We start from the raw sequence: 55,048 nt of genomic DNA, 5'->3' as shown, positions 1-55,048 counted from the left end.
CTGCTTGACGGCGCGATGCACCCGCATGCCGACCGGGCCGATCTCCTCGGCCAGCCAGTCGCGTTTGAGCAGGCCGACCCCGTGCTCGCCGGTGCAGGTGCCGCCCAGCTCCAGCCCGAGTCGCATGATCGCGTCGAAGGCGGCCCGGCCGCGGGTCAGGCTGTCCGGGTCAGCCCGGTCGACCACGATGTTCGGGTGCAGGTTGCCGTCGCCGGCGTGCCCGACGACGCCGATCGGTACGGCGTGTTCGGCGGCGATCGCCTCGACACCGTCGAGCATCCGGGCCAGCGTCGAGCGGGGCACCGCCACGTCGTCGATGATCAGCCCGCCGTTGCCGGCGGGGAAGGTCTGCGCGGCGAGACGTTCCATCGCCGGGTGGGCCAGCCGGCGGGCCTGCAGCAGGGCGGCGGCCTCGACCGCGTCGCTGGCGGCGTACACCTCGGCGGCGCCGGCGGCGGTGCACACCTGCGCGATCCGGTCCAGGTCGGTGCCGGCGGCGGTGCCGGTGTCGACCGAGGCGAGCAGCAGCGCGGCGGCGTCGGTGCGTAACCCCATCGGCCGGTACGCCTCGATCGCCCGCAGGTGGGTGCGGTCCAGCAGCTCCAGCAGGCTGGGGCTGAGCCCGCCGGAGGCGATGCCGGCGACGGCGGTGCCGGCCGCGGCGGTGGAGTCGAAGACCGCGACCAGGGTGAGCGAGGCGTCGGCGGCCGGCCGCAACGCGACGGTCACCTCGGTGATCACCCCGAGGGTGCCTTCGGAGCCGACGAAGAGCCGGGTCAGGTCGTAGCCGGCGACCCCCTTGGCGGTGCGCCGGCCGGTGCGCAGCACCTCGCCGCTGGCCAGCACCACTTCGAGCCCGATGACGTACTCGCCGGTCACGCCGTACTTGACGCAGCACATGCCGCCGGCGTTGGTGGCCACGTTGCCGCCGATGGTGGACGACTCCCACGAGCCGGGGTCCGGCGGGTAGCGCAGCCCGTACCGGGCCACCTCGGCGGCCAGGGTGGCGTTGACCACGCCGGGCTGGACGACGGCGGTGCGGTTGACCGGGTCGACGTCGACGATCCGGTCCATCGCGGTGGTGGAGAGCACCACCGCGCCGTCGACCGCGTTCGCCGCGCCGGCCAGCCCGGTCCGGGCACCCTGCGGCACCACCGGTACGCCGTACCGGGCGGCAACCTTGACGGTGGCGACCACCTCGGCGGTTGTCCGGGGTCGGACCACGACGGCCGGGGTGCCGGCGGCGCACAGGTCGGCCTCGTCGCGCTGGTGGCCGCGCAGCAGGTCGGGGTCGGTGAGGACCGCGGTGTCGGGCAAGGCCGCGCGGAGTGCCTCGATGAGGTCGGACATCTTCGCAGGCTAGCCAGCGCGGCACCAGATCGGCCACCGCGGGCGTGACCGGATGGGCAATACCACCATAAGCCGCGAATTGCTCGGTACGCTGCCCGCATGGCCGACGCCGGGAAGCCACCACGTGCGGCGGCGGCACCCCGTCTCACCGGGCTGCTCACGCTGACCCGCAGCCGGGTCGGAACCGAGTTCCGGGAACGGTCGGACCGGGTCCGCGCCAACCTCGTACTCGCCCTGCAGGCTGGTCTGGCGGCGGCGCTGGCCTGGTTCATCGCCCGCCGGGTGATCGGCCACCCGGTGCCCTTCTTCGCCCCGATCGCGGCGGTGATCATTCTCAGCGCCTCGATCGGGCAACGACTCAAACGCGCCGCCGAACTGGTGGTCGGGGTCGCGGTCGGGATCGCCATCGGCGACCTGATCGTCATCACCATCGGCACCGGCACCTGGCAGCTGCTGCTGATCGTGCCGCTCGCGGTGGTGGCCGCTGTCTTTCTGGGCAGCGGCGCGGCCCTGGTCACCCAGGCCGCGTCGTCCGGAGTGCTGGTCGCCACCCTGACGTCGCAGTCGGAAAACCTCTACCCCGACCGGTTCATCGATGCCCTGGTCGGCGGGCTGGTCGGGCTGGTGGTGCTGATCCTGCTGCTGCCGCTCAACCCGCTGGTCATCGTGCGCCGCGCCGCCGACCCGGCGCTGGACGTACTGTCCGACATGCTGATCCTCAGCGGAAAGGCGTTGGCTGGGCGGGACCGCCGCCGGGCAGAGGCCGCATCGAAGCGGCTGCACGATGCGGAGAAGGAGTTGTCCGAGTTCCGGGAGGCGGTCGAGGCGGGACACGAGACGGCGGTCCTGGCGCCGGCGCGCTGGCGGGCCCGCGGCCCACTGGCCCAGTACGCCGAGAGCGCCGAGTACGTCACCCGAGGGCTGCGCAACTCGCGGGTGCTCACCCGGCGGGTGGTCTCCCTGCTGACCGAGGACGAGCCGGTGCCGTCTGCTCTGCCGGAGGCGGTCTGCCACCTCGGCGACGCGGTGCGCATCCTGCGCCACGAACTCGACACGGGTACCGACCCGGTGCGCACCCGACGTCGGGCATTGGACGCCGCCAGGTGCGCCGGTGCGGCGTACGGCGCCGGGGTGGGATTCAACGGCAGCGTGGTGGTCGCCCAGATCAGGGCTACCGCGAGCGACCTGGTCCGGGCCAGTGGCACCGAGGCCGGGGTGGTGGAAGAGATGATCAGCGAGGCGTTCGGGAACGAGGAATCGGACTAACCGGTCAGCATTCCTGGCGTACCCACCGGGTGACACGCTGCCCGCCGTTCGTCGACGCTGGCTACGCTAGCCCAATGTCCGACACTGTCCCCGGTGGTCCATCCGGCTCCCGCCCTGCGGCGGCTTCGACCGAGCCGGTACCTGCGGCGGACCCGCCAACCGCAGCTGAGCCAGCGGCTTCAACGGCTGAGCCAGCGGCCCCAGCGGCCGTTCCGGCGGAGCCGGCGGACGGGACCGTGCCGGCCGATCGGCTGCGGCGCAGCGTCTGGCTGCGCTGGCTGACCCTGGCCGGCATCGTGGTGCTGATCGCCGGCTGCGGCGTCGCCATTTTGGTCTACCTCGGCACCGCGCTCGGCCCGGTCGCGTTGACCGTCGGCGTCATCGCGGCAGTGCTGCCCGTACCGGTGCTGGTCGCCTGTTTCCTGTGGCTGGACCGGTACGAACCGGAGCCGGTGCGCTACCTCGCCTTCTGCTTCGCCTGGGGGGCGTTCGTCTCCACGTACGCCTCGCTGAACGTGAACACCTTCTCGGCGGATCTGCTCTACAATCTGGGCTACTCGGAAGCGCTGGTGGCGGTGCTGGTGGCGCCGTTCATCGAGGAGCTGACCAAGACCCTCGGCCCGATCCTGCTGCTGCTGACCCGCCGCCGCGAGTGGTCCGGCATCACCGACGGGATCGTCTACTGCGGCATGTCCGCGATCGGCTTCGCGATGGTGGAGAACATCCTCTACCTCGGCGGATACGGCTACGCCGCCGGAGCCGAGCAGTACGGCCCGGCGACCGGCGCGCAGAACGTCTTCGCCATCTTCATCGTCCGGATCCTTTTCACCGGCTTCGCCCACCCCCTGTTCACCTCGATGGCCGGTGTCGGTCTCGGGGTGGCCGCGCGCAGTGCCGACCGGCGGATCCGGGTGCTCGCGCCGACCGCTGGGCTGCTGCTGGCGATGATGCTGCACGGGGCCTGGAACCTGATCCCGACGCTGGTCGAGGCGACCGGCCAGACCCTGATCCTGCTGTACGGCTACATCGGCCTGATGGTGCCGATCTTCTTCGGCATGGTCGGCCTGGCGGTGTGGCTGCGCAGCTGGGAAGGGCGGCTGACCGAGCGGGTGCTGCCCGACTATGTCCGGGCCGGCTGGTTTACCCCGCCGGAGGTGGCGGCGCTGGGCAGCCTGGGCCGGCGGCACTCGGCGCGCCGCTGGGCCAGCCGGGTGGCCGGCGAGCCGGGCGTACGGGCGATGCGCGACTTCCAGGCCGCCGCCACCGAGCTGGCGCTGCTGCGCGACGGGCTGCTGCGCGGCCTGGAGAGCAAACCGGAGGAGCTGGCCCGCCATGCCAAGGAGGAGCAGCGGCTGCTGACCGCGCTGGCCGCCTACCGGCAGGCGTTCGTCGGCCGGGACCCGCAGGCGCCGCACGCGCTGTGGAACGGGGCGGACTACCAAATTACCTTCCCGGACGGCAGCCAGCGGCAGGTGCCCGCGCCGGATGAGCCGGTGGTGCCGATCCCGGTGGTGCTCACCGCGCCACCGCCCCCTCCGCCGCCGATGTTCGCCGGCTACCCAGGCTGGCCCGGTGCCGGTCCGGGCACCCCGCCCGGCTACGGCCCGCCCCCGTTCTCCGGCTACGGCGCTCCGCCACCTGGGTACGGCGCTCCGCCCCCGCCTGGGTACGGTCCGCCGTCCGGATATCAGGTCCGGCCCGGCTACTACAACCCACCGCCGCCCGGCTACGGCCCGCCCCCGGGCTAGCGGGAGATCAGCAGCGGGTCAACCCGAGCGCCGTCGCCAGCCGGGCGACGCCGGCGACCTGCGGTCCGTGGCGGGAAATCTCAGCCACGAGGGTACGGGCGGAAGGCCGGGAGCGGATTTCAGCCGGTGCGACGCGGTCCGCCTCGACTACCCACCGTCCTGCCGCAGTGAAGTCAGCGACGTCGAGGTACGCGCGTGCGGCGTCCACCAGGTACGCTGCCCGGTGCTCGGCCGGCAGCCCGGCCGAGCAGCCCACTGACACCGTGAGTGTCGCCGCAGCCGGCAGCGGCCAACCCGGCCTGCAGGGGTGATCTGAGGTGGGGTCGGCGTGTCGAGTTGATGGGGCGCACTGGATCAACGCAGAGCGGCGGTGTCAGGTCAGGCGGCCTGGCCGTCCATCAACGTGGCGAGCTTCGCCAGCTCCTGGCCCATCGCCCGACGTCGACTGGTGCTGATCATGCGTACGGTGTCGCGGGCTGGTCAGCGACGCGCGGGCAGAGAAGGCGGCGCCTGCGCTTACACCACCAGCAACGGAACGCGTAGACCGCTGTAGGTTCCCGGCGAGCTGTCGGATGCCACCGCAACGGGCCCCGCCGCTGGCGTGCAGAGACGGCGTGGGCCTTTGAACTACAGGTAGAGGCCGGTGGAGTCCTCTTCGACCCGTTGGGCGGCCACCGCGTGCACGTCGCGTTCGCGGAGCAGGATGTAACCCCGGCCGTGCAGCTCGACCTCGGAGCGGTCCTCCGGGTCGAACAGCACCCGGTCGCCGGTGACGATCGAGCGTACGTTCGGCCCGACCCCGACCGTGGTCGCCCAGGACAGTCGCCGGCCCACCGACGCGGTGGCCGGGATCACGATGCCGGCGGTGGAGCGGCGTTCGCCCTCGCCGCCTTCGAGTTTGACCAGCACTCGGTCGTGCAGCAGGCGGATCGGCAAACCGTTGTCGTGCGGTGGGTCGGCGGTCACGACCGAACCGTACCGCGTGGGGTGTGCCGGCCGGTCGCGGGTGGGTCGGCCGGATGGTTGCCCGATGCCCGTACGGGGCACTTCGGGGAGAGTTCAGGGAGGTAGCGGCAACAACGGTGGACATGTGCCCGTTACCGTGTACGGACCGATTACTTGACTCCGGGGGTTGGCTTGAGCCGGCTGCAACAAATGAGAGGGCGGCTACGCCAGGCGTACGAGGCTGGGCGGGAATCGGTGCGGGCCGCCCGGGAGCGGGAACGGTCCCGCCGGGCCGCCGCGGCCGGTGCCGCCGACGAGCTGGCCGGCGCGGGTGCCGAGCCGGGCGCGGAGACCCCGCCGCCGGGCGACGGGCACCTGTCGACCACGAGCCGCGACGACGCGGACGTGCCGCACGCGCTCCGGATCGCCGCCGCCTGGTCGTGGCGGCTGATCGTGATCGGCATCGTCGGCTGGGCGTTGCTGCGGGTCATCGGCAACGTCCGGATCGTCATCATTCCGGTGCTGGTGGCATTGCTGCTCGCCGCGTTGCTCGCCCCGGCGGTCGGCTGGCTGCTGCGGGCCCACGTGCCCCGCACCCTGGCCACGGCGGTGGTGCTGATCACCGGGCTGGCCGGGGTGGTCGGCACGCTGACCCTGGTGGTCAACGAGTTCATCACCGGACTGCCGGACCTGAGCGAGAAGGCGTCCAGCGGCATCGGGGAGATCCAGCAGTGGCTGCGCACCGGTCCGCTGAAGCTCGACGATGGACAGCTCGACCAGTACGTCGAGGCCGGACAGAACTGGATCAACGAGAACACCCAGACGTTGACCAGCGGCGCGGTCTCCACCGCCGGGACGGTCGTCGAACTGTTCACCGGTGCGCTGCTGGTGTTGTTCTCGACGTTCTTCTTCCTCCGGGACGGGCAGCGGATCTGGCGGTTCCTGGTGGGGCTGTTCCCGACCGGTGCCCGGTGGCGGGTCGACGACGCAGGTAGCGCGGCCTGGACGACCCTGGTCGCCTATGTCCGGGCGACCGTGCTGGTGGCGTTCATCGATGCCGTGGGCATCGGGATCTTCCTGGTGCTGTTCGACATCCCGTTCGCGTTCGCGTTGGCCGCGCTGGTGTTCCTGGGGGCGTTCATCCCGATCGTCGGCGCGACCCTGTCCGGCGCGGTGGCCATCCTGGTGGCCCTGGTGGACAGCGGCTGGGTCACCGCGTTGATCATCCTGGGTGCGGTGATCGCGGTGCAGCAGCTGGAGGGCAACGTCCTGCAGCCGTTGATCATGGGGCGGGCGGTGGCGATCCACCCGCTGGCCGTGGTGCTGGCAGTGACCTCCGGTGTGGTGCTGGCCGGCATCGTCGGCGCGCTGGTCGCCGTACCGCTGATCGCGGTGCTGAACACGGCGGTACGCCGGCTGGCCCGCCGCCGGCACGTCCCGCCGCCGCCGCCACCGCCGGAGTCCGTGGTGACCGGCACCAGCCCACCGTGATCTGAACGCCGCCGGCCGGCGGCCGACCCGCCTGACTCGCGGCGTTCGCGGCGGTCAGCTGGCGGCGAGTCGGCGCAGCGCGCCCTGCACCACCTCGGGCCGGGTGGTGTACCAGAACGGCGGCAGCGACCGGCGCAGGAACGCGCCGTAGCCACGGGCGGTCTCCAGCCGGGAGTCCAGCACCGCCACGACGCCCCGGTCACCGGTCGACCTGATCAGCCGCCCGGCTCCCTGCGCCAGGCGTACCGCCGCGATCGGCACGCTGACCGCCGCGAACCCGGAGCCGCCGGCGGCGTCCACGGCGGCGGCGCGGGCGGCGGCCAGCGGCTCGTCCGGCCGGGGGAACGGCAGCCGGTCGATCACCACCAGCTGGCAGGCGTCGCCGGGCACGTCCACCCCCTGCCACAGCGACATCACGCCGAACAGGCAGCTCGCCCGGTCCTCCCGGAACCGGCGGACCAGCAGCGGCAACGCCTGCTCGCCCTGCACGTGCACGGTCAGCCCGGTCCGCGCCCGGACCAGCTCCGCGGCCTGCTGCGCGGCCCGCCGGGACGAGAACAATCCGAGGGTACGGCCACCGAGTGTGCCGATCAGCGACAGCAGCTCCTCGCCGGCCTGGGCGGGCAGCCCGGAGACAGTCGGCCGGGGCAAGTGCGCGGCGACGTACAGGATGCCCTGCTTGGGGTAGTCGAACGGGGAACCGACGTCGAGTGACCGCCAGCTGAGATCGTCGGCCGTGACCGCCTCGGTCTGTTCGGTGGCCGGGGCGGCGGTCTCCAGACCCAGCGACCGGGCCACCGTGTCGAACCGCCCGCCCAGGGTCAGGGTGGCGGAGGTGGCCACCACGGTCCGCTCCTCGTAGAGGTGGCTGGACAGGGTGCCGGCCACCGACAGCGGTGCCACCACCAGCGCCCGGCGGTTGGCGGCCGGACCGTCCGGCTTCTCCACCCAGGCGACGTCGTGTTCGGCCTCGTCGAGCAGCCGTTGGGCGGTTGTCGAGAGCTCGTCCAGCACCGACTTGGCCTGCTGTTTGCGCACCGGGTCCGGGTCGTCGGCCTTGATGTCGCCGATCTTGTCCAGCGCGGCCCGGGTCGCCGACTCCAGCAGGGTGCACGCCTCGCGCAGCGCCGGCGGCAGACCGCTGGTCAGCCGCCCGGCCGGCGACTCGCCCAGCCCGACGGCGAGGGCGTCACCGGCCTCGGTGAGCTGCTCGGCGGTCTCCGGCGGCAGCAGCGGCCGGGCCCGCCGGGCGGCCCGGTCGATCACGTCCGGGGTGAGCTCGGCCTGGGCGGCCGAGGAGACCCGGTCGGCCAGCTCGTGGGCCTCGTCGACGATCAGCAGTTTGTGTGGCGGCACGATGTGCCGGTCGGCGAGCATGTCGACGGCGAGCAGGCTGTGGTTGGTGACCACCACGTCGGCTTCGCGGGCCCGGAACCGGGACGCCTCGGCGAAGCATTCCTCGCCGTACGGGCAGCGGGCCGCCCCGACGCACTCCCGGGCCGGCATCGACACCTGCCGCCACACCTGGTCGTCGACGCCGGGGTCCAGCTCGTCGCGGTCGCCGGTGTCGGTCTCCATCGCCCAGTCACGTAACCGTTGCACCTGCTTGCCGAGCCGGTCGGCAGCGCCCAGCCAGCGGGTGCCGCCGCCACCGTTGCTACCGCCGCTGTCGCCGTTGTCGCCGGCGGCGTCGAACAGGTCCGTCGGCTCCTCCTCGGCCGAGTCCTCCAGCCGGGCCAGGCACAGGTAGTGGTGCCGGCCCTTGAGGACGGCGAAGGTGGGCCGGCGGCGCAGGATCGGCTCGACCGCGTCGGCGAGTCGGGGCAGGTCGTGCTCGACCAGCTGCGACTGCAGCGCCAGGGTGGCGGTGGAGACCACCACCGGGCCGTCGACGGTCAGCGCGGGTGCCAGGTAGGCCAGCGATTTGCCGGTGCCGGTGCCGGCCTGCACGAGCAGGTGGTGCCGGGTACGGATGGCGTCGGCAATAGCCGACGCCATCTCCTGCTGGCCGGGCCGGGCCGCGCCGCCGGGGACCGCGCCGACCGCGGCGGCGAGCAACTGGGCGGCGCTCGGCCGACCGGTGCCGGAGCGGCCGGCCGGGCGCGGCGGGGCCGCCGGAGCGGACGCGGTGCTGGTGGTCGTCGCAGGGGTCACCCGGTGACAGTACCGATCACCACCGTCGTCCTCGGCGGTCATCCACAGCGTGCCGGCCGGTGTCGCCCGGTGACGCCCGGGTGCTGGCGCCGGCACTGGGGCGTCACCTGCACGTTGCCTTCCGGTGAGCGGCCATCGGTTAAGGTGCGACACATGTCGAGCGGTGTCGTACGGGTGGTCTATCGCAAGTACGACGGTTCGGCCCACCGGGACTATCCGGCCCGCCGGTTGACTGAGGACGAGGTCGGCGTGTGGCTCGGCGTGCCCCGGGGCACCGAGTCGATCTACCACGGTCGCCCGTCGGTGGAGCAGATCCCGTTCGTCCTGCTGGTGCCGCGTGAGCAGTGGTGGACCTGCATGTTCAACCCGCCGCCGCGCACCAGCGAGGTCTACTGCGACATCGCCAGCCCGGCCCGCTGGGAGGACGATTCCACCGTACACCTCATTGATCTTGATCTTGATGTGGTACGGCGCCGGGCAACCGGCCTCGTGGAACTGCGCGACGAGGACGAGTTCGCCGAGCACCGGGTGCGGTACGGCTACCCGGAGGACGTGGTGGAGTCGGCCTGGGCCGCCGCCCGCTGGTTGCAGGACGCGCTCGGCGACGGCACCGAGCCGTTCGCCTCGGCCTACCGGAAGTGGCTGGCGCTGGTCTGCTGATCCGGCTGGCTCGCCGGTCGGCCGGCCGGCCGGTCGGGTAGCGGTCGGCTGGTCGGGTAGCGGTCGGCTGGTCGGCCGGGGGCCGGCTGGGTGATGATCGTCGGATGACTGCTGACCTGTACGAGCCACCTGTCCGGGAACTGCTACGGGTCGGCGCCGGCCGGCCGGTCGACCTCTCCGCGATCGACCCGAGGTCGACGCCGGGGCTGCCGGCGCTGTCGGTGACCGGGCCGGACCGCAAGTCGTGGGCCCGCGCCGAGGTCCGCCGCATCGGCGACGAACTGGCCGAGCAGCAGGAGATGCTGCACGCCCAGGCTGTCGCCGGCAGCGCGGCCGGTCGGCGGGTGCTGCTGGTGCTGCAGGCCATGGACTGCGGCGGCAAGGGCGGCGCGGTGAAGCGGGTCGCCGGCGCGATGAACCCGCTCGGCCTGCGGATCCGAGCGTTCGGGCCGCCTACCGAGGAGGAGTTGGCGCACCATTTCCTGTGGCGGATCCGCCGGGCGTTGCCGGACGCTGGCCAGGTCGGGGTGTTCGATCGGTCACACTACGAGGACGTGCTGGTGGTACGGGTCGAGTCGCTGGTGCCGGAGGAGACCTGGCGGGCCCGCTACGACGAGATCAACGAATTCGAGGCCGGGCTGGTCGACGAGGGGTTCGTGCTGATCAAGGTGTTCCTGCACATCTCGTACGCGGAGCAGCGGGAGCGGCTGTTGTCCCGGTTGACCGATCCGACCAAGCACTGGAAGTACCACCCGGGGGACGTGGACGCCCGCACCAAGTGGCCGGACTACCAGGCCGCGTACACGGAGGCGTTGAGCCGCTGCGCCACGGACGCCGCGCCCTGGTTCGTGGTGCCGGCCGACCGCAAGTGGTACCGGGACTGGGCGTTGGCGCACCTGCTCCGGGAACATTTCGCGGATCTGGACCTGAGCTACCCGCCAGCTCGTTTCGACCTGCGCAAGGAGCATGCTCGGCTGCTCGCCGGGGATGGACCGAAAGTAAACGGCGGATGAACAGAGACTGACTCGTAGGTGTACAGGGGTGGGCCGCGAGCAGGCGTGATTCGCTGTTACCTAGCATTCCCTGCAGAGCGCGCGGGCGTTACCCGTGGCCAGCCCCTGTTCCCCACCGTCTCCGACGAGGTCTGCGCTGTGAAGTTCTCCTTCCGCCCGGTCGAGGGCGCCTTCTATGAACTGTTCACCAAGGCCGCGCGGAACCTCGTGCGGGGCACCGAGCTGCTCAACGAACTCGCCCTGCCCGGAGTCGACGTCCAGTCGGTCAGCGAGCGGCTCACCGAGGTCGAGCACGACAGCGACCAGATCACCCACGACCTCTACAAGAAGATCAACTCGGCGTTCATCACCCCGTTCGACCGGGAGGACATCTACCGGCTGGGCAGTCAGCTCGACGACGTGATGGACCACCTGGAGGCGGTCGGCAACCTGCTCTACCTCTACGGGCTGACCCAGCTGCCGTCGCTGCCCCGGGAGATGCACGAGCTGATCGCGGTGCTCGATCAGCAGGCCCGGGTGACCGCCGAGGCGATGCCCCGGCTACGGGCGATGAAGGACCTGGAGGACTACTGGATCGAGTGCAACCGGCTGGAGAACGAGGGTGACCGGGCGTACCGGATGCTGCTGGTCCGGCTCTTCTCCGGCGAGTACGACGCGCTCACCGTGCTGAAGATGAAGGAGGTCGCCGACGAGCTGGAGGCTGCCTGCGACGCCTTCGAGCACGTGGCCAACACCGTCGAGACCATCGCGGTCAAGGAGTCCTGAGCCGGGTGAGCGCCGAACTCATCGCCGTCCTCGCGGTGATCACCGTTGCCATGGTCTTCGACTACACCAACGGGTTCCACGACGCGGCAAACGCCATCGCCACCAGCATCTCCACCCGGGCGCTCACCCCACGGGTCGCCCTGATCATGGCCGCGGTCGGCAACTTCATCGGCGCCCACTTCGGTGCGGAGGTGGCCAAGACCGTCGGCAGCGGCCTGGTCGAGCTGCCGGCCGGCGTCTCCAGCCTCGGCATCGTCTTCGCCGGTGTGGTGGGCGCGATCACCTGGAACCTGATCACCTGGTACTTCGGGCTGCCGTCGTCGTCGTCCCACGCGCTGATCGGCGGCCTGGTCGGCGCCACCATCGCCGCCTCCGGCACGGTGCTGTGGGGCGGCATCGCCGGCGACGTGGTGGTGCCGATGGTGCTCTCCCCACTGGTCGGCTTCGCGCTCGGCTTCCTGGTCATGCTCGCCGTGCAGTGGATCTTCCGTAACGGACAGCCCGGTAAGCTCAACCGGGGCTTCCGGATCGCCCAGTCGGTCTCGGCGGCGGCGATGTCGGTCGGGCACGGCATGCAGGACGCCGCGAAGACCATCGGCATCGTGGTGCTGGCCCTGTTCGTCGGCGGGTTCCAGTCCGACGCCGAGACCATCCCGGAATGGGTCTTCTGGACCTCGGCGACCGTGTTGGCGCTGGGCACCTACGCCGGCGGTTGGCGGATCATCCGTACCCTCGGTCGCAAGATCATCGACCTGCGGCCGCCCGAGGGGTTCGCCGCCGAGACCGTCGCCAGCTCGGTGCTCTACTTCAACGCCCTGGTGCTCGGCGCGCCGATCTCCACCACGCACACCATCACCTCGGCGATCATGGGCGTCGGGGTGACCAAGCGGCTGTCGGCCGTACGGTGGAACGTCGCCGGCAACATCGTCGGCGCCTGGATTCTGACCTTCCCGGCGGCCGGCAGCATCGGCGCGGTGATGTACTTCGTCGTCCGCCCGCTGTTCAGCTGACCCGGGTCGCCGACACCAGGTCGGCGAGCAGCGCCTCGACCCGGCGGCGGATCTCGTCGCGGATCGGCCGGACCGCCTCGACACCCTTGCCGGCCGGGTCGGTCAACTGCCAGTCCTCGTACTGCTTGCCGGGGAAGACCGGGCAGGCGTCGCCGCAGCCCATAGTGACTATCACGTCCGAGGACTCGGCGGTGGACCACTCCAGCCGCTTCGGGGTCTGGTCGGTGATGTCGATGCCGACCTCGCGCATCGCCTCGACCGCCGCCGGGTTGACCGACTCGGCCGGCGCCGAGCCGGCCGAGCGGACCTCGACCGCGTCGCCGCCGAGGTGACGCAGCCAGCCGGCGGCCATCTGGGACCGGCCCGCGTTGTGTACGCAGACGAACAGCACACTGGGCTTGCTCACGGTATCTCCTTCGAGGGGTGGGGCGGTCGGTCAGCGTCGGGCGGTCGCCAGGGTGTCGGCCTCGTCGGTCGCCAATCCGCCCGGATCTGCCGGCTGGGCGGGATCTGCCGGCTGGGCGGGAACGGTCGGCTGGGCGGGCTCGGCCGGCACCACGACCTGGTCGGCGGCGCGTCCCACCCCCGGGTAGAGCGACAGCAGCAGGGCGACTCCGACGGCGAGCCCGACGACCTGGGCGACCAGGAACGCCGGGATCGAGGCGGGCTGGATGCCGGCGAAGGTGTCGGTGAAGCCCCGGCCGATCGTCACCGCCGGGTTGGCGAACGACGTCGACGAGGTGAACCAGTAGGCGGCACCGATGTAGGCACCGACCGCAGCCGGTGCCGCGCCGGCCCGGCCCGACCTGGCCAGCGCGAAGACCAGCAGGACCAGGCCGGCGGTGGCGACCACCTCGCCGAGCCACAGGTTGCCCGCCGACCGCTCCTTGGCCGACCAGGTCACCGCCGGCAGGGCGAACATCAGGTTGGCCAGGATCGCCCCGGCGATGCCGCCGGTCACCTGCGCGGCGACGTAGCCGGTCAGATCCGGCAGGGTCAGACCGGTGCGGCTGCGTCGTCCGAGGAACCAGTCGGCGGTCGAGACGACCGGGTTGAAGTGCCCGCCGGAGACCGGGCCGAAGATCAGGATCAGCGCGCCGAGCGCGAAGGCGGTGGCGATCGAGTTCTGCAGCAGCTGCAGCCCGATGTCGTCCGGCGACAACGTCTGGGCCATCACCCCGGAACCGACCACCGAGGTGACCAGCAGGGCGGTGCCGGCGAACTCGGCCAGCAGCCGTCGCCAGAGTGCGATCGGGTTCACGCGTTCTCCAGTTTCTGTAGGTCGTCCAGTTTCTGTAGGTCGTCCAGCAGCCGGCGGACCCGGCGCTCGATCTCGTCGCGAATCGGCCGTACGCCGTCGACGTCCTGCCCGGCCGGGTCGTCCAGCTCCCAGTTCTCGTACCGGGTGCCGGGGAAGACCGGGCAGGCGTCACCGCAGCCCATGATGACCACCACGTCGGCGGCGCGGACCACCTCGTCGGTCCACGGCTTCGGGTACTCGCCGGAGATGTCGATGCCGCGTTCGGCCATCGCCGTGATCGCTGCCCGGTTGACGTCGTGGCCCGGCTTGCTGCCGCCGGACCAGGCGACCACCGTGTCGCCGGCCAGGTGGGTGAGGAATCCGAGCGCCATCTGGCTGCGGCCGGCGTTGTGGGTGCAGAGGAAGAGCACCACCGGGCGGCCGTCGGAGTGCAGGCCCTCGACCCGGGCCAGGGCCTGCAGCCGCTGCCGGGCGAACCGCTCGGCGAGCAGCGGCAGATAGTTGGGGATGGTGCTGCCGGTGGCGAACTGGTCGTAGCTGGATGCCAGGAACCGTTCGATCGTCTCGGTGTTGTAGGTGCCGTCGAACTCCCGGGCCAGCCGGGTGGCTGCGGTACGCAGCGCCATCTGCTGGTCGATGGACAGGTCGGGGCGGACGGCGTCGGTGACGTCAGACATGGTGGGCTCCGGTGGACGTGGGGGCGGCGGCCCGGTTGGTGATGGCGGGGGCCAGCCGGTGGACCCGGCCGGCGAGGTCGGCGTACGCGGCTTCGAAGGCGGCGTCGGTGTCCATCCGGACCGGGTCCGGCACCGACCAGTGCAGGTCGGGCGCGCCGGCCCCGGTGAGCTCCTCGTGGGCGTTGTCGCAGACCGCGACGACCAGGTCGCCGTCGCCGACGACGGCCGACACGTGTGCGGTGCGGGCCGGGTCGAGGTCGAGGCCGAGCCGGCGGGCCAGCGCCACCGCCCGGGGGTGCACCTGGGTCGCCGGTCGGGTGCCGGCTGAGGCGGCCGGGGTCGGGCCGGTGCGCTGCCAGAGCGCGGCGGCGAGCTGGGAACGGGCCGAGTTGTGGGTGCAGACGAAGACCACCCGCTCGACGTCGGCCAGCGGCGGTGGTGCCAGCCCAGCGAGGACGTCCGGCACCAGTTGCAGGTAGCTGCGGCGGCGGTCACCCTCGGACCGGGCACGGCGCAGCAGGCCTGCTTCCTGCAGGACCTTGACGTGGTGGGCGACCAGGTTGCTCGGCAGCCCGAGCCGTCGGCCCAACTCGCCGGGCGCGGCGTCGCCGAGGTGCAGCAGGTCGACCATGGCCAGCCGGGCCGGGTCGCCGAGCGCGGCGTGCACCCGGGCGCGCCGCTCCAGCGGGCGGGCAGGTGGCGGCCGGTCGTCGGCACGGTGACTTGCCTCAGTGCTCATTGACTCAATGATTGCTGAGATATTTGGCGGAGTCAAGCCGACCGAGCGTCCGGACCCGGCCGGTAGACCGGGTCAGACGAATTCCCGACCGGGATCAGTCGTAGCTGACGCCGATCTGACCGCGGATCGTGTCGAGCAGCTCCATGACCTCGAGAGTCACCGCGTGTGGCACCAGCGGACTCTCCCGCAGACCGGCAGCCAGGCAGCGGTGCACCTCGGCCGCCTCGTACTGGTAGCCGTTGCCGGCCGGCTCGACCACGCGCACCACCTCGGGCGCACCGGTGCCCCGGCGGAGAGTGAACTCGCTCGGGCAGATGAACGGGTCCGGCAACGCGATCCGGCCGGTGCTGCCGGTGATCGTCGCCACCACCGGAGTGGCCCCGACGATGCCGCAGGTCAACGCGGCCACCGCGCCCGACTCGTAGCCCAGCAGCACGCCGGTGTTCTGGTCCACGCCCTCGGGGGTGAGTTTCGCCCAGGAGCGCACCGAGTCCGGCCGGCCGAGCACCAGATGCGCCAGGCTTACCGGGTAGATGCCCAGGTCGAGCAGGGCGCCGCCGCCGAGTGCGCGGTCGCGCATCCGGCTCTGCGGCCCGAACGGTCCGGCCAGGCCGAAGTCGGCGTGCACCGAGACGACCTCACCGATCGCGCCGTCGTCGACCAGCTCGCACACCCGGCGTACGGTCGGATTGCACCGCATCCACATGGCCTCCATCAGGAACACGTCCCGGGCCCGGGCGGTCTCCACCAGTTCGGTGCTGCTGGCCAGGTCAAGGGTGAACGGCTTCTCGCACAGCACCGCCCGGTCGGCGGCCAGGCAGGTCATGGTCGCGGCGTGGTGCGCCGAGTGCGGCGTCGCCACGTAGACGACGTCGACGTCACCGTCCGCAGCGAGCTCATCCCAGGATCCGTACGCCCGGGGAATGCCGTAGCGGTCGGCGAACGCCTCCGCGCTGGCCACCGAGCGGGAGCCGACCGCAAGCACCTCGGCGTCGGGCAACAACTGCAGGTCTTCGACGAAGCGGGCGGCGATGCCGCCGGTGGCGAGGATTCCCCAACGAGTCATGCGAGGCACGCTAGCCAGCGAGTCCGTGCGCGGCGACGGCGGGGCGTGCTGGCCGGTCCGCCGGGCGACGACCTACGCTCGGCGGGTGCCCACCGACGACGACGTCACGGCTTTCGCCGCGCCACCCGACCCGATGCTGTTCGCCGTGCCCGAGGCAATGGTCGAGCAGGCCAGCCGGTTCTACGCGGCCGGCCGGGAACCGGTGCGACCACGGGTCGCCGCGACCGTGCTGCTGCTGCGCCCGACGACGGATCCGGGGCCGAGGGGGGAGCCCGGCGGCACCGGGTTCGAGGTCTACCTGATCCGGCGGGTGGCGGCCGTCGCCTTCGGCGGGGTGTACGCGTTCCCCGGCGGCGGGGTGGACCCGTCCGACGCCGCCGGCGAGCTGGACTGGGCTGGGCCGGATCCAGAGCACTGGGCGGCCCGGCTGGGGTGTCCGCCGGACCAGGCTCGGGCAGTGGTCTGTGCCGCTGCCCGGGAGGTGTTCGAAGAGTCCGGGGTGCTGCTGGCCGGTCCGGACGAGGCCACTGTGGTCGACGCGGTGGACGGTCCGGAGTGGGAGGTCGACCGGCAGGCGTTGCTCGCCCGGACGCTGAGCTTCGCGGAGCTGCTGCGCCGTCGGCGGCTGACCCTACGGTCGGATCTGCTCGCCGCATGGAGCCGGTGGATCACCCCGGACTTCGAGCCGCGCCGGTTCGACGCCTACTTCTTCGTGGCCCGGCTGCCGATCGGGCAGGCGACCCGGGACGTGTCCGGTGAGGCGGACCAGACGGTGTGGGCCCGGCCGGGACGGGCCCTGGACCGGGCGGCGGCCGGTGAGTGGCAGCTGCTGCCACCCACCCGGGTGACGCTCGACGAGGTCGCCGGCTGCGCCGACCCGGACGCCGTCTTCGCCGCCGCCGCTGGCCGGGATCCGGCCGTACCGGTGACCCCTCAGTTGCAGGTGGATCCGGACGGGACGGTCAGCTTCGCGGTTGTCAAGCCCTGATCCGGATAGATGATCTTGCGTTACCAAGCGGTGATACTTTGGCGCGCACAAACGCGACAGGGTGCCGGGCGGTCCTCGCCCGCGACCGCTACCGGACGGGACAGATGGCTCCACGACCAGGGACCTCAGCCGCGCGAGGTGCGCCGACGGACGCCGACGACCTCGTGCATCTTGCCGTGCCCGCCGAGTACGTCTCGCACATCGCCCGGCTGATCGAGGAGCTCGACCAACGGCCCAGGCCGATCCCGAAGCCAGCCCGCCGGGCCCGGTCCACCACCCGCGCCGCCAAGGAGTGGCCGGTCGAGGAGCTGCGCCGGTTCGCCCAGGGTCGGTCCCGGACACACCAGACCGTGTTCGCGATCCTCGACCTGCTCGCCGAGCACCCCGGCGAGACCATGTCGGTCGGCGACCTCGCGGCGCGGCTCGGCAGCCCGGTCGACAAGGTCATCGGCGCGCTCGGTGGGCTGACCCGGATCGTCAAGACGTACCATGACTATCCGAAGTGGGGGCTGCCGTTGCAGCGGATGGCCCGGACCGGTTCCGGCCGCTCCGGTGCGGTCAGCTACCAGCTTCCGGTCGAGCAGGCCCGCCGCTGGCGGCTGGTGCGGCGCGGTCGGCCCGAAAGCTGATCACCGACGTAGGCGGCAAGATGCGTCGGCCGAGGTGCGACGCCGGTCACAGTCGAGCGTGGGCTCAGCTCGGACGGCGACCATACAACCGCCGTTCACCTTCTGTTCACCATGCCCCGGTCGGCAGTTTAGCCACGGCTCGTACCGTCCTCGGCGTTCGAGACGGTGAACTCGCCCCCGCGACCCCTGGGCGGCGACTCGCCACCCGACCTCAGAGAGGCAACGCACCGTGAATCGTAAGTCCCTCCGGCTGGCCGCCCTGCCGGTCGCCGTCATGCTTACCCTCGGCGTGGCCGCGTGCGGCGACGACGGTGAAACCGGCACGGATCCCAACGGCGGTTCCGAGAACCCGGTCAGCGGCGACCTCGCTGGCGCCGGCGCCTCTTCGCAGGGTGCCGCGATGGAGGCATGGATCGCCGGATTCACCTACGTCGCCCCGGACGCGACCGTCACCTACGACCCGATCGGCTCCGGCGGTGGCCGCGAGCAGTTCACCAGCGGCGGTTCCGACTTCGCCGGCTCTGACGCGTACCTCGACGAGGAAGAGGTCGCGGCGGCCCTGGAGACCTGCGGCGAGCAGGGCTTCATCGAGTTCCCCGGCTACATCAGCCCGATCGCCGTGGCGTACAACCTGCCGGGCGTCGAGACGCTGAACCTGTCGCCGTCGGCGATCGCCCAGATCTTCGACAACAAGATCACCAACTGGAACGACCCGGCGCTCGCCGAGCTCAACCCGGACGCCGCGCTGCCCGACCTGGCGATCACCGCCGTGCACCGCTCGGACGAGTCCGGCACCACCGAGAACTTTGTCGACTACCTGGCCAAGGCCGCGCCGGCCGACTGGCCGTACGAGGTCTCCGGCGACTGGCCGACCACCGGTGGCGAGGCCGCCGCGCAGACCCAGGGCGTCGCCGCCGCGCTGCGCGGCGGCGAGGGCACCATCGGCTACATCGACGCCTCCCAGGCCACTGACCTCGGCGTCGCCGCGGTCCAGGTGGGCGAGGAGTTCGTGGAGTACTCGGCCGAGGCCGCCGCCGCCGTCGTCGACGCCGCTGAGACCGTCGCCGGTCGCCCCGAGTTCAGCTTCGCCATCGACCTGCCCCGGGACACCGCCGAGGCCGGCGTCTACCCGATCGTGCTGGTCTCCTACCAGCTGGCCTGCGTCAACTACGACAGCCAGGAGAAGGTCGACCTGGTCAAGGCGTTCTTCAACCACGTGATCAGCGAGGAGGGCCAGCAGGCCGCCGCCGAGAACGCCGGCTCCGCGCCGATCTCCGCGACGCTGCGCAGCCAGGCGCAGCAGGCCATCGACGCGATCACCGTCGCCGGCTGAGTCCAGCACCACGTCCAGCCCCTGCGATCCAGGTCCGGACGGTCACCCGGTGGCCGTCCGGACCTGCGGCGTATCCCCGTACCGACCGTCACGACACGGCCTGAGGAGGCGTAATCCGTGACAAAGCCCGCCACCGCGCATAGCGGTACCCCATCGAGTGATCCGCCGCCCGGCGGCGACTCGCCGCGCGGCACGTCGACGGGCGAGCCGCCGAACGCCGAGACCCGTCGGCGGGGCCGGTCCGGTGAACGGATCGGTGACCAGATTTTCTCCGGCACCGCCGTCGGTGCCGGCGTGCTCATCCTGGTCACCCTCGCCGCGGTCGCGGCCTTCCTGCTCTACGAGGGCATCCCCGCCCTGGTCGCCGACCCCGAGGAACTGCCCGGCGGCGAAGGCTTCATCGCATACGTCACCCCGCTGCTGTTCGGCACGGTCCTCGCTGCGGTGATCGCACTGGTGTTCGCCACCCCGCTTGCGATCGGCATCGCGCTGTTCATCTCGCACTACGCCCCGCGCCGGGTCGCCGCCGGTCTGGGCTACCTGGTCGACCTGCTGGCCGCTGTACCCAGCGTCGTGTACGGACTGTGGGGCATCTTCTTCCTCGCCCCGAACATCGTCCCGGTCTACCAGTGGCTGGAGGAGTACCTGGGCTTCATCCCGTTCTTCGCCGGCCCCGCGTCGGCCACCGGCCGGACCATGCTGACCGCCGGTCTGGTGCTGGCGGTGATGATCCTGCCGATCATGACCGCGGTCAACCGGGAGGTCTTCCTGCAGACACCCCGGCTGCAGGAGGAAGCCTCCCTGGCGCTCGGTGCCACCCGCTGGGAGATGATCCGGATGACCGTGCTGCCGTTCGGCCGCTCCGGGATCATCAGCGGCAGCATGCTCGGGCTGGGCCGGGCGCTCGGCGAGACCCTCGCGGTCGCGATGGTGCTCTCCGCCTCCGACGTGATCACCATCAACCTGATCGACTCGGTCAACAGCAGCACCATCGCCGCCAACATCGCGTTGGACTTCCCCGAGTCCAGCGGGCTGGCGGTGAACGCGCTGATCGCCACCGGCCTGGTGCTGTTCGCACTGACCTTCGTCGTCAACTTCGCCGCCCGGGCCGTCGTCGCCCGTCGGCGCGACTTCTCGGGAGCGAACGCATGACCACCATCACCCCGCCCCGGGCACCCGTCACGAGCCCGCTGAACAGCGGCGTACTGCCGAAGTGGGCACCATGGGTGGTGGTCAGCGGCAGCCTGTCGGTCGGCCTAGTCGGCGGCCTCAGCCTCGGGCTTGCCGTCCCGCTCTCGCTGGCCATCGGCGTACTGCTCGTCATGGTGGCCCTGCCGGCTGTCTCCTGGCAGGTCGAAGGCGGTCGCCGGGCCAAGGACCGGTTCGTGACGGTGCTGGTCAGCCTCGCCTTCACCCTCGCGATGCTGCCGCTGCTGTCGTTGATGATCACCGTCACGCAGAACGGCATCCACCGGTTCGACGGGACCTTCCTCAGCAGCGACATGCGGGGCGTGCTGGGTGGGGGCGGCGGGGCGCTGCACGCCATCGTCGGCACCCTGATGATCACCGGCGCGGCCACCCTCATCTCGGTGCCGGTCGGCGTGATGTGCGCCGTCTACCTGGTCGAGTACGGCAAAGGCCGGCTGGCCCGGTGGGTCACCCTGCTGGTCGACGTGATGACCGGTATCCCGTCCATCGTGGCAGGTCTGTTCGCGTTCGCCTTCTTCGCGATCTTCTTCGGCCCGAGCATCCGGTTCGGTCTCGGCGGTGCCGTCGCCCTGTCGGTGCTGATGGTGCCGGTGGTGGTCCGTTCAGTCGAGGAGATGCTCAAGCTGGTGCCGAACGAGCTGCGCGAAGCGTCCTACGCGCTCGGCGTGCCAAAGTGGCGCACCGTGCTGCGGGTGGTGCTGCGGACCGCCGCTCCGGGCATCGCCACCGGCGTGACCATCGCCATCGCCCGGGTGATCGGCGAGACCGCCCCGTTGCTGATCATCACCGGCAGCACCACGGCAACCAACTGGAACCTGTTCGACGGCCGGATGTCCTCGCTGCCGATCTTCACCTACTACTCGTACAGCATCCCCGGTGCCCGGCCGGAGTTCGGTGTGGAACGTGCGTGGGCAGCGGCGCTCACCCTGTTCGTCATCGTCATGGGCCTCAACCTGGTGGCCCGGCTGATCTCCCGCTTCTTCTCCCTGCCGACCAGCCGCTGACCGCGGAAAGGACCCCTCAAGTGGCCAAGCGCATCGAAGTCTCCGACCTCGACATCTTCTACGGCAATTTCAAGGCCGTGGAGCAGGTCGACATGACCATCGAGCCGCGTTCCGTGACGGCGCTGATCGGCCCGTCCGGCTGCGGTAAGTCGACCTTCCTCCGCTCCTTGAACCGGATGCACGAGGTGGTGCCCGGCGGCCGGGTGACCGGCAAGGTCGTGATGGACGGCGACGACCTGTACGGCGTCGGCGTCGATCCGGTCGCGGTACGGCGGCAGGTCGGCATGGTGTTCCAGCGACCCAACCCGTTTCCGACGATGTCGATCTACGACAACGTGGCGGCCGGGGTGAAGCTCAACGGCGGTCGGATGCGCAAGGCCGACCTCGACGAACTGGTCGAGCAGACGCTACGCGGCGCCAACCTGTGGGAGGAGGTCAAGGATCGGCTGGGCCGGCCCGGTTCCAGCCTCTCCGGCGGGCAGCAGCAGCGGCTGTGCATCGCCCGGGCGATCGCCGTCAAGCCGGCGGTACTCCTGATGGACGAGCCGTGCTCCGCGCTGGACCCGATCTCCACTCTCGCCATCGAGGACCTGATGCACCAGCTGAAGGCCGAGTTCACTATCGTCATCGTCACGCACAACATGCAGCAGGCGGCCCGGGTCAGCGACCGTACCGGCTTTTTCAACATCGCCGGCACCGGCCACCCCGGCAAGCTGATCGAGATGGACGACACGCAGCGGATCTTCAGCAACCCGAAAGTCAAGGCGACCGAGGACTACATCACCGGCCGGTTCGGCTGACCCGCGCGGGCATCAGCCGGTCGGCCGAGGCCGGCGGTCAGCGCCGGCGGTAGGTCACGTCGGCCGACCAGCGCAAAAAGCCGAGCCGGGTGTAGAGCCGTACCGCGGCGGTGTTCGACTCGTCGACGTAGAGCATCGCCCGGTGCAGCCCGGCGGTGGCCAGGTGCCGCAGCCCGGCCAGGGTCAACGCGCGGCCGAGACCGCCGCCGTGCGCGTCCGGGTCGACTCCGAGTACGTAGACCTCGCCGACCGCCGGCCCGGTGTGCACCTTGGTCCAGTGGAAGCCGAGCAGCCGGCCGGCCGGATCCTCGGCGAGCAGGAAACCGGCCGGGTCGAACCACGGCTGCGCGATCCGGGCATGCAGCTGCGGCAACCCCCAGCGGCCCTGCTCGGGGTGGTCGGCGAACGCCTTCGCGTTGAGCGCCACCCAGGCCGCGTCGTCCTGACCTGGCACGAAGGACCGGATCCGTACCCCGGCCGGCAGGTCCGGCTCGGGCAGCGGGTCGGCAAGCTTTCGGCGCAGCTGTAACAGCACCCGGTCGCGGACCAGGTCGTGGTCGAGGGCGAGGGCGGCGGCCGACGGGTGGTCGCCGTGCGCCCAGACGCGCAGCGGGACGGCGGGCTCGACGGCGTCGAGCAGCCCGGTGAGCAGTAGACGACCGTACCCGCGTCGCCGGTGCGTCGGGTGGACCACCAGCTCGGCGACCGAGCCGGCCGGGTCGGTCGGGTCGAGGTTCGCGTACCCGATCATCTCGCCGGTCGGGGCGGTCAGCGTGAGGTGCCGGGCGGAGGCCGCGTCCCGCAGTCCGATGACGACCTGCTCCGGCAGCGGGTCGGCGCCGTCGGTGTCGGCGGCGGCCGCAGCCAGCTTCAGCACCTGGTCGACCTGGGTAGGGTCGAGCCGGTCGGACCGCTCGACGGTCGTGGTCGTCTGGGTCACCCGCTCAGCCACGTGCCCCACCGTATCTCCCGCCGGGTCCGCCCGTCGCGGCGCGGCGGATCAGCGGGCCGGCGGATCAGCGGGCCGGTGGGTTCGCCGGCGCGGCTGGTTCGCGGGTCAGAGCTGGCCGGTGCGCAGGTGCAGCCGGCGGCTGCGCTGGTCGGCGGGTTCGGCCATCGGCGGCAACGCGTCAACCAGGAGACGCTGCCGCAGGTTCGGCAGGATCGAGCGCAGCGCCAGCACCGTACCGGTCCGGTTGCCACCGGCGTCGTGCAGCAGCACGATCGACCCGGGTACGGCCTGCGCGGTCACCGTCGCGGTGATGCTGCCCGCACCGGGCTGGATGTAGTCGGCCGGGTCGATGGTCCAGTGGATCGAGGTCATGCCTAGTTCCCGCGCGACCTCGACCACGGCGGGAGTCCAGAAGCCACCGGGTTGGCGATAGTAGGAGACGGGGTGGCCGGGGGCGGCGGCCCGGATCGCCTCGGAGGTGCGGATCAGATCGGTGCGGATCGCGGCGGTCGGGTAGCTGCCGAGGTCGAAGTCGTGGCTCCACGAGTGGTTGCACAGGGTGTGCCCGTCGGTTGCGATGGCTCGGACCAGCTCCGGATGGGCGACCACGTTCCGGCCGACCAGGCAGAAGGTCGCCTTCACCCCGAACTGGCGGAGCACGTCGAGGGTCTGCCGGGTGTGCACCGGGTGCGGGCCGTCGTCAAAGGTGAGGGCGACCGCGGCGCTGCCGCTGGTCCGTCGGGTGCCGTGCGGTCCGCTGCGGTCGGGGGCCATCGGGGCGTACGCCGGTAGCCGGGCTGCCGGCTGTTCGGGGTCCGGAGGTTCGGGGTCCGGCCTAACGCCGTCCAGCTTGTCGGGGTCCGGTACTCCGGCGGGTGACGACGGCACCGCCGTGGGCCGGGCCGGTGGTGACATCAGGTCGGGGTCGGGTCCGCTGCGGGCCGGTGCCGGTGCCGGTGCCGGTGCCGGTGCGGGTGTGGGCACCGGGTCGGCCCGTTCAGCCGGCGCACTGCTGGAACCGAGAAGGTACGCGCTGGTAAGGACGGCCGTCACAGCCGCACTGGCGTAGGTCAGGCCGCGTAGACCCGCCAGCACCGTCACTGCAGCCTCCCGCCGTCGGTCGGTTGTCGACCCGAGGCTATGGAGACAGCAGTTGCTGCTAAGGCGAAACAGGAGAGAGCTAACTTAAACGATCTATTCGGACGAAAAACTGAAGCGCCATCCGGACAGTTTCGGATGGCGCCTCAGTTGACGTTTCAGGGTTGTGCCACGGTAGGTGGCGGAACCCGCTAGACCGACAGCCGGTCCGGCTGGAACTGGACCTGCTCGCTAGACCGGCAGCGGCGCGGGCTCAGCATCCGGCAGCGACGAGCGGCTCGGCGGCACCACGAACTTGTAGCCGACCTGGCGCACCGTGCCAATCATCGACTCGTACTCCGAGCCGAGCTTGGCCCGCAGGCGACGCACGTGCACGTCGACCGTCCGCGTACCGCCGAAGTAGTCGTAGCCCCAAACCTCGCGCAGCAGCTGGTCGCGGGTGAAGACCCGCCCCGGGTGCTGGGCGAGGAACTTGAGCAGCTCGAACTCCTTGTAGGTCAGGTCGAGCGGGCGGCCCTTGAGCTTGGCGGCGTAGGTGTCCGGGTCGATGGTCAGCTCGCCGGCCCGGATCAGCCCGCCCGCGCCTGATGTGGCGTTGGTCAGCCGACCTACCGCCAACCGCAGCCGCGCCTCCACCTCGGCCGGGCCGGCGCTGGCCAGGATGACGTCGTCGACGCCCCAGTCGGCGTTCAGCGCGATCAAACCGGCCTCGGTGACCACCGCGACCAGCGGGACGCCCAGTCCAGTGGCGTGCAGCATCCGGCAGGTCGCACGGGCCTCGGACAGCTCCGACCGGGCGTCGACCAGGACCGCGTCCGGGCTCGGCCCGGAAACCAGGGTGCGGACGTCGCGGGGCGCGGTCCGCACCGAGTGGGGGAGCAGGTCGAGTGCGGGCAGTACGACCGACGGCTCGCCCGCACGGGCCGTTACCAGTAGCAGGATCTCCACACATCACCTCCGTCCTCGCGGCCTGTCCCGGCCGCGCGTGGTGACCGCGGACGCCGGCCACGTGGCCGTCACCGCAGACAGTGGCGTCGAACCCCGGCTTCGCTGACGGGTGGTCAAGCAATGAGCTTAACCGATTAGGTGCCGGAAACAGCGCGGCGATGAGCTGTTCATCTGTGCAGTCGGCCATAGCGGCGCCGCGCCGTCGCCAGCGGGCCACCCGTCGCGTCTGGCACCATCAGGGCGTGCATCCCTCCACGCCATCCGAGGCCGGTCGCGGACAGTGGCCTGACGGTAGCCGGGAGTCGCCGGCCGGGCCGCCGCCCGGCAGGCGGCCCGGCGGCATGCGGGGCGGCCCCGGTCGCGCCGTCGTCCCAGGGCCGCCGGACTCCGGCCCACCGGTGCCGGGCCGGGCACCGGCCCCAGGTCGGGCACCCGGTCCCGCTCCCGGTCGGGCACCCGGTCCCGCTCCCGGTCGGGCACCCGGTCCCGGTCGGGCGGCCGCGCCGGTGCCGGGCCGGGCACCTGCTCCCGGCCCGGCCCCTGGTCGGGCTCCGGCACCTGCCCCGGGCCACGCGCCCGCTCCCGGCGGTGCGGCCGCTGCGGCCGGGGAGGCCGCCGGTCCGTCGGGCGCGGCGGACCGGCCGGACCGCACCGGGGAGCAGGAAACCGTCAGCAGCCGGTCCATGTCGGCGCCGGTGCCGGTCAGCCGGACCATCTCGCTCACCGTGGCCGGGTTCTCCGTGCTGCTGGCCCTGGGGCTGATCTTCGGTGGGCAGACCGCCGGGCCAGGGCTGGCCCGCACCCCGTTCACCATCGTCGTCTTCGGCGTACAACTGCTCTTCGTGATTTCCTGGACGTTGGCGATCCGGCCGCCGGCGATGCCGGTCATCGGCGGGGTGAGCCTGTTGGCCGCGGCCGCCGCCGACATCGGAGCGTTGCTGCCGACCGTCGCGTCGCTGGCCCCGGTCGGGTACGCCGCGGCAGGCGGCTTCGTCGTCGCGGTGCTCGCCCAGCTGATCCGGCCGGCAGACCGCACGAGGGTCACCGAGTCGCTCGGTGCCACGTTGCAGATCGTCGTCGGAGTGGTCGCCTTCGCCACCCTGATCGTGCTCAGCCGGCTGCAGCTCGGTGGTACCCAGACCATCGTGGTGGCGCTGGCGGGCACCGGCATCGCCCTGATGACCGCCCGGCTCACCGACGCGGTGGTGGCCCGGCCGCGGCTTGCCCCGCAGGTGCCCCGGGGCGCCACCGGCGTGGTGCTCGGTGCCATGGTCGGCACGCTGGCCAGCGCGGTGCTCGGCATCTACGTGGTCGGCTTCACCCCGGTCACCGCAGCCCTGGTCGGCCTGGTCGCGGCCAGCGCGGCGGTCCTGGTCGATCTGGCCACCGGCTACGCCGAGGCCAGCCGGCAGATGGCCGGGGAACCGCCGACCATGTGGGTGGCCCGGCACATGCAGGGACCGCTCGGCGGGTTCGCCCTCGCCGCGCCGCTGTCCTACGCCCTCGGTGTACTGATCTTCAACTGAGGCGCCGGGTCGGTCAGGGTGAGGCAGCTGACCGTTCGGGCCGGTGCCGGGTGAGCCGTATTCAGGTCGGGTAGATACGGTACGGCGCATTCGTCCGCAGCCGAGGAGGCACAGTGTCGACCTATCCGGCGTACCAGGAGGAACCGGTCCGCCGGTCGCGTCCTCGGCGGCAACCGGGCCGACGAACGCGCCGGCTGCTGGCCGTCGTCGCGGTGCTGCTGCTCGTTCTGGCGCTGGTACTGGTCGTCGCCGACCGGGTCGCCGTCGCCTACGCCGAGCGGGCGGTCGCTGACCAGGTTCGCCAGCAGGTGGCCGGGCAGGACATCGAATCCTCCGAGCCGGAGGTCTCGATCGGCGGGTTCCCGTTCCTCAGCCAGGTCGCCACCGGCCGCTACCAGTCGGTCTCGATCGTGTTGCGCGACGTGTCGGCGGCGGTCAACGGCAACAGCGTGCGGCTGCCCACCCTCGACGTCGACGCGCGGGGCGTACAGGCGCCGTTGGAGACGCTGCGCACCGGGCAGGGTGAGGTCACCGCAGAGACCGTGCAGGGCACCGCCACGGTCTCCTACGACAGTATCGTCCAGTTGATCGAGCAGCCCGGCGTGGAGTTGTCCGAACAGGACGGACGGCTCGGCGTTACCGCCCCGGTAGACATCCTCGGTCAGCAGGTCACCCTGACCGGTACCGCGGACCTGGAGGTCGCCCAGGGCGAGGTGCTGCTGCGCTTCGACGAACTCGTCGCCGAAGGGCTGCCCGGCGACGAGGCGGCCCGCGGGTTCGTCGAGGCCTACGCCCAGCAGTTGTCCATCGCGGTGCCGCTGCCCGCCCTGCCGTTCCAGCTCGACCTGCAGGAGGTGGCGGTGACGCCGGCCGGCCTCGCCGTCACCGTCACCGCCACCGATGTGCCGCTGAGCGCATTCGGCTGACCAACCTGCTCGGCTGACCGTCTCCGGCGGGGGTGGCGTAGGTCTCAACCCGCGGATGTCCCATTGCGTGGTCGGATCGGTGACCGTCCGGAAACAGGCTGGTAAGCTTCGGCCCCATGGGGAAGTTCCTCACCAAGCGGCGCGCGGTCGACCTGTGCCGTGTGGCCACCTGCCTGTGTCGCCCGGTCCTCTGACGGCGGGCTGACCCGGCGGACTGTCGTCGACCCCTTCTGTGGTCGGTGACCAGCGCCGAAGAATTCTCACCATCGCCCGGCAGCGGCGCCGTCGCACGTCCGTGATCCGTCCTCCAGGGTCCCGCACAGGTGCGACAACCTGCGGCGTGGACTCGCCACCGATCCGCATCCTCCGCACCGGCGGCCCGCCGGGCAAGGGGGAGACCAACCAGGGAGTGATCTGATGAGTCGCGACACCGCACTCGTTTCGGCCGACTGGGCCGAGAAGAACCTCGACGCCCCGGGCGTCGTCTTCGTCGAGGTCGACGAGGACACCTCCGCGTACGACGGTGGGCACATCGCCGGCGCGGTCAAGATCGACTGGAAGACCGACCTGCAGGACCCGGTACGCCGCGACTTCATCAACAAGTCGCAGTTCGAGGCGCTGCTGTCCGAGCGGGGCATCGGCAACGACGACGTCGTGGTGCTCTATGGCGGCAACAACAACTGGTTCGCCGCGTACGCGTACTGGTACTTCAAGCTGTACGGCCACCGCGACGTCAAGCTGCTCGACGGCGGCCGCAAGAAGTGGGAGCTCGATGCCCGCCCGCTGACCACCGAGGTGGTCGCCCGCCCGGCCACCCAGTACGTCGCCCAGGAGCCGGACAGCTCCATCCGGGCGTTCCGCGACGAAGTGGTGGCCGCGATCGGCACCCAGAACCTGGTCGACGTCCGCTCGCCCGACGAGTTCGCCGGCCGGTTGCTCGCCCCCGCCCACCTGCCGCAGGAGCAGGCGCAGCGGGCCGGGCACATCCCGACCGCGGTCAACGTGCCGTGGTCCAAGGCCGCCAACGAGGACGGCACCTTCAAGTCCGACGACGAGCTGCGCGCCCTGTACGCCGAGGCCGGCCTCGAAGACGGCAAGGACACCATCGCGTACTGCCGGATCGGCGAGCGTTCCTCGCATACCTGGTTCGTGCTCAAGGAACTGCTCGGGCACTCCAACGTGAAGAACTACGACGGGTCCTGGACCGAGTACGGCTCGCTGATCGGCGTGCCGGTGGTGCTCGGCGACGAGCCCGGGAAGGCGTGACGATGACCGCTGCGACCACACCGAACGCCGCGACCGCGGCGGGCTGCGCCGCCCCGGACCAGGCGGCACCGCTGCCGGCCAGCGTCGACCTGGCCAAGGAGACCGTGATCACCGGCACCGTGCGGTCCGCCGACGGCGAGGCCGTGGCCGGCGCGTACGTCCGGCTGCTGGACGCCACCGGCGAGTTCACCGCCGAGGTGGTGACCTCGCCGGCCGGCCAGTTCCGGTTCTTCGCCGCACCGGGTAGCTGGACCCTGCGGGCACTGTCCCGGCACGGCAACGGCGACACCTCGGTGACCGCCACCCAGGGAGTCAACGAGGTGTCGGTGACCGTCGGCAGCTGACACCCGGCCCGACCCGACGACAGGCCGCCGCCCCGGAACTCGTTCCGGGGCGGCGGCCTGTCGGCTTTATGACCGACATTGGCGGCACATTTCCCGCCGTCGGTACTTCCTGTCGCCTCGTGGACAGCGGAAACGGCCGACCGACGGCGTCACCCTGATCACTCCGGCGGGTGGCCACGCCGACAAGTCAACAGCGCCCGACATGACGGTGCGGCAGAACGAACTGACTTGATGACGTCACTCTCTGGTGAATGGGTGGCCCGTCGCCCACAATTTTCCCTGGCGGTTGCGGGCGTACGGCGAATCGGATTTTGGTTCTTCCGATGCCTGCGAGAATTGCTCATCCCATGGGGGAATCATGCGAAAGACTGTCGGTGTCCTGACTGCGGCGATGCTGGGGCTGGTCACCTCGATGACCATCGCCGCACCTGCTAGCGCTGCAACCAGCCTGCGGGTGCACAGCGTCCAATACCACCCGAACGGCGTCAACGACGGCAGCGGGACGTTCGCGAACCGGGAATGGCTGCAACTGGTGAACCGGGGTAAGGAAGCGATCAACCTGCGGGGCTACACGGTGCACAACAGGAACGGCCGGACTTACCGATTCGGCGACGTCGTCATTCCTGGGAAAGGTGGCCGGGTGTGGCTGCGTTCTGGTGCCGGTGACGACACCGCACGGACCGTCTACTGGAACACGGCTGGTTTCGTGTGGGATGTCGACGGTGACAAGGCATCCCTGCGGAACCGTAAAGGCCACTCCGTACACACCTGCTCCTGGTCGTATGTGAAGGGCCGGGACTGGGTGCGATGCCCGGTCAACCCGTAATGATTCCGGGTTGACCGCCGGCGGGTGCCGGGCCAGAGCTGGGCTGGCCCGGCACCCGTTCTCACCATCGGTCAGACACGCCGTCGACCGGTCCGGTCACCCGGTCAGATTCCACCGAGGCGGGCCGGGCAGGGATCGACCAGTTCGAGCACGCTGTCGACCGTGGTGACGATCCCGGCCGGCAGCCGTTCCTGTCGGGCCTGCGGCACCCAGCCGTCCTTCGCGGTGATGATCTCGTACTGTCCGCGTGGCAGCCAGTACGCGTACCCGCCATCGGCGCCGGTGCGCAGCGTGTAGCCGGTGCCCGGATCGGTCAGCGAGTTCAGCCGGATCGTCGCCCCGGCCACCCCGACCTCGACCCCGGCGCAGCTGATCCCGGTGACCGTGCCCTGCACCTTCGCCCAGGACGCCGGCGGCGAGACGTTCATCTGCACGTCCACCTGACCCACCGGGTACGGGGCGTCGGACCGCAGCCCGAGGGTCGCGGCGTACCGGCCGGGCTGGTCCACGCCGGCCTCGGCGGTCGCCGCCAGCGTGACGGTGACCGTCCGGGAGGCGCCGGGGGCCAGGGTGAAACTGCCTGGATCGGTGACCAGCCATGGCAGATCGGCCGCGGCGCCGCACAGTTCCAGCCCGGCGAGCACCTCCACCTGTGCCGAACCGACGAACGAGCTCGGTGATCCACCGACCTTGTACGCTCCACAGGCACCGGCACCCCGGTACCGGGCGAACTCGGTGTTCGGCAGGTCCCGCCACTCACCGGCGGCCGGGTCGAAGCCGACCGTACGGTTCGTCACCGTGGTCGACGCCCCGGTGACGCCGCCGGCGATCACCAGCAGGCCACCGGCCGCTGCGTACTGCCCGCCCCACAGATCGAGCGGCAGGTCCGGCAACGGGCTCCAGGCGTCAGCGGCCGGATCATAGGCGTACGTCGACCGGTACTCGACGGTGCCGGCACCACCGGCGCAGTAGGCCTGCTCACCGATCCCGCCGCAGGCCAGCCAGGACGCGGCGACCGGATAATCGGCCCGGGACCGGAACGTGCCGGTGCCGGTGTCGAACGCCAGCACCGTACGCGAGTCGGTGCAGGTGCTGTCGATGCAGCCGCCGATCAGATAGATCGTGCCGCCGATGACGGCGGACCCGGCCGCGGCCCGTGGCGCGGGGCTGGTCACCCCGGACAGCGTGGCCCACGTCCCGGCAGCCGGGTCGAACACGTCGACGCTCGCCACCGGAGTCCCACCGGCACCCCATCCGCCAAACAGGTACAGCTTGCCGCCGCCCGCGGCGAGCACCGGCTTGCTGCGGGCCGTCGGCAGGTCGGGCAGGGCGCTCCAGGCGTCGGTGACCGGATCGTAGACCCAGGCGTCCTGCTCGGTGCCGGTGGTGCTGCCACCGCCGACCGAGTAGACCTTGCCGTCGAGCGTGGCGGCCGCGTTGTCGAAGATCGCGGTCGGGTGGTCCGGGGCCCGCGTCCAGGCATCGGCGGCCGTCGCGGCCCCGGCAGCAGCCGACGCGGCGGTGATCCGGGTCGGCGCGGCGCCGGCCGGGGCACCGTACGCCGGACCCCGCCAGGCCTTGCTGACCCCCTTCACCTTGTGCTCGGTCAGGGGGGCGCCGTCGCCGGCCAGCAGACTGAACCCACCGTCGCCGGCCAGCATCTCGACCTCGGCCGGCGCGCTGCCGGTGTTGGTCACCGTCACCTTGGCCTTGCGGGTGCTGCCGTAGGGCTGGTGGGACACCACCGGGCTGGTCGGGCTGATCGTCAGCCGGCCGGCCTTGACCGAGAAGTCGGCCCGGCGGGCCCGGTCGGCGACCACCGTCACCGTCCGGCTCCGCACCTGGTAGGGCGCCCGCGTCGCGGTGAACTCCTGCTCGCCGACCAGCGGCGAGAAGAGCTGGTAGAAGCCGTCGGGCAGGGCCGGGTCGTCCGGCGTGGCGGCGGAGACCGCCCGTACCGTCGGGTCGGTGGCGCTGGCCACCGTGACCCCGTTCAGCGCGGCCCCGGTGTTGTGGTCGGTGGTGTTGCCGACCAGCAGGCCACCGGGCAGCGGGGTGCAGCTCCGGTCGACCACCTCGACGTCGTCGACCTGCCACCACCAGGCGTAGCTGCCCTGGAAGCGGAACCGGATCAGCACCTCGTCGGCACCGGCCACCGAGGTCAGCGGGATCTCCTCGGTGCGCGGCCCGCGCCGGCTGGTGGTGTACTGCCACACGGTGGTCCAGCTGGCGCCGCCGTCGACCGAGACACCGATCTCGGCGCTGTCGCTGAGTCCCACCGCCCGCCAGTCGCTGGCGAACCGCAGGTACGGCGCGTCCGCTCCGGACAGGTCCAGCGTCGGGGTGACCAGGTCGGTGTCCTGGACCGCACCGGCGCCGAGCGCGTCACTGTCGATGTTGGCGAAGCCGCCGTCACCACCGGTCAGGTTGCCCCGCGAACCGATGTCGGTGAACTCCCAACCGCCGCCGTCGGTTCGGTTCACCACCGACCAGCCGTCCGGGGTGTCGGCGGTCGGGAAGCTCTCGGCGAGCACCGGGTCGCCGAAGCTGGCCCCGTACCCGGGGGTGACACACTCGGCGGTGACCGGCACCGCCAGGTGCACGGTGCGGTCGGTCTCCCCGGCCGGCACCTCCACCCGGGCCGGCTGGTATCCGGCGAGCGTCGCCGTGGCGACCAGCGTCACGGCGGTGCCGCCGGGCACGGTCAGCGTGTAGCGGCCGGATGCCGGATCGGTGTAGGTGGCCGTCTCGGATCGCCCGTCGACCTCGACCCGGGCGTAGAGCGGCCAGCCGTGGCCGGCCGCGTCGGTGACCCGGCCGCTGAGCGTGACCAGGGTGGTGGCGGCCAGGTCGAAGTCCTGCTCGACGGTGCCGTCCTCGGCGACCGTGACCGTAGTGCTCGTCGACTGGTAACCGAACGCGCTGGCGGTGATGGTGTGCTCGCCGGTCGGCAGGGTCAGCCAGTAGCCGCCGTCGGCGCCGGTGGTGACGCTGCGGTCGCCGGTGGAGACGGTGGCGCCGGGCAGCGGGTCGCCGTCGCCGGTGACCACGCCGGTCACCCGGCCGGCGGGTCCGCGCGGGGCGGCCTCGACGGCGGCGTACGCGTCGAGTCGTCCCTCTCCGAAGTTGTTGTTGTTGGCGGCGGTGCCGCCGCAACTGGTGTCGTTGGTGTCGATCGCGGTGCCGTCCAGCAGTGCCCGGGTGGCGGCGATGTCGCCGTGCAGGGTCGGCGCCGCCGACCAGGCCAGCGCGACGGTGGCGGCGACGTGCGGGGAGGCCATCGAGGTGCCGCTGTACGCCGCGTACCCGCCACCGGGGACGCTGGAGCGGACCGCGGTGCCGGGCGCGGCGATGTTCGGCTTGACCGATCCGTCGACCAGCGAGGCGCCCCGGCTGGACCGGGCGGCGATCCGGTGGTCGACGTCGTAGTTGCCGGCCGCGTACGCCTGCGGGTAGTCGCCGGGGGAGCTGGCGGTGCCGCAGCCCGGTCCCTCATTGCCGATGGCGAAGGCCGGGAAGATGCCGGCGGCGATCCAGGCGTCGACGGTCTGCCGGTACCACGGGTCGGCCTGTCCGCCGCCCCACGAGTTGTTGACCACGTCGGGGCGAAGCTCCGGCCGGGGATTCGCGCCCGAGGTGTCGGTCGGGGCGAGCACCCACTGGCCGGCGGCCAGCAGCGACGCGTCGGAGCAGTTGGTGACCTCGCAGCCCTTGGCAGCGATCCAGCGGGCACCGGGTGCCACCCCGGTCTGGTTGTCGCCGCCGTCGTCGCCGGTCATGGTGCCGGTGACGTGGGTGCCGTGACCGTTGTTGTCACAGGGGGTCCCGGCCGGGCAGATGCCGGTCGGGTCGAACCAGTTGTAGTCGTGGTCGTAGCCGCCGGTGCCGGCTCCCCGGTAACTGGCGGCCAGTGCCGGGTGGTCGAACTCGACGCCGCTGTCGATGGTGGCCACGACGATCCCGTCGCCGCTGGTGCCGAATTCGGACCAGACCTGCGGCGCTCGGACGTCGTCGATGTTCCACTCGACGGCGGTGGTGCCGGCGTCGTCGCCGACCGGCGGCACCGGTTCGGCTGGTTCCGGGGTGAGCAGCGGGTAGCTGCGAGCTGGTTCGAGCTGCTGCACCTGGGGCAGGGCGGCGATCCGGTCGGCCAGGTCCCGGTCGCCGGTGACCCGGACCGCGTTGGCGATCCAGTACGCGGTGTAGCCGGCCTTCCGCCCGTCGAGCAGTTTGCGCAGGCTCTGCTGGCTGCGCTGGGCCGTGGTGGTCAACTCGTGGTACACAGCCTCGGCCCGGGCGTCGGCGCGACGGTCACCGGCCGGTATTCCGGCGCTGGCGGCGTCGGCCGCGCCGGACAGGTCGGCGCGGTCGCGTAGGTAGACCATGAACTCGACGGTGCCGTCCCGGTCCAGTTCGGCGGCGAGTTCGGCGCTGATCGGCGCGGTGGCCGACCCGTCGACCGGGCCGGTACCGGGTGCGGCGGTCGCGGCGGCGGGTTGGGCGGTCACCGCGAGCAGGGTGATCAGCCCGGCGGTGAACATCCGGTGCACTAGCCGGCCCGGGCCGCCGTGGACCCGGCGGCGGGCGGTGCTGCGGTCACTATCGTGTCGTCCGGTTCGGCGGCGGGGCAGGTCGACCACGCGGTCCCCCCATGCTCGTAGGCGGTCCGTACTCGCCGGACCTCGGGATCAGCGGACCGGAAAGCCCGAAATCCGCCCAAGTCGCGTGCGGGCAGTGCTCTACGGATAGTTTTCGCACGGCGGCTACGAGTCATGTTTTAGTGGGCGGCGTTAGTGATCAATGGGGTCTGTTGGGCAGTTTTCAGGCAGTACCCGGGCAACACACGGTCGAGCGTCGGGCTGCAGTGGTATCGGTGACTGGCGCTGTTGACTCCGGCGACTAAACGGCGTTGTCTGATGACACGCAGCAACCTGGGGAGGAGTGCGGTGGTCAACGGTGAGGTGCCACTGGTCGTGTGTGTCACCGCTGACGTAGCCGTCCGTGAGCGCGTCGTGAGACGCCTTGACGACTGCGGCACGGTAGTCATCTGTACTGATCTGGCCGAGTTACGGGCGATGCTGTTCCCGCCCGTGCCGGCGGAGGACCCGGAGCCGGCGGCGCCGGTCGTGCTCGGCGACCTCGTCGTCGACGTGCCCGGCCATCTCGTCACCTGGCGGGGTGAGCTGTTAACGCTGACCCGGCTGGAACGGGAGTTGCTGGCCCGGCTGGCCACCCCACCGGTGGTGGTCTGGACCTACGAACGGCTCTTCGGCTCGGTCTGGGGCGGGGCCTATCTCGGCGACACGGCCATCCTGCATTCGGCCGTGAAACGGTTGCGCCGCAAGTTGCGCGGCGCCGGCGGCGGCCTGGAGATCCAGACCGTACGGGGCGTCGGCTACCGGCTCGCGTCGAGCGCACCGGACAACTTCGGCGCATCGGCGGCGGGACCGGACCCGGCCGGTCACCGGCGGGACGACCTGGCCGGCGACGGCGCGGTCCGTGACGATGCAGCCGCTCGCGACGAGCCGGTCCACCAGGATGTGCCGGACGAGCCCGGCTGGGACGGGTCGGATCGGGAGCTGCCGGAGCAGCGGATCGGCTGGCCGGTCGAGGTCGGCTGCTGACCGCTACCGGGGCGGCCGGCGTTAGGGCGGCGGCCGGGTGTGCCGGCTGCCCTGGCCGGTGCCTGGCACGATGGCCGGGTGACTGACGACCCGCCCGCGACCCCGGCCGCCCCGCCGGCACACCCGGCCGCGCGGGTCCCGCCGCCGTCGGGACCGCCGGTTGTCGCCGTACCGTCAGCCGTCGCCGTGCCGGCCAGCGCCGCTGGTCAGAGCCCGGTGCGTCGGTGGTGGCGGTGGTGGCTGGCGGCCGCCGCGGTCGCCTGGAGCGTGCTGCTGTTCGGCCTGGCCGTGCAGTCCCAGCGGGACGACAGCCCGACCGTCCGCGAGCAGCGCGACATCGGGCAGGCCCGGCCGGTCGCCGACCGGGCGGCGATCGACCTGACCGCTGCGGTCGGCGACGCCGGCGTGGTGGTGCTGGCCGAGGAGCAGATCACCGAGGGCTGCCGGATCACCCTGATGCGACCCGGCGCCGAACTGACCCGGGTACTCACCGCCTACACGGCGCCCGACGCCGGCCCGGCGTTGCTCGACCGGATCGCCCGCCGGCTCCCGGCCAGCTACGCCGCGATAGCCCGGCACGACGCCACCACCGGTCGGTCGCGGCTAGGCGCCGACGCCGGTGATTTCGTCGCGGTCCGCGGCGAACTGATCCGCGACGGCGTGGTGCAGCTGCGGATCAGCACCGGCTGCCGACCGGCATCCGACGGGTCCCGGCCCGCGCCCGCTGACCCCCGGCCGGGCGCCACCGTCGGCCCGACCCCGCGCAGCCACGCCGAAGTGCTGACGGGCGCCTTCGGGGTGGCCGACGTACGGGCCGCGTCGTCGGTGGAACTGCCCTGTCCCGACGGCGACGGACAGCTCAGCAGCTACGCGCTGACTGCGGCCAGCACCGCGGAGTCCGACGAGTGGGCGTCGCTCGGCTTCACCATGTCGCGCGCCACCGTCGTCTCCGATCAGGCACCGCTGTTCGTCCACCGATACGGCACCAAGGGCACCGTGGTGCGGCTCGACGGCGACGACGTCTGGATCGCCGTCACCGACTTCACCTGCTGATCCCGTCGGCCAGCCGCTGATCCGTCGTCGGCTGCCGACCCGATCAGTAGAAGCCCGGTCAGTAGACGAGCGCCTGGACGCCGTCGGCCATGATCTCTTCGACGAAGACCGCCGCCCCGGCGATCCGTACCCCCGGCAGCACATCGTCCGGGCCGAACCTGCGGCGGGCCGCGCACTGCGTACAGACCGTCACCCGACCGCCGCTGGCCAGCACCACGTCCAGCAGGTCGGGCAGCGGCGCCGAATGCGGCAGGTCGAACTCGGCGGCTCGGCCGGGCAGCCCGAACCACGCCGACTCACCGGTCAGCCAGAGGGAGACCTCGACGCCGGCCGCGGCGGCGGTGCCCGCTACGGTGAACGCCTGGGCGCACCGCTCCGGCTCGTCCGAGCCGGCGGTCGCCTTTACGACGAGAATGCGAGCCATGCGGCCAGCATAGGATGGCCTTGTCATGGTTACCGAGATCGGGTTCGTCAGCCTGCTGGTGGCAGGCTTCGGCGCGCTCGCCGGTGGCCTGGTCTACCTCGCGGTCCGCATCTGCCGTGGACGCTGGTGAGAAAGCGGAGGACCGATGAGCGCGAGTAGCGCGTCCGGAGCGGGACAGCCGAGCACCGAGGAGAACTCGGTCCGGCCGCCGTGGCTGGACGCCCCGCCGGTCGACCCGTACCCGTTCGAGGAGAGCCACGACCTGCGGGTCGGCCCGAAGCTGCATCCGGCGTTGAACGCGCTGCTGCCGTACATCGGGGTGTGGCGTGGGCGGGGACGCGGCGGCTACCCGACGATCGAGGACTTCGACTACGCGCAGGAAATCCGGATCAGCCACGACGGCCGGCCGTTCCTGCAGTACGAGTCGCGGGCCTGGCTGCTCGACGAGCAGTCCCGCCCGGTGCGCCCGGTCGGTCGCGAACTCGGCTGGTGGCGGGTGGTCACCGACGCCGACGGCCGGGCCACCGGTGAGCTGGAGGCGACGATGATGACCCCGACCGGGGTGATGGAGCTCTACCTGGGTCGGGTCACCGGGGTGCAGGTCGAGTTGGCCACCGACGCCGTGGTGCGTACCGGTACCGCCAAGGAGGTCACCGGCGGCCACCGGCTGTTCGGCATTGTCGAGGGGGCGCTGCTGTACGCCCAGGAAATGGCCGCCGTCGGTCAGCCGCTGTCCCCGCACCTGTCCGCCCGGCTGATCCGGGTCGGCGGCTGATCCGGGCCGGCCACGGAGTCGGGCCGGCCACGGAGACGGCGGCGATAGGATGGCGACGGTGGCTGAATCTTCCCTGGCAGAGATGCTGCGCTCGCGTGGGCTACGGCTGACCGCGCAGCGTCAGCTGATTCTGGAAGCGGTGCACGAGTTGGGACACGCCACCCCGGAGCAGGTGCTCAACGCGGTGCGCGAGGTCGCCGCCGGGGTCAACATCACCACCATCTACCGCACTTTGGAGCTGTTCGAAGAGCTGGGCCTGGTCACTCACACCCACCTGTCGCACGGTTCGCCGACGTTCCACTCGGTCGGCGAGGACCAGCACGTCCACCTGGTCTGCCGATCCTGTAAGTCGGTCTCGGAGATGGACCCGGCGCTGGCCGAGCCGCTGATCACCGCGCTCGCCGAACAGCGCGGCTTCCAAGTCGACATCGGCCACATGGCGTTGTTCGGCACCTGTGAGCGGTGCGGAGGAAAACAGTGATCGACATACCCGGCGCGGTGGACATCGCCGACGTGGCCACCGGATCCCCCGACGCCGGGGTCGCCGCCCACTACGGCGACCCGATGCGTGAGCAGCGTCGGCTCGCCACCGAGGTCGGCCTGGTCGACCGGAGCAACCGGGGCGTGCTGGCGGTGCCCGGTGCCGAACGGATCGGCTGGCTGCATACCCTGACCACCCAGCACCTGGCGACGCTGCGCGCCGGTCAGGGCACCGAGCTGCTGGTGCTCTCCCCGCACGGCCACGTGGAGCAGCACGCGGTGGTCGCCGAGGACGGCACCACCACCTGGCTGGACACCGAGCCGCAGATGGCCGGCGAGCTGCTGGCGTACCTGTTGAAGATGCGGTTCTTCACCCAGGTCGACCCGGCGGAGGTGACCGCCGACTGGGCGGTGCTGTCGCTGGTCGGCCCGGCTGCGGTCGACGCGGCGGCGGCGCTGGGCGTGACCGGGCTGGCCGACCCGGACCTGTTGCCGGTGCCCGCGTCGAAGTTCGCCGCCGGGTCGATCCCCGACCGGCCCACCGTGCTCTACCCGGTGGCCGCGCTGCCGACGGACGGGCCGTACCGGGGCGGCTGGGCCCGCCGGGTACCACTCGGCGTCGACCTGCTGGTACCCCGGGCCGCGACGGCACAGCTGGTGGCCGAGGCGGGTGCGGCCGGTGCCGCGCCGGCCGGGCTCTGGGCGTACGAGGCGATGCGGGTCGCCTCGCGTACCCCCCGGGTCGGTCTGGAGACCGACCACCGGGCGATTCCCGCGGAGGTCAATCTGCTCGGACCGGCGGTCCACCTCGACAAGGGCTGCTACCGGGGGCAGGAGACGGTGGCCCGGGTGCACAACCTGGGCCGGCCACCGCGCCGGCTGGTGCTGCTGCACCTCGATGGGGTGGCCAGTGACACCCCGCCGGACGCCGGCACCCCGCTGACCCTGGAGGGCCGGACGGTCGGCTTCGTCGGCACCGCGCTGCGCCACCACGAGCTCGGCATGGTCGCTCTGGCGGTGGTGAAACGCAACGTGCCGGACGACGCCGATCTGCGTGCCGGTGAGTTCACCGCCGCGATCGAGCCCTGAGCCGGGATGTCGCAGAGTTGACCAGGTACGCCGGCGGGGTGCCGCTGGTCGAGATGGCCCGCTCCGGTTTCGTGGAGAGCCGGCATCACGGCTCACTGGTGGTGCTGGCCGCCGACGGCGGCCTGCGAGAGCGGTTCGGCGACGTGGAGTCGCCGGTGTTTCCCCGGTCGGCGAACAAGCCGTTGCAGGCGATCGGCATGCTGCGGGCCGGGCTGCGGCTGGCCGATCCAGCCGATCTGGCGGTGGTCTGTGCCAGCCACAGCGGCGAGGACTTTCACCTGGCCCGGGTGGCCGCGCTGCTGCGTACCGCCGGGCTCACCGAGGCGGCGCTGCGCTGCCCGCCGGAGCTGCCGGTCGGCGCGGCCGCCGCAGCCGACGTGCTGCGCGCCGGTGGCGGGCCGAGCCGGCTGCAGATGAACTGCTCCGGCAAGCATGCCGGGATGCTGCTGACCTGCCGGGCTGCCGGCTGGCCGGTGGAGGAGTACTGGCATCCGGAGCATCCGTTGCAGGAGCGGATCCGGGCCGCCGTCGAGGAGTACGCCGGTGAGCCGGCCGCCGCCGTCGGGGTGGACGGCTGCGGCGCGCCGGTGCTGGCGCTGTCGCTGACCGCGGTCGCACGGGCGTTCCTGCGGCTGGTGCACGGCCTTGCCGGGTCGGTGGAGCGGACCGTGGCGGACGCGATGCGGGCGTACCCGGAGCTGGTGGCCGGCACTGGGCGGGCCGACACCCGGCTGATGCGGGCGGTGCCCGGGCTGCTGGCCAAGGTCGGCGCGGAGGGTGTGCTGGCGGTGGCGGTGCCCGGCGTCGGGGCGATCGCGGTGAAGATTGACGACGGTGCGCAGCGGGCGACGGTGCCGCCGGTGGTTGCCGCGCTGCGCCGGCTCGGCGTCGGCACTGGCACCGACGCCGAAGGCCTGGATCCGATGGCTCTGGCCGAACTCGGTGAGCCGCCGGTGCTCGGTGGCGGCCAGCCGGTCGGCACGCTGCGCGCCCTGTGCTGGCCGTCCTGACGAGACTGGCCGGCGGACGGGCTGGCTATCGCACGGTAATCGTCTATCGCACGGTAATCGTCTATCGCATGGTGTGATCGTCTATCGCACGGTGTCGGCGAGGAACTCGCGCAGCGCGGCGTCGACCGGCCCGGGGCACTCCAACGGCAGCAGGTGGGCTGCGCCGGGCACGTCCGGCAGCCGCCGGGCGGTCGGGATGCCGGTGCTGATCAGATCGGCCAGGGCGAGGATGTCCGGCACGTCGAGCGCCCCGGCGCCGACCAGCACCGGCACGCCGATCTCACCGAGCCGGCGGGCTGCCGGTGGGTCGAGTTCGCGGTGGGTGACGTCGCCGAGCGCGGCTTCGGCGGCGAGTGCCCGGCGGTCCATCTCGCGGGCGAAGGCGATCAGCTCCGGGTCGACGTCGGCGGGCTGCCGGCGCGGGCCGACGACCCAGAACCGCACCTCGGCGTCGGCCGTCGCGTCCAGGTCCTCCGGGTCCACCGCGCCGACCAGGTCGTCCCAGAGCTGTTCGGCGGCGTCGGACCAGTCGTGGCCGCCCAGCGCCGACCCGAACAGGGCGAGGGCGGTGACCCGGTCGGGGTGGGCGAGAGTGGCGTCGATGGCGACCGCACCGCCGAACGAACAGCCGACCAGTGCGGCGCGGGCGACGCCGAGCGCGTCCAGTAGACCGATCACGTCGTCGTGGTGGGCGAACCCGGTGGCCGGCAGGTCGGACTCGCCGTAGCCGCGCAGGTCCATGGCGATCACCCGATGCCGGTCGCGCAGCGCGGCGACCTGCGCCCGCCACATCCTGCGGTCGGCGATGCCGGCGTGGATCAGCAGTACGGGCGGCCCGGTGCCGACGTCGTCGTAGCTGATCGTCGCATCGCCAACCCGGATCGTCGCCATCGGCGGGGAGCCTAGCGTCACGGGGCGGCTGGCCGCCAACGACTTTCTCGGCGGCTCCTGCGACGGTTCATCCGGATGACTCCGCTAACTTTCGTTAGCGTTTCGCTAGCAGTTGCAAGCAGATCGGGCTACCGTCGAGCTATGGCCACACCGAAGGACCTGCCTCGCGACATCGGGGGCTTCATCCGTGACCTGCGGCACAACGCCCGCATCTCGCTGCGGCAGCTCGCCGAGCAGGCCGGCGTCAGCAATCCCTACCTCAGCCAGGTGGAGCGCGGCCTGCGCAAGCCGAGCGCGGAGGTGCTCCAGCAGTTGGCCAGCGCACTGCGGGTCTCCACGCCGGTGATGTACCTGAGGGCCGGGCTGCTCGACGACAAGGACGGCCAGGGCGTGCTCGCCGCGATCGCTTCGGACCCCGACCTCACCATGGCGCAGAAGCAGTCGCTGAGCCAAATCTACGAGACGTTCCGCCGGGAGAACGCCCGGCACGCCGGACCGGACACCGACGCGGACGCAGCTACCGCCGCCGAAGCCGCCGAAAAAGTTGAGGAGCAGACCCTGCAGTCGGTCGCCGTCACCGAGGCCGGGGCCGCACCTGGCCCGGCGACCGATGACCCGCCGCCCACCGTGCCGACCAGGACCACTTCCCGGCAGAAGACCACCCCCCGGCGTCGTACGCCCCGGGCCGGGGAAACCGAGCAGGCCGCCGGCGCGGCCGAGGAGGAGCAACGATGAGCCAGCCGAAGACCAAGCGGATCCCAGCACCCCTGTACGCCGTCGCCGGCGCCGGCGACCTGGCCTACCAGCAACTGCGCAAGCTGCCCGTGGCCGTCACCCAGCTGACCGGCAAGGCCAGCCTCGGCACTGTCGGCCTGCGGGAGAAGGCCGCACAGAGCACCGCCGAGCTGCGTGAGCGGGCCAACACCGGTGCCGACCTGGAGCGCCTGCGGACGATCGCGCTGCGCAACCGCGACGCGGTGCTCGCCGGTGCCCAGTCGGCCGGGCAGCGGGCCGTGGCGATCTACGGCACGCTGGTGGCGCACGGTGAGCGGGTCGTCGGCACCGGGGTGGTCCGGGCCGCTGACACCGTCAACGCCGACATGGAGACCACCGAGGCTCCGGCCCAGGTCACCGCAGCACCGGAAGCCGACTCGACCGAGTCGGTCAAGCCCGCCCAGGCCAAGGCCGAGTAGTTCCGGCGGGGTCCGGGTGACCCGCGGGCCCCGGATGCAGGTGGCACGCATCCGGGGCCCGCGGCATAAGCTTTGGGCATGGACTCTGCCGCGCCGCTGTTCTATGCCGACGTCCGGTACATCCTCGACCTGGCGCTGTTCGTGTTCGCCCTCGTCGTGCAGGCTGTCGCGCTGGTGCACTGCGTCACCCAGAAAGGCGAGGCGTTCCCGGCGATCGGCACCCTGCCGAAAGGCGCGTGGCTGGCCATCCTCGGCGTCTGCCTGCTGCTCACCCTGCTGTTCCAGGTCAGCCTGTTCGGCCTGATCGGGATCGCCGCCGGGCTGATCTACCTGCTCGACGTGCGGGTCGGGCTGCGGGACATCGCCGACGGCCGAGGCTCCTGGTGAGAGATTTCCGTTGGCCACCGCCGCCGGACGGCGGGCCGCGGACCTACGGGCCCGGCCCGTCCGGTCCCCGTACCGGCCGGCCCGCGCTGCCCGAGCCGGAGACCGAGGTGATCACCACGCCGCACGGTGTGGAGCTGGAACGGCTGGTCACCGGGTCCGGTGAGCCGACCACCGTCTTCGCGCACGGCATAGCACACGGCATCGCCACCACCCGGCCGCTGGGCAGCGGAGTCGCCGGGCGCAAGGTGTTCTTCCAGTTCCGGGGGCATGGCCGCTCCGCCGCGCCGGCCGGCCCGTGGGGCTACCCCGACCTGGCCCGGGACCTGCGGGCCGTGGCCGACCTGGCCGGTGCCGGCCGGGCGGTCGGGATGAGCCTCGGTGCCGGGGCGTTGGCCCGGTTGCTGACCGACAGCCCGCGGCGGTTCGACCGGGCGGTGTTCCTCCTACCGTCGGCCTTCGACGCGGCTCGGCCGGCCTCGGCCCGCCAGCGGATCGCCGAGCTGGTCACCGCGGTCAACGACAGCGACGTCTCCGGGGTGGCCGAGCTGATCGCGGCGGAGACCCCGGTGCCGGTACGCAACACCCCGGCCGCGTGGGCGTACCTGCGTACCAGGATCGACCAGCTGCTGCGCGACGGACTCGCCGCCGAACTGGTCGACCTGGCCGACACGGTGCCGGTGCCCGACCCGGCCGCGCTCGCTGCGGTCACCGCCCGGGTCCTGGTGATCGGCTGCGTCGGCGACGACCTGCACCCGGCCGAGACCGCCGAGCGGCTGGCCGCCGCCATCCCGGGCGCCGCCCTGCACGTCTACGACCGCCCCGGCGTGCTCTGGAACCAGCGCACCGATTTACGGCAGCGGGTTTCCGGCTTCCTCAACGAGCCGATCTGATCAGCGGCACGTGCCGTGGCTCCGGTCGTTTCCGGACACGTCGACGACGGTCAACCGCAGCAGCCGCCGGAGGCGGCGGACGGCGTGGTGGACTGGTCGCCGGGTGCCACCGAGCAGACGCCGGTCTCCGGCAGATCCAGCTGTACGTCCCGGGCTGCGGTCCAGTCACCGGCCAGCGCCGCCGTGACCGAGCGGACCTGCTCGTAGCCGGTGGCCAGCAGGAACGTCGGCGCCCGGCCGTAACTCTTCATGCCGACCACGTAATACCCCGGCTCTGGCTGGGTGAGCTCCTCCACCCCATGCGGCGGGACGGTGCCGCAGGAATGCTCGTTCGGGTCGATCAGTGGGGCCAGCCTCCGGGTGCAGCCCAGCGCCGGGTCCAGGTCCAGCCGTAGCTCGTCGGCGATCCGGTGGTCGGGGCGGAAACCGGTGGCCGAGACGATTCGGTCGGCGGCCAGCGTCCGGCCGTCGGTCGCGACCAGCTCGGCCTGGCCGCTGGCGGTGACCCGTACGGTGTGGACGCCGAATCCGCTGACCAGCTCGACTCGGCCGGAGTCGACCAGCAACCGCAGTCCGGTGCCCAACTTGCCGCGGCCAGGCAGGGCGTCGGCGTCGCCGCCGCCGAGCGCCCGGTCGATGGTCGCACCACGGGTGACCCAGCTGACCCGGGTGTCCGGCTCCTGAGCGGCCAGCTCGGCGAGGGCCAGCAGGGTGTTGGCGGCGGAGTGGCCGGCACCTACGACGATGGTGTGCCGGCCGGTGTGGTCGGTTCGGTGGGCACCGAGCACGTCCGGCAGAGCGGTGCTGATCAGGTGGGCTGCCTGCGGTTCGCCGCGGGCGGGCAGCCCGTTGACGCCCAGTACGTTCGGCGTACCCCAGGTGCCGGAGGCGTCGATGACGGCACCGGCGCTGATCTCCGTACCGTCGGCGAGCCGGACCACGAACGGCGCCTGCTCCCGGCCGTCGGTGCGGACCCGGTCGATTCCGGCGCGGCCCAGCGCGACGACCCGCGCGCGGTACCGGATCCGACCGGCCAGGTCGGGCAGCTTGGCCAGTGGTTCGAGGTAGTCGCCGACCAGCTCGGCGCCGGTCGGTAGGTGACCGGGATCGGGGGCGGCCCAGCCGGCGGCGTCGAGTAGCCGGCGGGCGGCTGCGTCGATGTTGTAACGCCAGGGGGAGAAGAGCTGGACGTGCCCCCACTTGCTGACCGCCGCGCCGGCGCTGCCGCCGGCCTCCAGCAGGACCCAGGGCAGACCGCGCTCGTGCAGGTGGGCGGCGGCGGCCAGGCCGACCGGGCCGGCCCCGATGACGACGGCCGGTAGCTCCTTGTTGATCATGAATCCCTCCGTGCTGACAAGCGTTCGTAGTCTCGATGATCGTCGAATCAACAATACGATGCCCGCTGTTTCGACGATGGTCAAGTTTGACACTCATCAAATCAGCCAACTGGGTGACTCCACCTGATCGGCGGTAACCTGCCACCCGTGGGTGTCACCAGTAACGGCCGTACCGACCGACTCGACCTGCGCGACCCGACTCCGCGTGAGTGGCAGAGCAAAGGTCGGGCCAACCGTCGGGTACGGCTGCGCCTGGCCGGCTGAGATGATCCGCGCCTTCCTCGACGGTGTCCGGCTGTTCCTGCGCGGCTTCGGCACCTACGCCCGCAACCCGAAGATGGTGCTGCTCGGGCTGATCCCGGCGGTGATCGCCGGGGTGCTGTTCGTGGCCGCGTTCGTCGGCTGGACAGCCGTCGTGGTCGACGTCGCCGGCTGGCTCACCCCGTTCGCCGACGACTGGTCGGCGGGCACTCGGGATGCGGCACGCGGTGCGGTCGCCGTCGCGTTGCTGGCCCTCGGCGGGCTGATCGGCGTGCTCACCTTCACCGCCGTGACCCTGTTCATTGGGGATCCGTTCTACGAGAAGATCTCCGAATGGGTGGAGGGGCAGCACGGCGGGGTGCCGAACGGGGTCGACGTGCCGTGGTGGCGGTCGCTGTGGCACAGCCTGCTCGACTCGGCCCGGCTGATCGCGTTCGGCATCGTCATCGGGATTCCGCTGTTCCTCTGCGGGTTCATCCCGATCGTCGGGCAGACCGTGGTGCCGGTGGTCGCTGCCCTGTTCGGCGGCTGGCGGCTCGCCCTTGAGCTCGTTGGGTCCGCGTTCTACCGCCGTGGCCTGCGGCTACCGGACCGCCGGGTGGCGCTGCGGACCAATCGGCCGAAGGCGCTCGGCTTCGGAGTGGCGGTCTTCTGCTGCTGCCTGATCCCGTTCGGCGCGGTGCTGGTCATGCCGGCGGCGGTGGCCGGCGCGACGCTGCTCGCCCGCCAGTCGCTCAACCAGCCCACCGACGGGCCGCCCCAGCTTGCTCCGCCCGCCTAGCGGCTGACGGCCGGTGCGGCGTTTAGCGGCTGGCGGCCTGTGCGGCGTCGCGGACCTCACCGACCAGCTCCTCGATCACGTCCTCCAACGCGGCCAGGCCGGTCAACCGGCCGTCGGCGTCGACCACCCGGGCCAGGTGGGCGCCCCGTTGCTGCATGACCGTCAGGGTGTCCCGCATCGGTTGGGTGGCCCGGACCGTGACCAGTGGCCGGATCAGCCGGGAGTCGACCGCCCGGTCCCGGTCCTGCGCCGAGGCCCCGAGCACGTCCTTGACGTGCAAATAGCCGGTCACCTGCGCGGCGCCGTCGACGACCGGGAAGCGGGAGTAGCCGGTATCGGCGCAGCGCTTCTCCAGCTCGACTGGCGTGCTGGTGGCGGACACCGTGACCAGCGAATCCAGCGGGATCGCCACCCGGGCGGTCGGCTGGTCGCTGAACGCCAGCGCCCCGGTCAGCAGCCGGTGCTCGTGCTCGTCGATCAGGCCCTCACGGCGGGACTGGGCGATGAACCCGGAGACCTCCTCCCGGGTGAAGGTGGAGGTCACCTCGTCCTTCGGCTGCACCCGCAGCAGGCGCAGGACGATGTTGGCGAGCTGGTTGAGCAGCCAGATCAGTGGCCGCAGCACGGTGACCACGCCGTACAGCACCGGGCCCAGGACCATCGCGGACCGCTCCGGACCGGCGAGGGCGATGTTCTTCGGCACCATCTCGCCGATCACCATGTGCAGGAAGACCACGATCGCCAGGGCGATGGCGAACGCGATCGGGTGCACCAGCGCGTCCGGCACCCCGGCGGCGGCGAAGGCCGGCTCCATCAGGTGCGCCACGGCCGGCTCGCCGATGGCACCCAGGCCGAGCGAACAGACGGTGATGCCGAGCTGCGCGCCGGCCATCATCAGTGACACGGACTCCATGGCCCGCAGCGTGACGCGGGCCAGCCGGGACCCGGCGGCGGCCCGTGGCTCGATCTGTGTCCGACGGGCCGAGATCAGCGCGAACTCGGCACCGACGAAGAACGCGTTGCCGGCGAGCAGCAGCACCCCGACGAGGATCGCCAACCAGTCACTCATGATGCGGTCTCCTCCGGGTGCCCGGCCGAGTGGCCGTTCCGGCGTCCGTCAGGAGACCCGGCGGCCGCGGTGGCGTCGGCGCGGCGCAGCAGCAGCCGGTCGGCGCGGCGGCCGTCGACCCGGGTCACGGTCAGTTCCACCGGTACGGACGTGGGTAGTCCGTCCGGGTCCGGGTGTTCGCGGTCGTCGGCGACGACCGTGACGGTGTCACCGACCCGGGGCAGCCGGCCGAGCTCCTCGATGATCACCCCACCGAGGGTGTCGGAGATCCGGCCCTCCGGCAGGTCGAGCCCGGTCAGCCGGGCCGCCTCGTCGGGCCGCAGCAGGCCGGAGAGCTGCCACGAACCGTCGGCGGCGCGCTGGTGTCGGCCGGTCGGCCGGTCCTGCTCGTCGGCGATCTCCCCGACGATCTCCTCGACCAGGTCTTCCAAAGTGACGATGCCGGCGGTGCCGCCGTACTCGTCGACCACCACCGCCATCTGCAGTCCCCGGCTGCGTAGCGTGCCGAGCAGCGGGTCCAGCTCGGCGGTCTCCGGGACCTCGGGCAGCTCGACCATCACCGACCGCACAGGCCGGGTGTCGCGTTCCCCGGTCGGCACGGCGAGGGCATGCTTGAAATGCACGGCGCCGAGTACCTCGTCGACTCCGGTGCCGGTGACCGGGAAGCGGGCGTGTCCGGTGGCGGCGGCCAGCCGCAGCACCTCGGCCACCGGTGCGTCGGCGGTGACGAACCGTACCCGGGGTCGGGGGGTCATCACGTCGGCGGCGGTCCGTTCGCCGAAGTCGATCGACCGGGAGACCAGCTCGGCGGTCTCCGCGTCCAGGGTGCCTTCCTCGCCGGACCGGCTGACCAGCGAGGCCAGCTCCTGAGGCGTACGGGCGGACGCCAGCTCCTCGGTGGGCTCGATGCCGAACGCCCGCAGGATCCGGTTGGCCGTACCGTTGAGAAACCGGATCAACGGGCCGGTGGCGGCGGTGAAGCCGCGCTGCGCGCCGGCGACCGCCCGGCCGACCCGCAGCGGTTCGGCGATCGCCCAGTTCTTCGGCACCAGCTCGCCGAAGATCATCTGAATACTGGTGGCCAGGATCAGCGCCAGCGTCAGCGAGAGCGCGGTGGTCGCGCCGTCCGGCAAACCGGTGAGCCCGAGCGGGCCGCGTAGCAGGGTGGCCAGTGAGGGCTCGGCGAGGAAACCGACGACCAGGCTGGTCACGGTGATGCCGAGCTGGGCGCCGGACAGCTGGGTGGACAGCGTCCGCAGGCCGCGCAGCAGGCCCGCCGAGCGGCGGTCACCGGCGGCGGCCTGCCGTTCCACGGTCGCCCGGTCGACCGTCACGAAGGCGAACTCGGCGGCGACGAACACGGCGTTGGCGGCGACCAGCAGCACCGCGACGCCCAGCAGCGCCCACTCCATCACCGCCCGGTCACTCCTTCGACGGTGACGGGGCGGCCGGGACTGGGAGGGTCGCTGGTCGTGGACATGGTCATCAGCATAGACAGGCGGATGCTGCGCCAACCTGCGAGTTCACTGAGAACAGTAGCGAAAAGTGTTCATGTAATTACTTTGCGTACCTGATATCTGCTGTTCAGCAACCTCTCAGGCTGCCCCGCTAGCATCGTCGACAGCCCCGGTTCCAAAATAGACATGCCTGATCATGTTGTGCGGCAACGATCGGCGCGCCCGGGGGCCGCGCCGGCATACCGCCAGGGAGAGATGGCCACGTGGTCTTCAAACGGATGCTCCGAGCCTTCGGAGTCGGTGGACCGACTGTCGACACCGTCCTGTCCAACGCCAGCACCCGCCCCGGCCTGACCCTGGCCGGCCAGGTCGACATCACCGGCGGCGACCACGAGGTGGAGATCGACCAAATCACCGTCGCGCTGGTCACCCGGGTCGAAATGGAGACCGACGACGAGGAGTACGACGGTACGGTCGAGTTCCATCGGGTTCCGGTCTGCGGCGAGCTGCGCCTTGCCGCCGGGCAGCAGTTGTCGCTGCCGTTCGAGATCGACGTGCCGTGGGAGACGCCGGTCACCGACATGTACGGTCAGCGGCTGCCTGGCATGACCATGGGCTTGCGTACCAAGATCTGGGTCCGCGGTGCCATCGACCCGGGTGACCTCGACGACGTGCACGTCTATCCGCTGCCGGTGCAGGAGCGGATCCTGGAGGCGTTCGCCGCGCTCGGGCTGCCGTTCACCGGTGCCGACCTGGAGCACGGCCAGCTTGCCGGCCTGCCCCAGACCATGCCGTTCTATCAGGAGATCGAGTACGCGTCGGCACCGCAGTACCCGGGGGTAAGCCAGGTCGAGCTGACGTTCGTCGCCGACCCGCACGGGGTGACCGTGGTCCTGGAGTTCGACAAGAAGTCCGGGCTGTTCACCCCCGGTCATGACGCGTACGGCCACTACCGGGTCGAGCACGCGGCCGCCGAGAGCATCGACTGGATCAGCCTGGTCGACTCCTGGCTGCGGCAGTCGATGGAGCAGCGACACGCGCTGCTCGGCGGCTACGGGGGTGGCCACGCCCATGGCGGGTACCACGGTGGACACGAGGACGGTGGCTCTGGGATGGGTGGCGTGCTCGCCGGTGCGGCCGGCGGCGCCCTCGCCGGTTTCGCCGCAGGCATGGTCGCCGAGGAGATCTTCGACGTCATCGGCGACGGCGACGAGGAAGAGTTCGAGGAAGAAGAGGCCGAGGAGTAGCCGCTGCCCGCGCTTCGGGCACAGCACTCCAGGACGCAGCACCGCAGATAGCCGGAGTCGACAGGCCCTGCCCGCCGTGGGCCGGGTCACACCACCATCGAGCACAAGGAGAACAAACAGGATGCCGGTCACCGCTGACCTGACCACGCTGGTCGACAAGGCCTACCAGGACAAGTCCCTGGCCGAGATCGTCGCCGCGCCGGTCGCCGCGCTGAAGGGCGTCAGTGAGAGCGACGCCAAGCTGCTCAAGGACGCTTTCGGCATCGTCACCGTCGGCGACCTCGGGCGGAACCCGTACTTCCGGACCGCGCAGGCGCTGGTGAATCTCGGCGGCGAGTAGCCGGAGCGGGCAGCCTCGGCCGAGCCTCCAGCGGCAGGCCTTGCTGGAGCCAGTCTGGACAGTGTCCCGGCGGGGCGGCGGGAATCTTCCCGCCGCCCCGCCGGATTGTTTCGTGAAGATGACGCATCCTCTTGACCTGGATTGTGTGAGCGCCAACGCGATCTGCATCGGAGATGATGACTGCGAAGGGTGTCGGTCATGAGGCGATCGCGATCCACGGTCAACTGGCTGGCGGCGACAACCGCCGCCCTGGTGACTGCGGCCACCACCACCGCCGTGGTCGCCGCCGCCCGGCTGCTGTCGCGGCGGCGGTCCCCGCCCGCCGTCCAGTTCACCAACCCGATCGTCGAACAGCGGGCCGACCCGCACGTGCACCGGCACACCGACGGTTACTACTACTTCGTCGCCACCGTCCCCGAGTACGACCGGATCGTCATGCGCCGGGCCACCACCCTGCAGGGCCTGCCGCCCACGACCAGCCGGACCGCTACCTGCGGCAATGGGAGTACCGGGTCCGCCTTGAGGGGAATGTCGCCAATTTGGCCGACTCGCAGTTCCGGGTCGTCCCCGGGCTGGCCAACTCGGCCGGCATCTCGCTGGAGTCGACCAACTTCCCCGGCTACTACCTGCGGCACCGCAACCACCAGATCTGGGTGGAGGCCAACGACGGGTCCAACCTGTTCCGGCAGGACGCCACCTTCATGGCGCGCGCCGGGCTGGCCGACGCCGGCAAACTGTCGCTGGAGTCGGTCAACTTCCCCGGTCAGTACGTGCGGCACCGCGACGGCCTGCTCTACCTGGAAGCCGTACCGGACGCCGCCGGCCGCGCCTCGGCCACCTTCACCGTCAGCTGACCCGACCGCCAACACCCGGCACCGTAGGACAGCGCGCCACCAGCTGGGCGTACGGTGCGGGGGTGGCACAAGCGGAGATCTACGTCAGCACGGACGTCGAGGCGGACGGGCCAATCCCCGGCCCGCACTCGATGTTGAGCTTCGCCTCGGCGGCGTACACGGCCGGCAAGGAGCTGGTCGGCACGTTCAGCGCCAACCTGGTCACGCTGCCCGGTGCCAGCGGCGCGCCGCAGACCATGGCGTGGTGGGAGACACAGCCGGAGGCGTGGGCGGCGTGCCGGGCAGACCAGGAGGAGCCGGCGGCGGCGATGGCCCGGTACACGGAGTGGCTGGCTCAGCTGCCGGGGCGGCCGGTGTTCATCGGCTATCCGGCCGCGTACGACTTCATGTTCGTCTACTGGTACCTGATCCGCTTCACCGGATCGAGCCCGTTCTCCCATTCGGCGCTGGACATCAAGACGTACGCCATGGCGCTGCTGGGCACCGGCTACCGGACGACGTCGAAGCGGACCATGCCCCGCGAGTGGTTCGGCGAGCACGACCATGAGCATGTCGCTTTGGACGACGCGATCGAGCAGGGTGCCCTGTTCTGCGCCATGCTCGCCGCCAACCCGGCGACCCGCTGACGCGGCAACCCGCTTCTGCACTGATGTGAGGCTGAGATACCTATCGCCGCCAAGATAGGGTGTCTCAGCCTCACATCGTGTGCCGGCGATACCGTCACACCCGCGCGACGCGCCAAGAAGGTGACGCGATGCGACAAGCTGTCTGGCTGCTCGACGTCGACGGAGTCGTCAACGTGACCCGCCCCGGCTGGGGCGCGGCACCGTGCAACGGCACCGCACATGTCGGCGCGGTGGAGTATCGGCTGCGGTGGGCACCGGCGCTCATCGACCGGATCCGGGCGATGCACCGGGCCGGCGCGGTCGAGATCCGCTGGTGCAGCACCTGGTGCGTCGAGGCGGACCAGGTGGAACGTCTCTTCGGCCTGCCTCGACTCGGACGCAGCTGGACCCACGAGATGTCCACGTCGACCGCTGCGGGGGCGAAGCTTGGCGCCGCACGTGAGGTCGTCGCGCAGGGACGGCCGCTGATCTGGACCGACGACGCCGAGACGCCGACCAGTGGCCCCGTGTACGAAGAACTCACCGCCAGCGGGCGGGCGCTCCTGATCGCTCCGCTGCCGAATCGTGGACTTCAGCCAGCGCACCTGGATCAGATCGAAGCCTTCGTTGCGAGCGCTGCCGCCAGTGCTGAGGTGGACGAAACTGCTGCCCTGCATACAGCGCGGCGGCTACTCGGTGAGCCCGCAGAGTCATCCGCCGACCTGATCGGCTGACCTGTCCCTACCGCCCATCGACGTCGACGATTCCGCTCCAGTCGCGGCTGATCGACATCAGCTCGTCGACGTCGGCAGCTGAGTGCCGCCGGCCGTGGCGCGGAAGCCGACGCTCGAACGGTACGGGGATGGGGGTGTCCGGCTCCGCGGGGATCAGATCGCCGAGAGCGTCGGGCAGCGAGCTCAGCAAGTCGGCGACCGCCTGTTCGACGGTGTCCTGGGTGAGCACGCCGGTGGGGCGACCGCCGACGGTGACCGTCAGGCCGAGGCGGAGCGCCACAGCGATTGCTGTCGCCGGCGACGGTGGGTGGGTGCTGTCCGGTGGACCCGTTGTCCGGCCGAGCCACAACCGCCACGGGTCGATCGACTCGGCAGCGATCGCCTCGGCTTCCAGGGCGTACCGCTGGTCGGCCGGCAGGTCGGGCCGCCACTGCCTGGGGAGTTGCAGCCAGGGGGCGAGAACCGGCTCGTCCGGGGCCTCCGGGTCGTAGAGGTGGGCGACGCCGGCCGCTGCCGCCAGATCGCCGAGCAGTCCGGCCAGGTCGAGGCACCAGTATCGACCGCAGCCGGTCGGCATCGGGGTGACCGTGCCGGGCACCACGCTGGCCGAGACGACCGCACCGGTGTCGACGTTGGCGACCGTGAGCACCAACTGGGCGCGCCGTGCTCCGTCGCCGGCCGAGCCCGGCCCGGTGTGTCGCTCGGTCAGCGGTAGCCGGACGGGGTGGCGGTCGCGGTGTAGCTGCTCTGCCAGCGGCGCGGCGCGTCCTTGATCCGGTCGTTCTGTTCGTACGTGCGGTCGAGCTCGGCGTAGAGGACACCGAGGTCGTAGGCGACCCGTTCGAGGAACGCGGCGACGTCGGCCGGGTCGAGGCCACGTCCGTGGGCGCGTCGGCTGGCGGTGCGGAAGTGCTGGCTGCGGACCTGCCAGGGCCGGATCGGCCGGTACGCGGTCGGCCGATGGTTGCGGCCATTCGCGGGTACGCGGTACACGCCGCTGCCGTTCGGCCAGTCACGCGGTGGCAGGGTTACCAACCGCCGCCGTTGCCAGCGGACCCGCCACCGTCGCCACAGTTCTCGCATCGCGCTTTCCTCCCCTTGGGTGTCGGGTGTGTGGAAGGGGTGGCCCGGCCGCTTTGCCGAACCGGCCGGGCCGCCCCGCCCCAATCGCCGCAGCCCTCCTTGGCAGTACGGCAACCAGGGCAGTCTTCGATTCACGGCGGATCGATCGGATAGGGGCCCGGGGCGCGTGCGTACTCCATTTCGGTGTTACTTGCGGGAACGCGGTGTCGGCCGCGTCGTGGCCACGGACCAGCACCGGAGCGGCCATGGCACGGGGGTTCCTGGCTGTTCCGGTGTTGACGGACGTGGCCGTGAAATGGTTTTCTCGCACGCGCCCCGGGGGCTCGGTCCTCCGTGTATCTTGCTTTCTCAACTTCCTACCCCTCTACCCTGGACTATCCACCCCATGCAATGGAAGATGTGGGAGTCGGAGGGTTCTCGGAGAGATCCTACGAATCTGATAAGGGGGCCGATAATGATCGACTTGCAGGAGGTCATCCGCAAGGAGCGGACCGCGCGAGGGCTGTCGCAGGAGCAGCTCGGCGCGCTGGTCGGGGTGAGTGGGTCGTCGATCGGCAGCTACGAGGCGGGGCGGCTCATCCCGGTGCCGGCGATCGCCAAGGCACTCGACGGCGTCTTCGAGACCGGCGACCGGATCCAGCGGCTGGCGGCCCAGGCGCGCGGGCAGTCGATCGCCCCGTTCCTGCGCTCGTGGGCTGAGAACGAGGCGCAGGCGAGCATCCTGCGCTACTTCGAACTCTCCGTCGTCCCGGGGCTGCTGCAGACCGAGGCGTACGCCCGACAGCTGCTTACCGACGTCGGCCCGGTCGACGATGTCGAGACGTCACTGGCCAACCGACTGGCCCGGCAGGAGATCATCACCCGGGCAGACAATCCGGCGCACTTCGTCGCGGTGCTGGACCGGTCGGTGCTGCACCGACAGGTCGGCTCGCCGGACGTGATGGTGGAGCAGTTGACCGCGCTCGCAGCCGCCTGCGACCGGCCCAACGTGCGGGTGCACGTCGTGCCGGCCACCGCCGGGGCGTACGCCGGGCTAAACGGTCCGTTCGTGCTCGGCACGGTGCACGACCGGAGGGTGGGCTACCTGGACACCCACTTCGGCGGCGAGCCCATCGATGATCCGCAACGGGTGCGTCGGCTCGAACAGGTGTCCCGCACCGGGTTTGATGGAGACATCGAAACCTGGGAGGAACACCAGCGATGCCCGCACCGAAGAAGTACTCCGACGAGCTGCGTGAGCGTGCGACCCGGTTGGTGGTCGAGGCCCGCCGGGACCCGGCGTCCGCGGTAGGGGCGATCCGGCGGATAGCCGACCAGCTCGGCGTGCACCCCGAGGCGTTGCGTGGGTGGGTGAAGAAGGCCGAGACCGACGCCGGCGACCGTCCGGGCACCACCAGCGGCGACGCGGAACGCCTCGCCGCGTTGGAACGGGAGGTCCGTGAGCTGCGGCGGGCGAACCAGATCCTGAAG

57 protein-coding genes and 1 pseudogene (1 of these 58 cut by a window edge) are annotated in these 55,048 nt (G+C 71.6%); 38 read left to right on the top strand and 20 right to left on the bottom strand.

Annotation, left to right across the window (positions count from 1 at the left end; all coding sequences use genetic code 11):
• A protein-coding gene (locus ACFHW1_RS09165; RefSeq protein ID WP_416551873.1) for an FAD-binding oxidoreductase crosses the window boundary here: on the bottom strand, positions 1-1,350 show its 5' portion. It extends 45 nt beyond the left edge of the window; the window shows 1,350 of its 1,395 coding nt (coding positions 1-1,350); its start codon is at positions 1,348-1,350; the stop codon falls past the left edge of the window.
• A 99-nt stretch (positions 1,351-1,449) separates the two neighbouring features.
• On the opposite strand from ACFHW1_RS09165, the gene ACFHW1_RS09160 reads away from it, so the two are divergent.
• Positions 1,450-2,616, top strand: a complete 1,167-nt coding sequence (locus ACFHW1_RS09160; RefSeq protein WP_416551872.1) for an FUSC family protein — start codon at positions 1,450-1,452, stop codon at positions 2,614-2,616.
• Between the two features lie 74 nt (positions 2,617-2,690).
• Positions 2,691-4,364: a PrsW family intramembrane metalloprotease gene (locus ACFHW1_RS09155; protein ID WP_416551871.1), complete on the top strand. Its 1,674-nt coding sequence runs from the start codon at positions 2,691-2,693 to the stop codon at positions 4,362-4,364.
• Positions 4,365-4,371: 7 nt separating this feature from the next.
• Here the strand turns inward: ACFHW1_RS09155 and ACFHW1_RS09150 are convergent, their stop codons facing one another.
• Both ACFHW1_RS09150 and ACFHW1_RS09145 read right to left on the bottom strand, forming a co-directional pair.
• A complete protein-coding gene (locus tag ACFHW1_RS09150) occupies positions 4,372-4,626 on the bottom strand; it encodes a hypothetical protein (RefSeq protein ID WP_416551870.1) in 255 nt (84 codons plus the stop codon).
• Positions 4,627-4,991: 365 nt separating this feature from the next.
• A complete protein-coding gene (locus ACFHW1_RS09145; protein ID WP_416551869.1) occupies positions 4,992-5,330 on the bottom strand; it encodes a GroES family chaperonin in 339 nt (112 codons plus the stop codon).
• A gap of 189 nt (positions 5,331-5,519) precedes the next feature.
• On the opposite strand from ACFHW1_RS09145, the gene ACFHW1_RS09140 reads away from it, so the two are divergent.
• Positions 5,520-6,800, top strand: coding sequence for an AI-2E family transporter (locus tag ACFHW1_RS09140; protein ID WP_416551868.1), 1,281 nt, complete (start codon positions 5,520-5,522; stop codon positions 6,798-6,800).
• A 54-nt stretch (positions 6,801-6,854) separates the two neighbouring features.
• Here the strand turns inward: ACFHW1_RS09140 and ACFHW1_RS09135 are convergent, their stop codons facing one another.
• On the bottom strand, positions 6,855-8,996 hold the full coding sequence (locus ACFHW1_RS09135; protein ID WP_416551867.1) for an ATP-dependent DNA helicase: 2,142 nt from the start codon (positions 8,994-8,996) through the stop codon (positions 6,855-6,857).
• A 111-nt stretch (positions 8,997-9,107) separates the two neighbouring features.
• On the opposite strand from ACFHW1_RS09135, the gene ACFHW1_RS09130 reads away from it, so the two are divergent.
• From ACFHW1_RS09130 to ACFHW1_RS09115, 4 genes are all read left to right on the top strand, one after another.
• Positions 9,108-9,614, top strand: a complete 507-nt coding sequence (locus ACFHW1_RS09130) for a DUF402 domain-containing protein (RefSeq protein ID WP_416551866.1) — start codon at positions 9,108-9,110, stop codon at positions 9,612-9,614.
• 104 nt (positions 9,615-9,718) lie between these two features.
• Complete coding sequence (locus ACFHW1_RS09125) at positions 9,719-10,627, top strand: PPK2 family polyphosphate kinase (RefSeq protein ID WP_416551865.1); 909 nt, start codon at positions 9,719-9,721, stop codon at positions 10,625-10,627.
• 138 nt (positions 10,628-10,765) lie between these two features.
• Positions 10,766-11,392 carry a DUF47 domain-containing protein gene (locus ACFHW1_RS09120; RefSeq protein ID WP_416551864.1) on the top strand — a complete coding sequence of 209 codons (627 nt, stop codon included), beginning with the start codon at positions 10,766-10,768 and terminating at the stop codon, positions 11,390-11,392.
• Between the two features lie 5 nt (positions 11,393-11,397).
• On the top strand, positions 11,398-12,402 hold the full coding sequence (locus ACFHW1_RS09115; RefSeq protein ID WP_416551863.1) for an anion permease: 1,005 nt from the start codon (positions 11,398-11,400) through the stop codon (positions 12,400-12,402).
• Here ACFHW1_RS09115 and ACFHW1_RS09110 read toward each other — a convergent pair.
• From ACFHW1_RS09110 to ACFHW1_RS09090, 5 genes are all read right to left on the bottom strand, one after another.
• On the bottom strand, positions 12,395-12,808 hold the full coding sequence (locus ACFHW1_RS09110) for an arsenate reductase ArsC (protein ID WP_416551862.1): 414 nt from the start codon (positions 12,806-12,808) through the stop codon (positions 12,395-12,397). The two genes, ACFHW1_RS09115 and ACFHW1_RS09110, sit on opposite strands and share 8 nt — an antisense overlap.
• A gap of 30 nt (positions 12,809-12,838) precedes the next feature.
• On the bottom strand, positions 12,839-13,663 hold the full coding sequence (locus ACFHW1_RS09105) for an aquaporin (RefSeq protein WP_416551861.1): 825 nt from the start codon (positions 13,661-13,663) through the stop codon (positions 12,839-12,841).
• Entirely contained in the window at positions 13,660-14,340 is a 681-nt protein-coding gene (locus tag ACFHW1_RS09100; protein WP_416551860.1) for an arsenate reductase ArsC, read from the bottom strand. The genes ACFHW1_RS09105 and ACFHW1_RS09100 overlap by 4 nt, the downstream gene beginning before the upstream one ends.
• Complete coding sequence (locus tag ACFHW1_RS09095; protein ID WP_416551859.1) at positions 14,333-15,079, bottom strand: helix-turn-helix domain-containing protein; 747 nt, start codon at positions 15,077-15,079, stop codon at positions 14,333-14,335. Before ACFHW1_RS09095 ends, ACFHW1_RS09100 begins: the two co-directional genes overlap by 8 nt.
• Positions 15,080-15,173: 94 nt before the next feature.
• Positions 15,174-16,145, bottom strand: coding sequence for a Gfo/Idh/MocA family protein (locus ACFHW1_RS09090; protein ID WP_416551858.1), 972 nt, complete (start codon positions 16,143-16,145; stop codon positions 15,174-15,176).
• 133 nt (positions 16,146-16,278) lie between these two features.
• Between ACFHW1_RS09090 and ACFHW1_RS09085 the strand changes: the two genes are divergently transcribed.
• The 6 genes from ACFHW1_RS09085 (at position 16,279) to pstB (ending at position 22,108) form a co-directional block, all read left to right on the top strand.
• Positions 16,279-17,133 carry an NUDIX hydrolase gene (locus ACFHW1_RS09085; protein ID WP_416552082.1) on the top strand — a complete coding sequence of 285 codons (855 nt, stop codon included), beginning with the start codon at positions 16,279-16,281 and terminating at the stop codon, positions 17,131-17,133.
• 104 nt (positions 17,134-17,237) lie between these two features.
• On the top strand, positions 17,238-17,762 hold the full coding sequence (locus tag ACFHW1_RS09080; RefSeq protein ID WP_416551857.1) for a hypothetical protein: 525 nt from the start codon (positions 17,238-17,240) through the stop codon (positions 17,760-17,762).
• Positions 17,763-17,991: 229 nt separating this feature from the next.
• Positions 17,992-19,095: a phosphate ABC transporter substrate-binding protein PstS gene (gene pstS / locus ACFHW1_RS09075; RefSeq protein WP_416551856.1), complete on the top strand. Its 1,104-nt coding sequence runs from the start codon at positions 17,992-17,994 to the stop codon at positions 19,093-19,095.
• A 117-nt stretch (positions 19,096-19,212) separates the two neighbouring features.
• Positions 19,213-20,247, top strand: coding sequence for a phosphate ABC transporter permease subunit PstC (gene pstC / locus ACFHW1_RS09070; protein ID WP_416551855.1), 1,035 nt, complete (start codon positions 19,213-19,215; stop codon positions 20,245-20,247).
• Entirely contained in the window at positions 20,244-21,308 is a 1,065-nt protein-coding gene (gene pstA / locus ACFHW1_RS09065; RefSeq protein WP_416551854.1) for a phosphate ABC transporter permease PstA, read from the top strand. Before pstC ends, pstA begins: the two co-directional genes overlap by 4 nt.
• Before the next feature lie 20 nt (positions 21,309-21,328).
• A complete protein-coding gene (pstB, locus tag ACFHW1_RS09060) occupies positions 21,329-22,108 on the top strand; it encodes a phosphate ABC transporter ATP-binding protein PstB (RefSeq protein ID WP_416551853.1) in 780 nt (259 codons plus the stop codon).
• A 37-nt stretch (positions 22,109-22,145) separates the two neighbouring features.
• Here pstB and mshD read toward each other — a convergent pair whose 3' ends face one another.
• The 3 genes from mshD to ACFHW1_RS09045 form a co-directional block, all read right to left on the bottom strand.
• The gene (gene mshD / locus ACFHW1_RS09055; protein WP_416551852.1) at positions 22,146-23,060 is read right to left on the bottom strand and encodes a mycothiol synthase; all 915 of its coding nucleotides are present in this window, start codon (positions 23,058-23,060) and stop codon (positions 22,146-22,148) included.
• Positions 23,061-23,165: 105 nt separating this feature from the next.
• Positions 23,166-24,161 (bottom strand): polysaccharide deacetylase family protein, encoded by a 996-nt coding sequence (locus tag ACFHW1_RS09050; RefSeq protein WP_416615229.1) that lies wholly within the window; start codon positions 24,159-24,161, stop codon positions 23,166-23,168.
• Positions 24,162-24,389: 228 nt separating this feature from the next.
• On the bottom strand, positions 24,390-25,106 hold the full coding sequence (locus tag ACFHW1_RS09045; protein ID WP_416551850.1) for a winged helix-turn-helix transcriptional regulator: 717 nt from the start codon (positions 25,104-25,106) through the stop codon (positions 24,390-24,392).
• Between the two features lie 683 nt (positions 25,107-25,789).
• Between ACFHW1_RS09045 and ACFHW1_RS09040 the strand changes: the two genes are divergently transcribed.
• The 6 genes from ACFHW1_RS09040 to ACFHW1_RS09015 all read left to right on the top strand — a co-directional run bounded on the left by ACFHW1_RS09040 (position 25,790) and on the right by ACFHW1_RS09015 (position 29,994).
• Positions 25,790-26,632 carry a hypothetical protein gene (locus ACFHW1_RS09040; RefSeq protein WP_416551849.1) on the top strand — a complete coding sequence of 281 codons (843 nt, stop codon included), beginning with the start codon at positions 25,790-25,792 and terminating at the stop codon, positions 26,630-26,632.
• Positions 26,633-26,745: 113 nt separating this feature from the next.
• Positions 26,746-27,558 carry a DUF2993 domain-containing protein gene (locus ACFHW1_RS09035; protein ID WP_416551848.1) on the top strand — a complete coding sequence of 271 codons (813 nt, stop codon included), beginning with the start codon at positions 26,746-26,748 and terminating at the stop codon, positions 27,556-27,558.
• A gap of 98 nt (positions 27,559-27,656) precedes the next feature.
• On the top strand, positions 27,657-27,752 hold the full coding sequence (locus tag ACFHW1_RS09030; RefSeq protein ID WP_416552081.1) for an Ms5788A family Cys-rich leader peptide: 96 nt from the start codon (positions 27,657-27,659) through the stop codon (positions 27,750-27,752).
• A gap of 223 nt (positions 27,753-27,975) precedes the next feature.
• The gene (locus tag ACFHW1_RS09025) at positions 27,976-28,824 is read left to right on the top strand and encodes a sulfurtransferase (protein WP_278171731.1); all 849 of its coding nucleotides are present in this window, start codon (positions 27,976-27,978) and stop codon (positions 28,822-28,824) included.
• Positions 28,825-28,826: 2 nt separating this feature from the next.
• Positions 28,827-29,168 carry a DUF1416 domain-containing protein gene (locus tag ACFHW1_RS09020; RefSeq protein ID WP_416551847.1) on the top strand — a complete coding sequence of 114 codons (342 nt, stop codon included), beginning with the start codon at positions 28,827-28,829 and terminating at the stop codon, positions 29,166-29,168.
• A 358-nt stretch (positions 29,169-29,526) separates the two neighbouring features.
• Complete coding sequence (locus ACFHW1_RS09015; protein WP_416615228.1) at positions 29,527-29,994, top strand: lamin tail domain-containing protein; 468 nt, start codon at positions 29,527-29,529, stop codon at positions 29,992-29,994.
• Between the two features lie 104 nt (positions 29,995-30,098).
• Here ACFHW1_RS09015 and ACFHW1_RS09010 read toward each other — a convergent pair whose 3' ends face one another.
• Positions 30,099-34,535, bottom strand: a complete 4,437-nt coding sequence (locus ACFHW1_RS09010) for a S8 family serine peptidase (protein WP_416569395.1) — start codon at positions 34,533-34,535, stop codon at positions 30,099-30,101.
• Positions 34,536-34,910: 375 nt separating this feature from the next.
• Here ACFHW1_RS09010 and ACFHW1_RS09005 point away from each other — a divergent pair.
• Positions 34,911-35,426 (top strand): annotated as a pseudogene (locus tag ACFHW1_RS09005) (helix-turn-helix domain-containing protein); the annotation flags it as partial.
• A gap of 270 nt (positions 35,427-35,696) precedes the next feature.
• Positions 35,697-36,671: a hypothetical protein gene (locus ACFHW1_RS09000; protein ID WP_416551844.1), complete on the top strand. Its 975-nt coding sequence runs from the start codon at positions 35,697-35,699 to the stop codon at positions 36,669-36,671.
• Between the two features lie 58 nt (positions 36,672-36,729).
• On the opposite strand, the gene ACFHW1_RS08995 is transcribed toward ACFHW1_RS09000, so the two are convergent.
• Positions 36,730-37,095, bottom strand: a complete 366-nt coding sequence (locus ACFHW1_RS08995) for a DsrE family protein (RefSeq protein ID WP_416551843.1) — start codon at positions 37,093-37,095, stop codon at positions 36,730-36,732.
• A gap of 25 nt (positions 37,096-37,120) precedes the next feature.
• Between ACFHW1_RS08995 and mtfM the strand changes: the two genes are divergently transcribed.
• Genes mtfM through ACFHW1_RS08970 form a run of 5 tightly spaced genes read left to right on the top strand, consistent with a single transcriptional unit; the run spans position 37,121 to position 40,449 of the window.
• Complete coding sequence (gene mtfM, locus ACFHW1_RS08990) at positions 37,121-37,225, top strand: small membrane protein MtfM (RefSeq protein WP_278171721.1); 105 nt, start codon at positions 37,121-37,123, stop codon at positions 37,223-37,225.
• Positions 37,226-37,240: 15 nt separating this feature from the next.
• Positions 37,241-37,870, top strand: coding sequence for an FABP family protein (locus tag ACFHW1_RS08985; RefSeq protein ID WP_416551842.1), 630 nt, complete (start codon positions 37,241-37,243; stop codon positions 37,868-37,870).
• A 58-nt stretch (positions 37,871-37,928) separates the two neighbouring features.
• A complete protein-coding gene (locus tag ACFHW1_RS08980; RefSeq protein ID WP_278171720.1) occupies positions 37,929-38,351 on the top strand; it encodes a Fur family transcriptional regulator in 423 nt (140 codons plus the stop codon).
• Positions 38,348-39,439, top strand: a complete 1,092-nt coding sequence (locus ACFHW1_RS08975) for a YgfZ/GcvT domain-containing protein (protein WP_416551841.1) — start codon at positions 38,348-38,350, stop codon at positions 39,437-39,439. The genes ACFHW1_RS08980 and ACFHW1_RS08975 overlap by 4 nt, the downstream gene beginning before the upstream one ends.
• A 53-nt stretch (positions 39,440-39,492) precedes the next feature.
• The gene (locus ACFHW1_RS08970; protein ID WP_416552080.1) at positions 39,493-40,449 is read left to right on the top strand and encodes an asparaginase; all 957 of its coding nucleotides are present in this window, start codon (positions 39,493-39,495) and stop codon (positions 40,447-40,449) included.
• 81 nt (positions 40,450-40,530) lie between these two features.
• On the opposite strand, the gene ACFHW1_RS08965 is transcribed toward ACFHW1_RS08970, so the two are convergent.
• Positions 40,531-41,340: an alpha/beta fold hydrolase gene (locus ACFHW1_RS08965; protein WP_416551840.1), complete on the bottom strand. Its 810-nt coding sequence runs from the start codon at positions 41,338-41,340 to the stop codon at positions 40,531-40,533.
• 141 nt (positions 41,341-41,481) lie between these two features.
• On the opposite strand from ACFHW1_RS08965, the gene ACFHW1_RS08960 reads away from it, so the two are divergent.
• The 4 genes from ACFHW1_RS08960 (at position 41,482) to ACFHW1_RS08945 (ending at position 43,810) form a co-directional block, all read left to right on the top strand.
• Positions 41,482-42,075: a helix-turn-helix domain-containing protein gene (locus tag ACFHW1_RS08960; protein WP_416551839.1), complete on the top strand. Its 594-nt coding sequence runs from the start codon at positions 41,482-41,484 to the stop codon at positions 42,073-42,075.
• Positions 42,072-42,533, top strand: coding sequence for a hypothetical protein (locus ACFHW1_RS08955; protein ID WP_416551838.1), 462 nt, complete (start codon positions 42,072-42,074; stop codon positions 42,531-42,533). The genes ACFHW1_RS08960 and ACFHW1_RS08955 overlap by 4 nt, the downstream gene beginning before the upstream one ends.
• A 78-nt stretch (positions 42,534-42,611) precedes the next feature.
• On the top strand, positions 42,612-42,920 hold the full coding sequence (locus ACFHW1_RS08950) for a DUF2516 family protein (protein WP_123605844.1): 309 nt from the start codon (positions 42,612-42,614) through the stop codon (positions 42,918-42,920).
• A complete protein-coding gene (locus ACFHW1_RS08945) occupies positions 42,917-43,810 on the top strand; it encodes an alpha/beta fold hydrolase (RefSeq protein ID WP_416551837.1) in 894 nt (297 codons plus the stop codon). The genes ACFHW1_RS08950 and ACFHW1_RS08945 overlap by 4 nt, the downstream gene beginning before the upstream one ends.
• A gap of 50 nt (positions 43,811-43,860) precedes the next feature.
• Here ACFHW1_RS08945 and ACFHW1_RS08940 read toward each other — a convergent pair whose 3' ends face one another.
• A complete protein-coding gene (locus ACFHW1_RS08940; protein ID WP_416551836.1) occupies positions 43,861-45,147 on the bottom strand; it encodes an FAD-dependent oxidoreductase in 1,287 nt (428 codons plus the stop codon).
• Between the two features lie 265 nt (positions 45,148-45,412).
• Between ACFHW1_RS08940 and ACFHW1_RS08935 the strand changes: the two genes are divergently transcribed.
• Positions 45,413-46,189 carry an EI24 domain-containing protein gene (locus ACFHW1_RS08935; protein WP_416551835.1) on the top strand — a complete coding sequence of 259 codons (777 nt, stop codon included), beginning with the start codon at positions 45,413-45,415 and terminating at the stop codon, positions 46,187-46,189.
• Between the two features lie 22 nt (positions 46,190-46,211).
• On the opposite strand, the gene ACFHW1_RS08930 is transcribed toward ACFHW1_RS08935, so the two are convergent.
• Together ACFHW1_RS08930 and ACFHW1_RS08925 are read right to left on the bottom strand one after the other, a co-directional pair.
• Positions 46,212-47,258 carry a hemolysin family protein gene (locus tag ACFHW1_RS08930; RefSeq protein ID WP_416551834.1) on the bottom strand — a complete coding sequence of 349 codons (1,047 nt, stop codon included), beginning with the start codon at positions 47,256-47,258 and terminating at the stop codon, positions 46,212-46,214.
• Positions 47,255-48,670 (bottom strand): hemolysin family protein, encoded by a 1,416-nt coding sequence (locus tag ACFHW1_RS08925; RefSeq protein WP_416552079.1) that lies wholly within the window; start codon positions 48,668-48,670, stop codon positions 47,255-47,257. Before ACFHW1_RS08925 ends, ACFHW1_RS08930 begins: the two co-directional genes overlap by 4 nt.
• Before the next feature lie 308 nt (positions 48,671-48,978).
• Between ACFHW1_RS08925 and ACFHW1_RS08920 the strand changes: the two genes are divergently transcribed.
• The 5 genes from ACFHW1_RS08920 (at position 48,979) to ACFHW1_RS08900 (ending at position 52,495) form a co-directional block, all read left to right on the top strand.
• Positions 48,979-49,962 (top strand): sporulation protein, encoded by a 984-nt coding sequence (locus ACFHW1_RS08920; protein WP_416615226.1) that lies wholly within the window; start codon positions 48,979-48,981, stop codon positions 49,960-49,962.
• A gap of 121 nt (positions 49,963-50,083) precedes the next feature.
• Complete coding sequence (locus ACFHW1_RS08915; protein WP_123605794.1) at positions 50,084-50,302, top strand: hypothetical protein; 219 nt, start codon at positions 50,084-50,086, stop codon at positions 50,300-50,302.
• Between the two features lie 173 nt (positions 50,303-50,475).
• Complete coding sequence (locus ACFHW1_RS08910; protein ID WP_416615225.1) at positions 50,476-51,156, top strand: AbfB domain-containing protein; 681 nt, start codon at positions 50,476-50,478, stop codon at positions 51,154-51,156.
• A gap of 62 nt (positions 51,157-51,218) precedes the next feature.
• A complete protein-coding gene (locus ACFHW1_RS08905; RefSeq protein ID WP_281553018.1) occupies positions 51,219-51,782 on the top strand; it encodes an exonuclease in 564 nt (187 codons plus the stop codon).
• A gap of 128 nt (positions 51,783-51,910) precedes the next feature.
• Positions 51,911-52,495, top strand: a complete 585-nt coding sequence (locus ACFHW1_RS08900; protein ID WP_416615223.1) for a hypothetical protein — start codon at positions 51,911-51,913, stop codon at positions 52,493-52,495.
• Positions 52,496-52,502: 7 nt separating this feature from the next.
• Here ACFHW1_RS08900 and ACFHW1_RS08895 read toward each other — a convergent pair whose 3' ends face one another.
• Positions 52,503-53,144 (bottom strand): hypothetical protein, encoded by a 642-nt coding sequence (locus ACFHW1_RS08895; RefSeq protein WP_416551830.1) that lies wholly within the window; start codon positions 53,142-53,144, stop codon positions 52,503-52,505.
• A 56-nt stretch (positions 53,145-53,200) separates the two neighbouring features.
• The gene (locus tag ACFHW1_RS08890) at positions 53,201-53,578 is read right to left on the bottom strand and encodes a DivIVA domain-containing protein (protein ID WP_416615221.1); all 378 of its coding nucleotides are present in this window, start codon (positions 53,576-53,578) and stop codon (positions 53,201-53,203) included.
• Between the two features lie 454 nt (positions 53,579-54,032).
• Between ACFHW1_RS08890 and ACFHW1_RS08885 the strand changes: the two genes are divergently transcribed.
• Positions 54,033-54,869: a helix-turn-helix domain-containing protein gene (locus ACFHW1_RS08885; RefSeq protein WP_416615219.1), complete on the top strand. Its 837-nt coding sequence runs from the start codon at positions 54,033-54,035 to the stop codon at positions 54,867-54,869.
• Positions 54,833-55,048 (top strand): transposase (locus tag ACFHW1_RS08880; protein ID WP_416615269.1); only part of this gene is annotated, 216 nt, incomplete at its 3' end. The genes ACFHW1_RS08885 and ACFHW1_RS08880, both read left to right, overlap by 37 nt.

The organism is Micromonospora sp. LOL_014, assembly GCF_048060245.1.
In the GTDB taxonomy this organism is placed as follows: Bacteria; Actinomycetota; Actinomycetes; order Mycobacteriales; family Micromonosporaceae; genus Micromonospora_E.
Note: the sequence above shows the minus strand (reverse complement) of the source record. Positions and strands in the feature narration are given on the sequence as shown.

Excerpts from the sequence above, each read along its gene's own strand:
- ACFHW1_RS08935 (WP_416551835.1), top strand. The coding sequence starts at position 45,413 with ATGATCCGCGCCTTCCTCGACGGTGTCCGGCTGTTCCTGCGCGGCTTC.
- ACFHW1_RS09095 (WP_416551859.1), bottom strand. The coding sequence starts at position 15,079 with ATGAGCACTGAGGCAAGTCACCGTGCCGACGACCGGCCGCCACCTGCC.
- ACFHW1_RS09020 (WP_416551847.1), top strand. The coding sequence starts at position 28,827 with ATGACCGCTGCGACCACACCGAACGCCGCGACCGCGGCGGGCTGCGCC.
- ACFHW1_RS09080 (WP_416551857.1), top strand. The coding sequence starts at position 17,238 with ATGGCTCCACGACCAGGGACCTCAGCCGCGCGAGGTGCGCCGACGGAC.
- ACFHW1_RS08940 (WP_416551836.1), bottom strand. The coding sequence starts at position 45,147 with ATGATCAACAAGGAGCTACCGGCCGTCGTCATCGGGGCCGGCCCGGTC.
- ACFHW1_RS09040 (WP_416551849.1), top strand. The coding sequence starts at position 25,790 with ATGTCGGCGCCGGTGCCGGTCAGCCGGACCATCTCGCTCACCGTGGCC.
- ACFHW1_RS08930 (WP_416551834.1), bottom strand. The coding sequence starts at position 47,258 with ATGAGTGACTGGTTGGCGATCCTCGTCGGGGTGCTGCTGCTCGCCGGC.
- ACFHW1_RS08985 (WP_416551842.1), top strand. The coding sequence starts at position 37,241 with ATGAGCGCGAGTAGCGCGTCCGGAGCGGGACAGCCGAGCACCGAGGAG.
- ACFHW1_RS08925 (WP_416552079.1), bottom strand. The coding sequence starts at position 48,670 with ATGGAGTGGGCGCTGCTGGGCGTCGCGGTGCTGCTGGTCGCCGCCAAC.
- ACFHW1_RS08960 (WP_416551839.1), top strand. The coding sequence starts at position 41,482 with ATGGCCACACCGAAGGACCTGCCTCGCGACATCGGGGGCTTCATCCGT.
- ACFHW1_RS09015 (WP_416615228.1), top strand. The coding sequence starts at position 29,527 with ATGCGAAAGACTGTCGGTGTCCTGACTGCGGCGATGCTGGGGCTGGTC.
- pstA (WP_416551854.1), top strand. The coding sequence starts at position 20,244 with ATGACCACCATCACCCCGCCCCGGGCACCCGTCACGAGCCCGCTGAAC.
- ACFHW1_RS09025 (WP_278171731.1), top strand. The coding sequence starts at position 27,976 with ATGAGTCGCGACACCGCACTCGTTTCGGCCGACTGGGCCGAGAAGAAC.
- ACFHW1_RS09140 (WP_416551868.1), top strand. The coding sequence starts at position 5,520 with ATGAGAGGGCGGCTACGCCAGGCGTACGAGGCTGGGCGGGAATCGGTG.
- ACFHW1_RS09130 (WP_416551866.1), top strand. The coding sequence starts at position 9,108 with ATGTCGAGCGGTGTCGTACGGGTGGTCTATCGCAAGTACGACGGTTCG.
- ACFHW1_RS08890 (WP_416615221.1), bottom strand. The coding sequence starts at position 53,578 with ATGCGAGAACTGTGGCGACGGTGGCGGGTCCGCTGGCAACGGCGGCGG.
- mtfM (WP_278171721.1), top strand. The coding sequence starts at position 37,121 with ATGGTTACCGAGATCGGGTTCGTCAGCCTGCTGGTGGCAGGCTTCGGC.
- ACFHW1_RS09085 (WP_416552082.1), top strand. The coding sequence starts at position 16,279 with ATGCTGTTCGCCGTGCCCGAGGCAATGGTCGAGCAGGCCAGCCGGTTC.
- ACFHW1_RS08995 (WP_416551843.1), bottom strand. The coding sequence starts at position 37,095 with ATGGCTCGCATTCTCGTCGTAAAGGCGACCGCCGGCTCGGACGAGCCG.
- ACFHW1_RS09155 (WP_416551871.1), top strand. The coding sequence starts at position 2,691 with ATGTCCGACACTGTCCCCGGTGGTCCATCCGGCTCCCGCCCTGCGGCG.
- ACFHW1_RS08910 (WP_416615225.1), top strand. The coding sequence starts at position 50,476 with ATGATGACTGCGAAGGGTGTCGGTCATGAGGCGATCGCGATCCACGGT.
- ACFHW1_RS08965 (WP_416551840.1), bottom strand. The coding sequence starts at position 41,340 with ATGGCGACGATCCGGGTTGGCGATGCGACGATCAGCTACGACGACGTC.
- ACFHW1_RS09090 (WP_416551858.1), bottom strand. The coding sequence starts at position 16,145 with ATGACTCGTTGGGGAATCCTCGCCACCGGCGGCATCGCCGCCCGCTTC.
- ACFHW1_RS08915 (WP_123605794.1), top strand. The coding sequence starts at position 50,084 with ATGCCGGTCACCGCTGACCTGACCACGCTGGTCGACAAGGCCTACCAG.
- ACFHW1_RS08970 (WP_416552080.1), top strand. The coding sequence starts at position 39,493 with ATGGCCCGCTCCGGTTTCGTGGAGAGCCGGCATCACGGCTCACTGGTG.
- ACFHW1_RS09125 (WP_416551865.1), top strand. The coding sequence starts at position 9,719 with ATGACTGCTGACCTGTACGAGCCACCTGTCCGGGAACTGCTACGGGTC.
- ACFHW1_RS08885 (WP_416615219.1), top strand. The coding sequence starts at position 54,033 with ATGATCGACTTGCAGGAGGTCATCCGCAAGGAGCGGACCGCGCGAGGG.
- ACFHW1_RS09100 (WP_416551860.1), bottom strand. The coding sequence starts at position 14,340 with ATGTCTGACGTCACCGACGCCGTCCGCCCCGACCTGTCCATCGACCAG.
- ACFHW1_RS09010 (WP_416569395.1), bottom strand. The coding sequence starts at position 34,535 with ATGTTCACCGCCGGGCTGATCACCCTGCTCGCGGTGACCGCCCAACCC.
- ACFHW1_RS08955 (WP_416551838.1), top strand. The coding sequence starts at position 42,072 with ATGAGCCAGCCGAAGACCAAGCGGATCCCAGCACCCCTGTACGCCGTC.
- ACFHW1_RS09160 (WP_416551872.1), top strand. The coding sequence starts at position 1,450 with ATGGCCGACGCCGGGAAGCCACCACGTGCGGCGGCGGCACCCCGTCTC.
- ACFHW1_RS09135 (WP_416551867.1), bottom strand. The coding sequence starts at position 8,996 with ATGACCGCCGAGGACGACGGTGGTGATCGGTACTGTCACCGGGTGACC.
- ACFHW1_RS08950 (WP_123605844.1), top strand. The coding sequence starts at position 42,612 with ATGGACTCTGCCGCGCCGCTGTTCTATGCCGACGTCCGGTACATCCTC.
- ACFHW1_RS08900 (WP_416615223.1), top strand. The coding sequence starts at position 51,911 with ATGCGACAAGCTGTCTGGCTGCTCGACGTCGACGGAGTCGTCAACGTG.